Origin of the sequence: Streptococcus sp. M334, assembly GCF_000187745.1 — a bacterium.
Classification (GTDB): domain Bacteria; phylum Bacillota; class Bacilli; order Lactobacillales; family Streptococcaceae; genus Streptococcus.
Window position 1 is genome coordinate 164,620 of sequence record NZ_GL732487.1, and the last position, 56,788, is coordinate 221,407.

A 56,788-nucleotide genomic window follows, 5' to 3' on the forward strand; every position below is an offset into this window, starting at 1 on the left:
AGAAAGAAAACACTGGAACAACTATTTTCAAACCCAATCAAATCTCCTAAAATTACAGACAATGCTAACAGTGGTGCACTGAGCGATATTCATCATATCCAAAAATCCTATCATTTATTGAGCCAAATTCTAGAAGAACTGGCTAAAGAATTTCACCTACAGATTGAAAATCGCGAGGAATTGACTTGGCTCCTCCACTACACTGCCCAATCTGATTTCTTCCACTTACTCAGTAACCAGTCTCTCGACAGACAGAAATCTCAGATTTTAAGCAATTATCAAGCAGAATTCCCAAAACTATTTGAAGTAAGTCAACACAAATTCCAATCTTATCTGACTGAAATGGGACTGGAAAATCACCCCATTAAATTACAAGAACTTATCTACACCTTTTCTATCCAAGGGCATCGAATTTTAGTCCAATTACTTCAAAAATTTCCCAAAATTCGTGTTTTGGTCATTAGTCATCTGGATAGTCATCACGCACAAAACCTTATCGACACCCTTGCTCACTACGGCAATAATCTCTATCTCTTTGATTCTTGGGAAGAATCTACGATTTCTTTCTCAATTCTCAATCAAATCCCACACGATATTGTTATCACTACCTTTCCTGTTACCAACTCTCCGAAACCACTTATCTACAGTCGTAACTTCTCTACGTCAGAATTATTCCACCATCTCCACCTTCTGGCTTCTCAAATTCATAAAGAAAGACTGACCAAATCGTAACAAAATCTGTTGCGATTTTTCTTTTATTTTAATTTCAAGAAAACGCTTGCATATTATTTTACTACATGCTATACTGATAAAGAAATTCATTTATAGGAGAATGATTATGAGAAAAAACCCATCTCACACTGAGAAAAAAATGGTTTACAGCATCCGTTCCCTCAAGAATGGAACTGGTTCTGTCCTTATTGGAGCAAGCCTTGTTCTGCTTGCCATGGCTACACCAACTATCTCAGCTAACGAAGCCACAACAGCTAGTGCTGAAGCGACTAACACTATTACCCAACCTCTTACTGATACAGCAGTCAAAGCTGATAAGAAGGAAAGTGATATTTCTTTACCCAAAAATGCAAACGCTTCCCTAGAGAAAACAGAAGAAAAACCTGCAACAGAGGCAACCACTCCTGCTGCAAGCCCAGCTGACTCAGCACCACAAATCGGACAAGATCGTTCAAGTGAACCAACTACTTCTACGAGTCCAGTAACGACTGAAACTAAGGCAGAAGAGCCAATCGAAGACAACTACTTCCGTATCCACGTCAAAAAACTTCCTGAAGAAAACAAGGATGCTCAAGGACTATGGACTTGGGACGATGTTGAAAAACCTTCTGAAAACTGGCCAAACGGAGCCTTGTCTTTTAAGGATGCCAAAAAAGATGACTACGGCTACTACCTAGATGTCAAATTAAAGGGAGAACAAGCCAAGAAAATTAGCTTCCTCATCAATAATACAGCTGGGAAAAACCTAACTGGTGATAAATCTGCAGAAAAACTGGCACCAAAGATGAACGAAGCTTGGTTGGACCAAGATTACAAGGTTTTCTCTTACGAACCACAACCTGCAGGGACTGTTCGCGTCAACTACTACCGCACGGATGGCAACTACGACAAGAAATCACTCTGGTACTGGGGAGATGTGAAAAATCCAAGTAGCGCTCAATGGCCTGACGGAACAGACTTTACGGCTACAGGTAAATACGGTCGCTATATCGACATTCCTCTTAAGGATGCTGCCAAAGAATTCGGTTTTTTATTACTAGATGAGAGCAAACAAGGAGACGACGTGAAAATCCGTAAAGAAGATTATAAGTTCACAGATTTGAAAAATCATAGCCAAATTTTCCTAAAAGACGATGACGAATCTATTTACACAAATCCATACTATGTCCATGATATCCGTATGACAGGAGCCCAACACGTAGGAACTTATAGCATTGAAAGTAGTTTTTCAACACTTGTCGGTGCTAAAAAAGAAGATATCCTCAAACACTCCAACATCACTAATCATCTAGGAAACAAAATAACTATCACTGATGTTGCAATCGATGAAGCTGGTAAGAAAGTGACCTACAGCGGAGATTTCTCTGACACAAAACATCCTTATACCATTAGCTACAATTCCGACCAATTCACTACCAAAACAAGCTGGCGTCTGAAAGATGAGACTTACAGTTATGATGGCAAACTGGGAGCTGACCTAAAAGAAGAAGGAAAACAAGTTGATTTAACCCTCTGGTCACCAAGTGCTGATAAGGTTTCTGTCGTTATCTACGACAAGAATGACCCTGAAAAAGTGGTTGGAACTGTCGCTCTTGAAAAAGGGGAAAGAGGAACTTGGAAACAAACTCTAGATAGCACAAACAAACTAGGAATCACAGATTTCACTGGCTACTATTATCAATACCAAATCGAGCGTCAAGGGAAAACTGTTCTTGCACTTGATCCTTACGCTAAATCTCTCGCTGCTTGGAACAGCGATCTTGCAAAAACAGACGCTTCCCATAAAGTGGCTAAAGCCGCCTTTGTAAATCCAGCTAAACTAGGACCTCAAGACTTGACTTATGGTAAGATTCGCAACTTCAAATCGCGCGAAGATGCTGTCATCTATGAAGCTCATGTGCGTGACTTCACTTCAGATCCTGCCATCGCAAAAGATTTGACTAAGCCATTTGGTACTTTTGAAGCCTTTATCGAAAAACTAGACTACCTCAAAAACTTGGGTGTAACCCACATCCAGCTCCTTCCAGTCTTGTCTTACTACTTTGTCAATGAGTTGAAGAACCACGAACGCTTATCTGACTATGCTTCAAGCAACAGCAACTACAACTGGGGATATGACCCTCAAAACTACTTCTCATTGACTGGTATGTACTCAAGCGATCCTAAGAATCCAGAAAAACGAATCGCAGAATTTAAAAACCTCATCAATGAAATCCACAAACGTGGCATGGGAGCTATCCTAGATGTCGTTTATAACCATACAGCCAAAGTCGATATCTTTGAAGATTTGGAACCAAACTACTATCACTTTATGGATGCCGATGGAACACCTCGAACTAGCTTTGGTGGTGGACGTTTGGGGACAACTCACTATATGACCAAACGCCTCCTAGTTGATTCTATCAAATATCTAGTTGATACCTACAAAGTTGATGGATTCCGCTTCGATATGATGGGAGACCATGACGCCGCTTCTATCGAAGAAGCTTACAAGGCTGCACGCGCCCTCAATCCAAACCTCATCATGCTAGGTGAAGGTTGGAGAACCTATGCTGGTGATGAAAATATGCCTACTAAAGCTGCTGACCAAGATTGGATGAAACATACCGATACTGTCGCTGTCTTCTCAGATGACATCCGTAACAACCTCAAATCTGGTTATCCAAATGAAGGTCAACCTGCTTTTATCACAGGTGGCAAACGTGATATCAACACTATCTTCAAAAATCTGATTGCTCAACCAACCAACTTTGAAGCAGACAGCCCTGGAGATGTCATCCAATACATCGCAGCCCATGATAACTTGACCCTCTTTGACATCATTGCCCAATCTATCAAAAAAGACCCAAGCAAGGCTGAGAACTACGCTGAGATTCATCGTCGTTTGAGACTTGGAAATCTCATGGTCTTGACTGCTCAAGGGACTCCATTTATCCACTCTGGTCAGGAATATGGACGTACCAAACAATTTCGTGACCCAGCCTACAAGACTCCAGTAGCGGAGGATAAGGTTCCAAACAAATCTCACTTGTTGCGTGATAAGGACGGCAATCCATTTGACTATCCTTACTTCATCCATGACTCTTACGATTCGAGTGATGCTATTAACAAGTTTGACTGGACTAAAGCTACAGATGGAAAAGCATATCCTGAAAATGTCAAGAGCCGTGACTATATGAAAGGTTTGATTGCCCTTCGTCAATCTACAGATGCCTTCCGACTTAAGAGTCTCCAAGATATCAAAGACCGTGTCCAACTCATCACTGTCCCAGGTCAAAATGGTGTAGAAAAAGAGGATGTAGTAATTGGCTACCAAATCACTGCTCCAAACGGTGATATCTACGCAGTCTTTGTCAATGCGGATGAAAAAGCTCGCGAATTTAATTTGGGAACTGCCTTTGCACATCTCAGAAATGCTGAAGTTTTAGCAGATGAAAACCAAGCAGGGCCAGTTGGAATTGCCAACCCGAAAGGACTTGAATGGACTGAAAAAGGCTTGAAATTGAATGCCCTTACAGCTACTGTTCTTCGAATCGCTCAAGGCGGTGCCATCGTTGCCCCAGCTGTGGAAGAAAAATCAGAATTTGACCTTTCCAGCTTGAATGTCGAACAAGAACAAGGTCAAGCCCAAAACCTAGCAGCAAATCCTGAAACCCAAGAAACTGCTGCAGAGCCTCTTTCTCAGAAAGTCCTTCCAAACACAGGAACTGAGAGCAAATCTCTTCTTACTCTTGCAGGAATTAGTCTCCTTGCTCTTCTAGGTCTCAGGTTCTTACTGAAAAACAAAAAAGAGAACTAAACTAGCCCTCCTATAGAACAATCCCCCAAGCCTTGACGCTCGGGGGATTGATTTTTGTACAACATTTGTCGTCATAATAAACTTGAGTAGTTTTTTATTTAGCCTCTTTCATGGCAAAGTAAGCCCGGACTTTGGGTGCAACTTGTGTGCCGAAGAATTCAATAGCTCTCAGGACTTGTTCATGAGGCATAGAACCAAGTGGTAGATGGAGCATAAAGCGGTCCAAACCTAAGTCTTCAATCATGCGAATCAATTTTTCGGCCACCTGATCTGGATTGCCCACAAACATAGCACCATTTGGCCCAACTTGCTCCAAATATTGCTCATAACGCAATTCCTGCCAATGCGGACGGTCTTTGGAAATAGCGTCCACCACTTGCTTGGTCGGATGGAAATAATCTTTCACTGCCTGCTCGCCATCTTCAGCAATCCAACCCCAAGAATGAGCTCCCACTTTCAGGTCTTTTTCTGCATGACCGGCATCCCTACCGATCTCACGATAAGCCTGAATCAACTTTTTAAAATAACGAGGGTTACCACCAATAATGGCATAGACAATCGGTAGGCCTGCCTGAGCAATCTTCACTGTTGATTCGACATGACCACCTGTCGCTATCCACAAGGACAATTTGTCCTGAACTGGACGAGGATAGACTTCTTTGCCAGAGATTATTTGGGTCAATCGACCTTGCCAGTCTAGCTTGGTCTTTTCATTGACTAACTGAAGCAAGTCTAATTTCTCATCAAAAAGGGCTTCGTAGTCTTTCAAATCATATCCAAACAAGGGAAAAGATTCCGTGAAAGAACCCCTTCCAGCCATAATCTCCGCACGTCCATTTGATAAAGCATCGATAGTGGCATACTGTTGAAACAAACGAACAGGATCCCTACTTGAGAGAATGCTGACTGCGCTGGTCAAATGGATTTTCTTGGTATTGACTACCCCAGCTGCCAGGACAATCTCTGGGGTTGATACCGCAAAATCCGCTCGATGATGCTCACCAATTCCATATACATCCAAACCAACCTTGTCAGCCAGCTCAATCTCTGCCAGCAACTGGCGAATGCGTTCAGCATGACTGTAAGTCTGCCCAGTCCCTTCAAGCACCGTTGTTTCACCAAATGTTGAAATTCCCAATTCTACTATTGTGATTCCCCTTGTCTATTTCTGTCCTTCAATTTGAAAAATTATTCTAATACTCAATGAAAATCAAAGAGCAAACTAGGAAGCTAGCCGCAGGCTGCTTAAAACAGTGTTTTGAGGTTGTGGATAAGACTGACGAAGTCAGTTGCCTATACCTACGGCAAGGTGAAGCTGACGTGGTTTGAAGAGATTTTCGAAGAGTATAACACGAAACTTGAGTACAAGCAACCAATCTGCTCACAGGAAAAAGCCTAGATAACTAGACTTTTTTAGCTTATTCTACCGTTACTGACTTAGCAAGGTTACGTGGTTTATCCACATCAAGCCCACGGTGTAGAGTTGCAAAGTAAGCGACCAATTGCGTTGGCACGACCATTGAGATTGGTGAGAGGTATGGATGTACAGTCGTAAGGACGATATCATCTGTCTCTTTAGCAACATTCTCTTCTGCGATAGTGAGGACTTTGGCACCACGGGCTGCAACCTCTTGGATATTTCCACGAGTATGGTTGGCAAGGACTGGATCTGACAAGAGGGCCAAGACTGGCGTTCCTTCTTCAATCAAGGCAATAGTTCCATGCTTAAGTTCTCCTGCCGCAAAACCTTCACACTGGATGTAAGAAATCTCTTTGAGTTTAAGGCTTGCTTCCATAGCTACGTAGTAATCTTGACCACGCCCAATATAAAAGGCATTGCGAGTTGTTTCAAGAAGCTCACGAACCTTGGCTTCAATGTTTTCTTTCTCTGAAAGAGTTGATTCGATAGACTGAGCTACAATTGACAATTCATGAACCAGGTCAAAGGCTTGCGCTTTAGCATTGCCATTTGCTTCTCCGACTGCTTTTGCTAAAAAGGCAAGGGCTGCAATTTGCGCTGTATAGGCCTTGGTTGATGCCACGGCAATTTCAGGACCTGCATGAAGGAGCATGGTATAGTTAGCTTCACGTGAAAGGGTTGAACCTGGGACGTTTGTCACTGTCAAGCTTGGGATTCCCATTTCATTAGCCTTGACCAAAACTTGACGGCTATCCGCTGTTTCACCAGACTGGCTGATAAAGATGAAAAGTGGTTTCTTGCTGAGAAGTGGCATACCGTAGCCCCACTCAGATGAGATTCCAAGTTCAACTGGTGTATCTGTCAATTCTTCCAACATTTTCTTAGAAGCAAATCCTGCGTGGTAAGATGTTCCAGCTGCAAGAATGTAGATACGGTCTGCGTCTTGAACAGCCTTGATGATAGCTGGGTCTACGACAACTTGACCAGCCTCATCTGTGTAGGCTTGGATCAACTTACGCATCACTGTTGGTTGCTCATCGATTTCCTTGAGCATGTAGTAAGGATAAGTTCCCTTACCTATATCTGACAAGTCAAGTTCAGCAGTATAGCTAGCACGCTCACGACCATTACCATCATAGTCTTGCACTTCGACGCTATCAGCCTTGACGATTACCAACTCTTGGTCATGAATTTCCATATACTGGTTGGTTTCACGAATCATAGCCATGGCATCTGAGCAGACCATGTTATAACCTTCCCCAAGACCAATCAAGAGTGGTGATTTATTTTTAGCCACGTAGATAACTTCAGGGTCTTGTGAGTCAACCAAGGCAAAGGCATAAGAACCACGGATGATGTGAAGAGCTTTTTTGAAGGCTTCAAGAACTGACAAACCATCTTCCTCTGCAAATTTCCCAATCAAGTGAACAGCGATTTCTGTATCTGTTTGCCCTTTGAAGTGGTGCCCCGCAAGGTATTCTTCCTTGATTTCAAGGTAGTTTTCAATCACCCCATTGTGAACCAAGACAAAACGTTCTGTCTCAGAGCGGTGTGGGTGAGCATTGTCTTCCGTTGGTTTTCCGTGAGTCGCCCAACGAGTATGTCCAATACCAGTTGTTCCCTCAACACCAGCTGTCTTAGCAGACAATTCTGCAATACGGCCAACCGCCTTGACCAGATGATTTTCAGCACCACCTAGGACAAAAATTCCCGCAGAATCATAGCCACGGTATTCAAGCTTTTCAAGCCCTTGAATCAAAATATCAGTTGCATTTGTGTTTCCAACAACACCAACAATTCCACACATAGTATATACGACACAGACCAGCTGTGCTTTCTCCTTAAAATTGGTATAGTCTAATTCCTCTTTTATAGAATCAGCAAAAACAGTATATACTTGTTTCTTTCACTTGTCAAGAGTAAAAATTGGTATAGTTCAAATCAAGCTCCTGTAAGCAAAAAACTCTGATCAATTAGGATAATCAGTCAGAGTCCTTTTTAAAATCCATTATTGTCGCTTAATTCCTTGAACCAGTGCCCTGATTTTTTCAGACGACGTTCTTGCGTTTCCAAGTCTAGTTCGACCAAACCATAACGATTTTTATAACTGTTGAGCCATGACCAACAATCGATAAAGGTCCAAATTAAATAGCCCTTACAATTAGCTCCATCTTCAATAGCACGGTGAAGTTCACGCAGATGACCTTTTACAAAGTCAATACGGTAATCATCTTGAATCATTCCATTCTCACGGAATTTTTCTTCCCCCTCAACACCCATACCATTCTCTGTCAGCATCCACTCAATATTGCCATAATTTTCTTTGATATTTTGGGCGATGTCATAAATCCCTTGCTCATAAATCTCCCAGCCACGGTGAGGATTGATTTTACGTCCAGGCATCACATAAGGCTCGTAAAAATGTTCTGGTAAGAGTGGACTCTCTGGATGCTTAGCAAATCGAGGCGCCATAACACGCAAAGGTTGATAGTAGTTGACACCAAGGAAGTCCACCGTATTGTCACGAATGAGATCCAACTCCTCCTCTGTAGCATCAGGCAAGAGACCGTATTCATGTAAGATTTCTACCAACTCCTGTGGATAAGTCCCCAAAACAGACGGATCTAAGAAAGATTGAGCCTGAAAAAGGTCCGCAATACGAGCAGCCTTGACATCAGCAGGATGCTGGCTACGTGGATAAGCTGGTGTCAAGTTGAGGACAATCCCAATCTTGGAATCTGGCAAAAGTTCATGACAGGCCTTAACCGCCCGACTGCTGGCCAATTGTGTATGATAAGCTACTTTAACGGCTGCCTCTGCATCCACCTTATGTGGATAATGGGCATCGTAAAAATAGCCAAATTCCACAGGAACGATGGGCTCATTAAAGGTAATCCATTGATCCACTAAATCTCCATAAGTCTCAAAACAAAAACGAGCATAGTCTTCATAGGCTGAAACAGTCTCCTTATTTTCCCAACCATCACCATCCTCTTGAAGGGCAAAAGGCAAATCAAAATGATAAAGATTGACTAAAAGACGAATCCCTTTGGCCTTAATAGCCTCAAAAACCTTACGGTAAAAGTCTACACCCTGAGAATTGACTTTTCCACAACCTTGTGGAAAAATCCGTGACCACTGAATAGAAGTCCGAAAGGCTGTGTGACCAGTCTCTAACAAAAGCTCGATATCCTGCTCCCAATTTTCATAAAAGGTCGATGTCTTATCTGGACCAATCCCATTATAGTAACGATTTGGCTCCACGTGGTACCAATAATCCCAGAGATTATCTCCCTTACCGTCACCAGCTATACGTCCTTCTGTCTGCGGCCCAGAAGTAGAGGACCCCCAGACAAAATCCTTTGGAAATCTTAGCATACATTTACCTCTTTATCTACTCATTTTTCCCATTATACAGAAAAAACAAGGTAAAAACTAGTTACATTTTTTCCTTGTTTTTCTTCTGATTATAGTTTTTATTTCTTGCTGAGGATTTCAAGTGTTTCGAGCAAGTTATCTGCATGAACTTCGATGGTGTCACCAGTCGCTTTAATCTTAACTTCTACGATACCATCTGCTGCTTTCTTCCCAACAGTGATACGGATTGGCAACCCAATCAAGTCGCTATCGCTGAATTTAACACCAACACGTTCGTTACGGTCATCTGTCAAGACTTCGTAACCAGCTCCCATCAAGCTTGCTTCAAGTTTTTCTGTCAAGGCTTGCGCTTCTTCATCCTTGACATTGACGGTAATCAAGTGCACATCAAATGGTGCCAATTCTTTAGGGAAGTTGATTCCCCAAGCGTAACGATATTCACCTTTTGGTGTTTTGTTAACAAAGAGGCGAGCGTGTTGCTCCATCACTGCTGAAAGGAGACGGCTGACACCGATACCGTAACATCCCATGATAATTGGCACAGCACGGCCATTTTCATCCAAAACATCTGCTCCCATGCTTGCTGAATAGCGAGTACCGAGTTTGAAGATGTGACCAATTTCGATACCACGCGCAAAGTTAAGGACTCCTTGCCCGTCTGGAGAAATCTCACCTTCACGAACTTCACGGATATCCACATATTCTGCAGTAAAATCACGGCCTGGGTTCACACCAGTCAAGTGGTAGCCATCTTCGTTAGCACCGACAACTGCATTGCGAACATCTTGCACCTTACGATCTGCAATAATTTTAATATTCTCTGGCAAACCAACTGGTCCAAGTGAACCAAATCCTGCTTGAACAACATTTGCCACTTCTTCTTCGCTAGCAACGTCGAAGAAATCTGCTCCCAAATGGTTTTTCAATTTAACTTCGTTGAGTTGATCATTTCCAACTAGAAGGGCTGCAACAAGCTCACCATCCGCCTTGTAGAAGAGGGTTTTAATCGTTTGTTCTTCTGGAACATTGAGGAAGGCTGCAACTTCATCAATTGATTTAACATCTGGTGTTGCAACACGAGTCACTTCTTCTTCAGCGACAACACGGTTGCTTGGTTTGTACTCGTTTGTTGCCATTTCCAAGTTGGCCGCATAGCTAGATTCACTTGAGTAAGCAATGGTATCTTCACCAGAAACCATCCATTTGAGCAATTCTGCCTTGATTTCTTCTTGCACTTCTGCAGGAATTTCGTCAAATGAGGCAACTGACTTATCCAAGACAACCCAGCGGTCAAGGTCTGTACGAGCAGGTGTAATGGCCATAAATTCTTGGCTGTCCTTACCACCCATGGCTCCACCGTCACCGATGATAGCCTTGAAATCTAAGCCACTACGAGTGAAAATACGCTCATAAGCAGCCTTATACTCATCATAAACACTGTCCAAACTATCATAGTTAGCGTGGAAGCTATAAGCATCCTTCATGATAAACTCACGTGTACGAAGAAGGCCATTACGTGGGCGTTTTTCATCACGATACTTAGGCTGGATTTGATAAAGGTTGAGTGGCAATTGCTTGTAAGACTTAACAGAATCACGGACAATAGCTGTAAAGGTTTCTTCGTGAGTTGGACCTAGGATAAAGTCTGATTTTTCACGGTTTTTTAGTTTATAAAGGTCTTCACCGTAAGTTTCGTAACGACCTGATTCGCGCCACAATTCTGCACTGAGGAGGGCAGGAGCCAACATCTCAACGGCACCAATCTTGTCGAATTCTTGGCGCATGATGTTTTTAGCTTTTTCAATCACACGGTTGGCAAGTGGTAAGTAAGAATAAACACCTGCTGAGACTTGGCGAACATAACCAGCACGCAACATAAGAGCGTGGCTGATAACTTGAGCATCGCTTGGCATTTCGCGAAGCGTTGGGATAGGCATTTTACTTTGTTTCATAATATTCCTCGATTATCTAAAAAAGAGTCGCATGATGTCATTCCAGGTCACAGCAATCATCAAGACAACCATGATGACCACTCCGGCCAAGGTGACATAGGTTTCAATTTCTTGTTTCAATGGTTTGCGGCGGATAGCTTCTAGGATATTGAGCACAATCTTACCACCATCCAAAGCTGGAATCGGAATCAGATTAAAAATCCCGATATTGATAGAAATCATTGCCAAGAAGTACAAGACATTCTCAATTCCATTTTTAGCAGCATCACTACTTGCCTTAAAAATGGCAACGGGGCCACCTAGCTTGTTCAAATCCGGTTGGAAAATCAGATTTTTCAGGGCTGATAGAATTCGTAGGGCCGAGTCAGCAGCAGTTGTAAAACCGCCTACAAACATGGATAGAAAATCTGACTTAATCCCCGGTTGAACACCTAGAAGGTAACGGCCTTGACTTTCTTCTGGAGTAACAGTGACTTGTTTGTCACTACCATTTTCAGAAATAGTCACATCCAAGGTCGGGGCCGTCTTATCTTTGGTTTCTGATTCCACAGCCTGAATCAAACTTTCCCAGTTGCTAATCTCATGTGAGCCAATCTTGGTAATCTGAGCCGTTTCTGGTACTCCTACCTTAGCCAAAGCACCTTGGGGCATAACATGGAACTGGTTGGTATCAACATCTCTGACACCACCCTGCATAAAGATTAAAATCCAAAAAACAACGACACCTAAGATAAAGTTATTCATAGGGCCTGCAAAATTAGTAATGAGTTTGCCCCAGATAGTCGCATTTTGATATTGAACATCTAAAGGTGCAATCCGAACCTCAGTACCATCTGCTTCCACAACCGTTGCATCGTGATCCACTGCAAAAGTTTTTTCTTCTTCCAGAACCAATCCTTTGATAAAGAGCTTGTCTTCAAAGTCAAACTGGGTCACCTGCATAGGAAGAGCTGTTTGATCCAATTTTTTACCTGAGAGATTGATGCGTTTAACCTTACCATCATCAGTAAGCGTCAAACTAACAGGAGTTCCTGTCTTAATTTCAGTTGTATCATCACCCCAACCAGCCATGCGAACATAGCCACCCAGCGGCAAGATTCGGATGGTATAGGCCGTCCCATCCTTGCCAATATGAGCAAAGATCTTGGGTCCCATGCCAATGGCAAATTCACGCACTAGAATCCCTGATTTCTTGGCAAAGTAGAAGTGCCCAAACTCATGCACCACCACAATAATCCCGAAAACCAGAATAAAGGTTAAAATTCCGAGCATAGTATTTCCTCCGTCTTTTGATTAAAAGAGTCCAAATAAGTGCATGATTGGAAATACAAGTAACATACTATCAAAACGATCCAAAACACCACCATGTCCAGGGATAAATTTCCCAGAATCCTTGACACCAAAGTGACGCTTGATCGAACTTTCTAGTAAATCCCCAAATTGTCCAGCCACACTAAAGAAAATAGCAAAGACTGACATCTTGTAAATTCCATAGGGAAGGGCAACTGTCCTGTCAACTATCATAAAGATGATGGTTACTAAAATTGCTCCTAAAATACCACCAAAGGCACCCTCAAAGGTTTTATTTGGAGAAACTGTCGGAGCTAATTTTCGTTTACCATAGTTCATCCCAACAAGATAGGCACCACTGTCTGTTGCCCAAACAATACACAAGGCCAAGAGCGCCTTATCTAAACCTGCGACACGAGCATCTAGCAAAGCATTAAAACCAAATCCCACGTAGAAACTCATAGCCAGAGGGAAAACAGCATCCTCAATCGTATAGGACTTGCTAAAAACGGTCGTTCCTAACATGATTGAAATCAAAACACTATAGGCAACCACATTCCCATCAACTGGCAAAAAAGTCAGGTAATTCTCCAAGGGAATGGTCAAAGCAAAGGTTGCAAATAGGGTCAAGAGGCCCTCCATCGTCATGGTCTCTAGACCTCTCATCTTCAAAAGTTCATGCATGGCTAGCATGGCTATGATTCCGATTGCTATCTGCAGCAAGAGTCCCCCAACCATCAAAATCGGTAGGAAAATAGCCAGGGCAATCCCTGCAAACAAGGTTCTTTTCTGTAAATCCTGTGTCATATTACCTCCTAAACTCCTCCAAATCGGCGATGGCGACGATTGTAGGCAAGAATAGCTTCCTGCAAGGCTACCTCGTCAAAATCAGGCCACAAGGTGTCCGTAAAATAGAGCTCACTATAAGCTCCCTGCCATGGAAGGAAATTGCTCAAACGCAATTCTCCACTAGTACGGATAATCAAGTCTGGATCTCGTACATCCTTAGGCAAATGCTGGGTGAAGAGATAGTTGCCAATCAATTCCTCTGTGATGTCACCTGGGTTGATTTTGGCATCTAACACATCCTGGGAAATCAACTTAAGAGCCTGTGTAATCTCAGCACGTCCACCATAGTTGAGAGCAAAATTAAGAATCAAACCTGTGTTGTTCTTAGTCAATTCCTCAGCCTTGGTCAGAGCTTCAAAAGTTTGCTTAGGCAGGCGGTCTGTCTCCCCAATCATTTGAATCTTAACATTATTCGCATGCAATTCCGGGACATAATTATCATAAAACTCTACTGGCAAGTTCATGATAAACTTGACTTCCTGATCTGGACGGGTCCAGTTTTCTGTAGAAAAAGCATAGACCGTAATAACCTTAACGCCTAGTTTGTTGGCTGCCTTGGTCACAGTTTGCAATGCTTCCATGCCCGCCTTGTGTCCGAAGACTCGCGGTTGCATACGTTTTTTAGCCCAACGACCATTCCCATCCATGATGATGCCGATATGAGCAGGAACCTGTGTCGGAACTTCTACTTCCACAGCCTTATCTTTCTTAAAAAATCCAAACATGATCTTATTCCTATTCAAAAATCTATCGTTTCATTATACCATATTTCCCTATTTTCTTCTATCACTAAGCTATTTATACTCTTCGAAAATCTCTTCAAACCACGTCAGCTCTATCTGCAACCTCAAAACAGTGTTTTGAGCAACCTGCAGCTAGCTTCCTAGTTTGCACTTTGATTTTCATTGAGTATTATTCTCAGGCACAAAGCCCATTTTCAAAAAAATAAGCCGCCTGATTGGGCGACTCTATTTTTATAGGGAGATTATTATGAAAAAGTTTTAGGAGTTTAAGTTAAGATCTTCTTAACTTATGAACTTAGTATACACTCCCTAGCTTAAAGTTTCCTTAAGTATTTTTAAAAATCAAATTTTTCCATTTCTCTTGCCAATTTTTCTTGAATAGCCGTGTTTGATAAAGTTCCATTCGGTCTTGATTCTCTAAGAAATGAGGAGTTGGACGAACTTGAAAATTCAAAATATCCTCCAAACCATAAGGTGCATAGAGTTCAAAATCTGATTCTTCATTCAAGCGCAGTCCAACTGCCGTACACCGTTCTGGATACTTACTCATAGCATCACGGGAACTGGTATAGGGAGCAGTATGAGGGCTATGCTGGTGCATATAGACCTGATTTTTCAATTCCCACTGGTACTGAGGAAAGTCCTCTCGTAGCTTTTTCTCCAGGGACAAGGTTTCCTCATAAGAAATATCCGGTTCAAAGAAAATCACATCTACATCTGTTTCATGGTCAAAAGGGGATTTGTCTGACAAAAGATTCCAGATGAAATTTCTGACAGAACCTGCTGCCAACCACGAGTCTTTCAGACCAAGGTTTCGGATGATCGTCAGAATAGCCATCATATCCGGATTTTCTCTAAAAGCCTCTAGAATTTCTTGCTTATTTTTCATTGTACTCATACCCCAAATGCTCATATGCCTTAGCAGTCGCCACCCGTCCAGACCGTGTCCGCATGATAAAACCTTTTTGAATCAAGTAGGGCTCATACATGTCTTCAACTGTCTCACGCTCTTCTGCTATGTTAACAGAAAGAGTTCCTAGACCAACAGGACCACCACCGTACATCTCAATCATGGTGCGAAGGATTTTTTGATCCACATAGTCCAAACCTTCATGGTCAACATCCAGCATAGTCAAAGCCTTATCGGTAATAACATCATCGATAACCCCATTCCCCATAATCTGGGCAAAATCGCGCACGCGCTTGAGGAGACGATTGGCGATACGAGGGGTTCCACGACTCCGCAAAGCCAACTCAGAAGCTGCCTCATGAGTGATTTCCATCTCAAAAATATCTGCTGTCCGCTCGACAATTTCCGTCAAATCAGCATGAGCATAATACTCCATATGACCTGTAATCCCAAAACGTGCCCGTAGCGGATTTGAGAGCATACCAGCCCGAGTCGTCGCACCAATCAAAGTGAAAGGTGGCAACTCCAAATGAACACTGCGACTGCCTTCACCAGCACCAATCATGATATCAATGTAGAAGTCCTCCATGGCACTATAAAGCACCTCTTCCACAGACATGGGCAAGCGATGAATCTCATCAATAAAAAGGACATCCCCAGGCTCTAAGTCATTCAAAATCGCTACTAGATCACCAGCCTTTTCAATGACAGGCCCAGACGTCTGCTTGAGATTGACACCCAGTTCGTTAGCAATAACAAAGGCCATGGTCGTCTTCCCCAAACCTGGAGGTCCAAATAAGAGGACATGATCCAGCGCTTCATCCCGCATTTTGGCGGCTTCAATAAAGATTTGGAGCTGGTCCTTGACCTTATCCTGCCCGATATATTCACGTAAATACTGAGGACGGAGTGTGCGTTCTACTAACTCCTCATCCCCCATTATCTCATTATCTAAAATTCTACTCATGGCTCTATTATATCAAAAATCCAAGCCACAAACAAAAAAGCCACCCGATTGGGTGACTCCTGAGTTTAGCACTTATGTTGGTTGTATAATATTATACGGCACTTCTACACCGCCTACGAAAGGAGGTAAGATAGCCCATGATGGAATTAGTACTCAAAACTATCATCGGACCAATTGTGATCGGTGTCGTTCTTCGATTAGTCGATAAATGGCTAAACAAGGACAAATAGTGTCAAAAAAGACCCTAAGCTTAATGTGGAAGTTAGCTTGGGGTCTTTTCTAGCCTATGATATAGACACAATACTTAATTCCCTTTTATTATCCCACAGTTCACACATTTTGTCAAAAGTTTACATTCTCATCTACTCAGCTTCTCCAACTTTAGAATCTGTCCAATAAAGTTTATAAGATTAAGTAAAAGTTATCGGAAAATGATGTTTAAAATAGTCTCTAAAAGCCTGAAATAGAGCCAAAAAACTCCACCTGATTGGGTGACTCCCGAGTTTAGCACTTATGTGGTATAATATTCTACGGCACTGCTACACCGCCTACGAAAGGAGGTGAGATAGCCCATGATGGAACTAATCCTTAAAACTATCATCGGACCAATCGCGGTCGGTGTTGTTCTTCGCTTAGTCGATAAATGGCTAAACAAAGATAGATAGTGTCAAAAAAGACCCCAAGCTTAATGTGGAAGTTAGCTTGGGGTCTTTTCTAGTCCATGATATAGAACTAATCCTTAATTCCTCTCCATTATCCCACAGTTCATAAAATTTGTCAAAACTTTACATCCTCAGCTTCTCAAGCTTTAACCGCTTTACAACAAGACTTTCAATTTTAAGAGAAGTTAGGGATTCTATCATTTTCATAGAAATTTTGATTTCGTAAACGAAGAGACAATCTTACATGTCACTTCTCATTTAATACGCCACTACTAGACAAGCAAAATCATTATTACAGTAGTTCCAGTCCTTCAATTAACAGTCACTTACAATCAAATTGAGTTTGAAGTAGCTGAAGTAACAACAAACCTATTTCTTAGTCATATTTCCTAAAAAAGTCCCCGCCAATTCCCCGACCAAAATCCGAAAAATACCGAAAAATATCAAAAAATGATTTTTAGAATAGTCCCAAAAAGCCTGAAATAGAGCCAAAAAACTCCACCTGTTTCGGTGGAGTTAAGGGAGATTATTATGAAAAAGAAAAGTTTAGGATTTTATTAAATAAAGTTAGGAGGTCTTTATTTAATAACTATATGATACAAGACGAAGCTTAAAACTAGCTTAACTTTTCGCAGATTCTACCACTTTTCAAAAAAATTTCTATTACCATCACCTCACCCCACAAAAAAGTCACCTGATTGGGTGACTTCATTAGGAGATTATGATGAAAAAAAGTTTTAGGATTTCATTAAATAAAGTTAGGAGGTCTTTATTTAATGGTTATATCATACTAGACCATCCTTAAACTTTGCTTAAGAAAAACAAGTTTTGTTATTTTTCTCTGTTTACCCAAATCATTCCTGTACAATCATAGGTAGATAAGTCTTCAAAACCCAAAGAACGATAAAATCCCACGTTTTTTTCTGTCTGTTCTGTCACCAGCTGGACTTGATAGGCATCTTTGTAATCCTCTAAAGCCTCTTTCATCAAGGCACTACCAATCCCTTGACGCTGATAGATTGGTAAAACAATCAAATCCTGTACAAAAACTGATGAAAAACCGTCTCCAACCAAACGAATCAAGCCCACCACAGCATCGCCATCAAGTGCCACATAAATCACTAATGAATGAGATAAGGCCTGCTCCAGCATCTCTGGTTGATGGGTATAATTTGTCCAACCGACAGCCTGATAGAGATGCAAAACATCCTCGAGCTTGACGATTTCTTGCTTTCTAATTGTTATCATGTCAACACCTCTTAAAGTTCTCTCAAGCTCTTGTACTGCTGTCCATTTTTATCAAAATTTTCAGGACGCAACCATGTTTCCAAACGATCTTTGACTTTGGGCCAGTCCTTATCAATCATAGACAACCAATCCGTATCCCTCGTACGCCCCTTATAAACCACTGCCTGACGGAAGGTTCCTTCGTAGACAAATCCCAAACGCTCCGCAGCTCGTCTTGATGACAGGTTAAGAGCATCGCATTTCCACTCATAGCGACGATAGTGGAGTTCTTCAAAAACATAGCGAGCGAGGAGATACTGGGCTTCAGTTCCTATCCGTGTTCCCCTAAGCTCTGGAGAAAAAGTGACCGCCCCCACTTCTATTGCTCGGTTATTCTGGTCAATGCGCATAAGAGAAAAAGTTCCCAAAGCCTTACCAGTTGACCTGTCTATGATTGCATAGTAAAAACGGTCCTTACGAGCCAACATCTGATTTAAAAGAGTAACCAGTTCCTCTCTGTCTGTCACTGGTTCCTGAAAGAGGTAGGTCCACATCTCCCGAGGCGTATCAGAGCCATAAACAGCTAATAAATCCTCCGCATGCTTTTCCACTGAAAGAGCCTCTATCCTAGCATAACGCCCTTCTAAGAAATCAATAGAAGGCAGTGCACCGGGTGTATAACCTTCCATTGACTCACCAATCATCTGACCATATTCATTTACTGGCATAGCTTTCTCCTTGTTTTTACACTGAAAATACTATATCATAAATTACTCTAAATGGAAACTAGCACTCTCCTCCAACTTCATACTAAACACTTCACTATTTATCCTTTTTCTTTCTTTTATCCTCTAAGGCTTGATTAATTCGTTGGGTGAGTTTGTGAGTTTGCCAGATTTGATACAACCATATCAATCCATAAATTAACAAGAAAAAGAACCAAAGCAAGGGACTCCACAAGGCTGAATCCCAGCCAAAAAATAGAGAGATCAATACTAAAACAGTAGCTGTCACTAATAAATGAACTCCTACACGTATGCTAAAAGAAAGAAACTCTAGCTTTTCAAGGATTAAAGTCAATACCCCCATAATTCCACCCATTAAAAAAAGAGCTAGAATATTTTTTACCATTGGGACAGGATAGGTAATGCTTGGATAGCACTGAGCTAATAACATCATACTCAAATAAAAGAAGGAAGCCGTGCGCATTCCCGATACAAAATAATCAATTAATCGTTTCATGATTTTCTCCTATAAACCTAGATAATTCATTAAGGACTTAACGTATTTCCGACTCACACTAGATTTGATGCCCCGAGTCATTTTAGCCATCATGTTCCCTGAAAAACTATCTGATAACGATTCTAAGTGGTCAATGTTTATAATTGAATGGCGTGATATCTGTATAAAGTTACGCCGATTAATCCGATTCTGAAAATTTATCAATGTTTCCTTAGTTTTATAAATCCCATCTACCGTATAAATGGTTAATAAATTCTTGTCAATATCAGCTAGAATAAGATCCTCACTCTTCACCATGACCAGATAATCATCCGTTCGAATAGGAATGGTCACCTGATTGGTCGTTGAAAATTGTTCTAAATACTCCATGATTTCCCTTGCTTGGTCAGTTAACTGAGCTGCCTGAATTACAATCTGTGGGTCCTTTTCGGAAAACTCTGTCTTCATTTCAAAACGAATCTTCATTTTCTCTCCAATATACTTTTATTTTCTCCTGCTAAACACTTTAACAAATAAAAGCCAAAGAAGAATAGCGACGAGACTGATAATAACCACTATAAAGTATGTCTCTTCCTTTGTCAATAGTTCTTGCCAGTTGATTTGGATTCCCATTTTTTCTTGAAATTCCTTTAACAAGCTGCTATTTCCTGTAAATGCGGTCTCTAAGTGCTCTTTCATTAAAATTTGTCGATAAAGAGAAGCAATATAAGTTGCAGGGGTACACTTCATGATAATCTGTGCAAAATCAGGTAAAACTCCAATAGGGGCATAAGTTCCTACTAAAAATCCAGAAGCAGTTCCCACTATAGTTGCCAGTTTGCCAAGACTATCTACAGATTGAAAACGATAAATCAAGAGAATATTTATCAAACTTGAAAGCAGACTACTTAACAACATAATCAAAGCAATTTCCGGTAAATGACTGATAACTGGACTTTCTTTAAAATAAAGCCCCATAACAGCAAACATAAACACCTGCATGACAAAAGAGATGGCAATACTACTGATTAGATAGGACACCTGTAAACCCCAGCTACCTAAATCTGTCAAGAAGAGATCTTGATCCACTTGATTTTCACGATCCTGTACCATTTGTGTAAGAGCCGTAAAACTGGTTGTAATCCCAGTCACAGCCAAGGTCCCACCCATCAGCCAGTTATTTAAAAGATTCGTATTATCAGGGAGTTGAGACCAAGCGTCTGTCAAGTTCTTCTGCAAAAAAATGATATAAAGGAGGAAGGAAATCAATGCCCCCAATAATGAGAAAAATACTCCTGAACGATTACGAAAATATAAGATAAAATTCCGTTTCAATAAAGCTAACATTAGCGAACCTCTCTTCCTGTAAGTGCAATAAAGGCATCATCCATGGTACCTGGACGAAACTCAAAAGAATCAATTTCTTCTCGTACTTTTGCCAAATATTCAATAGCTTCCAGTGATGTCCTTGGATAAAAAAGATATTCCAACTCATTTTCTTCCTTTACGGTCATTCCAGTCTGTAGCAACTTTTCTAAATCCTTCATTTCTTTAAAACGAATTTTTAGAATATTAGATGCATACTGACTTTTAATAGCCGTCGCAGAACCTTGCGCAATCACTTTCCCATGATCAACGATATAAATCTGATCAGCTTCATCCGCTTCATCCAGATAATGAGTCGTTAAGATAATAGTCATCCCTTCATCCTTTTGTAGCCGAGACAGTAAATCCCAAATGGCTTTGCGAGTCTGAATATCTAGACCTGTCGTTGGTTCATCTAAGAAAAGAATATCTGGCTGTGAAAGAAGAGCACGCGCAATATCAACCCTACGTTTTTGCCCACCTGACAAAGTCCCATATAGTTGCTTCTGGAAAGCAGTCAAACCCAGTTGATGGATCAAATCATCCACACGACTTGCTCCCATTCCCTTATACTGTTGAGCACGAATCGTGAGATTTTCCCTAACCGTCAACATCTCATCCAGTACACTAGCTTGAAAAACAACTCCTATTTTCGTATTTGGCGCATATCGAATCTGACCTTTTGTAGGCTTTTTCAAACCGATTAACATGGAAATGGTGGTTGATTTTCCTGCACCATTGGGACCCAAAATAGCATTAAAACTCCCTTTTTCAAACTCTAACTGAATATCGTCAACAGCCATATAATCGCCGTACCGTTTAGTCAAATGTTTAACTTGTAAAATCATATTTATTTCCTCCTCTTTACCTCACCAGTTTAACAAAAAGTATGAAAGAAAAATCGACTTTTGAGATAAGTGGTTAAAATGAGAGGTTAAGTGGTGAGATGATGGAAACAGAATTATATTTTTCCTTCAAAAAATCCTCCAGATTCTACTCTGAAGGATTCCTATCTTATTTCACAACAATATTAACCAATTTATTCGGTACCGCAATCACTTTCACGATTTCCTTACCGTCAATTTCTGCTTTGACTTTTTCATCAGCGAGAGCAATTTCTTGCAATTCCTCACGTGATAGGTCTTTAGCGACCATGAGTTTGGCACGAACTTTACCTTTGATTTGGACAACGATTTCGATTTCGTCTTCAACCAATTTGCTTTCATCCCATGTTGGCCAAGCTACGTAAGAGATTGACTCACCTGTTGCTGCAACAGTTTGCCAGAGTTCTTCTGCCAAGTGAGGAGCAAATGGTGCAATCAACTGAACGAAGCCTTTGGCGTAGTCTACATAAAGTTTGTCTTCCTTGTTGGCAGCGTTGACAAAGACCATAAGTTGGGCAATGGCTGTGTTGAATTTCAATGATTCGATTTGTTCAGTAACAGCTTTAACCGTTTCGTTATAAACCTTGTCAAGAGCACCATTGTTTTCTGCAACAATTTCCTTGCTTGTAATCAAACGGTAAACACGGTCAAGGAACTTACGGCTTCCTTCCAGACCTTCTTCTGACCAAGCGATTGAAGCATCAAGTGGCCCCATGAACATTTCATAGACACGAAGAGTATCGGCACCGTATTGTTCCACCACATCGTCTGGGTTGACAACGTTCTTAAGAGATTTAGACATCTTGGCTGGTGCTTGCTCCAACTCTTCTCCTGTTTCCATATGGAAGAAGGAACCGTCACGTTTTTCAACCTTATCAGTCGCCACAAGCGCGCCACGATGGTCACGGTAGCTGGTTCCCAAAATCATTCCTTGGTTAAAGAGTTTTTGGAATGGTTCCTTAGTCGGAACAACACCGAGATCATAGAGGAATTTGTGCCAGAAACGAGCGTAAAGCAAGTGAAGAACAGCATGCTCTGCACCACCCACGTAGATATCTACTGGCAACCATTGTTTGAGAAGATCCTCATCAGCCAATTTCTCAGTGTTGTGTGGATCAATATAGCGGAGGTAATACCAACTTGAACCTGCCCATTGTGGCATAGTATTTGTTTCACGACGACCTTTAACACCATCTTCACGAGTCACTTCAAGCCAATCTGTCAAGTTAGCCAATGGACTTTCCCCTGTACCTGAAGGGCGGATATCCTTGGTTACAGGCAAGACAAGTGGCAATTCACTTTCAGGAACAGCTGTTGAAGTTCCGTCTTCCCAATGAATGATTGGAATTGGTTCACCCCAGTAACGTTGACGGCTAAAGAGCCAGTCGCGGAGACGGTAGGTAACCTTCTCTTGTCCACAGTCTTTTTCTTCCAACCAAGCCACAATCTTGGCAATAGCGTCTTCTTTGTTGAGTCCATCTAGGAAGTCTGAATTAACGTGAAGGCCATCTTCTGTGTAGGCAGCTTCTGCTACGTTTCCACCTTCAAGGACTTCTACGATTGGAAGGGCAAATTGTTTGGCAAATTCCCAGTCACGTTGGTCATGGGCTGGCACAGCCATGACAGCACCTGTTCCATAGCTAGCAAGAACATAGTCTGCAATCCAGATTGGAATTTCCTTACCATTGACAGGGTTGATGGCATAAGCACCAGTCCAAACCCCTGTTTTTTCTTTGGCAAGATCTGTACGAGCCAAGTCAGACTTGAGACTAGCTTGGTGTTTGTAGTCTGCTACGGCTTCTGCTTGCTCTGTGCTTGTGATAGCATCAACCAAGTCATGCTCAGGAGCCAAAACGGTGAAAGTCGCACCGAAAAGAGTATCAGGACGAGTGGTAAAGACTGTGAATTCCTTATCAGTTCCCTTAACCTTGAAGGTTACATTAGCACCAGTTGATTTCCCAATCCAGTTGCGTTGCATGTCCTTGATAGACTCTGGCCAGTCCAGGTCATCTAAGTCATTAAGCAAGCGTTCCGCATAGGCAGTGATTTTAAGCATCCATTGGCGCATTGGTTTGCGGACAACTGGATAGCCTCCACGCTCAGAAGTTCCGTCAGGAAGAACTTCTTCGTTGGCGATGGCAGTTCCCAATTCCTCAACCCAGTTTACTGGCACTTCCGCTTCATAGGCCAAGCCTTTTTCGTAAAGCTTAGTGAAAATCCATTGCGTCCACTTGTAGTAGTTTGGATCTGTTGTATTGACTTCACGATCCCAGTCATAAGAAAATCCAAGCGCATTAATTTGGCGTTTGAAGTTGGCAATGTTCTCCGCCGTAAATTCTGCTGGGTCATTACCTGTATCCATAGCATATTGCTCTGCAGGCAAACCAAAAGCATCCCAACCCATTGGGTGAAGGACATTATAGCCTTGCGCACGTTTGTAACGGCTGAGGATATCTGTCGCTGTGTAGCCTTCTGGGTGTCCTACGTGCAGACCAGCTCCAGACGGATAAGGGAACATGTCAAGCGCATAAAACTTCGGTTTTGATGCATCTGTTCCTGTCTTAAATGTATGATGTTCCGCCCAGTAGCCCTGCCACTTAGGCTCAATTTCTTTATGATTGTAAAAACTCATGGTCTCTCTCCAATTTTGTGATGTTACTATTATACCATTTTTGAGGGAATTTGAAAGACGAGAAATGTTCTTTTAAGCTTGTATAACAAGAAAGACTGAATCGCAAATCCAGCTTATGTAGCAGTATAAAAAATTAGCTCCCATTTGGAGCTAACTTCTATTGATTATTTGTCTCTTGCATCTTCTCCCGTCCTAGTTCTCGGTAACTACGGTCGCCGACAACTTCTACGCTAAACTGGCCGTCCTCATATTCAAGTATCGTCACGCTACCATTATCTAGACCATGCGGATGCATACCATTAATTAGATAAACAATGGTTCCAATGGTCATTCCGTGGCTGACGACAAGGGCATTGCCTCCGCCTTGTTCTTCCATTTCTTTGGCAATCGCTTCAAAACCTTCCTTGATTCGGCCACTGAGTTTTTCCCAGCCTTCAGCCCAACCAGCTGTATCAACCTCTACCAAGCCCTCAGCCAGTTCAGCATAAGACAATTGGTGAACATGGTCCACATTAAAGATACGAGGAATAATACCCATGAAAAGATCGCCATCGTAGGCTCCATCAAAGCTACCAAAACACCATTCTCTGATACGCTTGTCCATACGATAAGGGATTTTCCCCTGCAAGCCAAGTTCATCAAGGATAATTCCCATTGTCTGAATGGTGCGACCAGAATCACTGGAATAAGCGCGCTCAAACTGCAAACCAGATTCTCGCAAACCGATTCCTAATTCTTGAATCCCTCTCTCACCTTCAGCTGTTAAGGGAGTATCGCTCCAACCTTGCGCGCGACCAATCGTGTTAAACATAGTCTTTCCATGACGTACCAAATACAATCGTACTTTTACCATTTTCCGTCCTCCGTTTGCTTCTATTATATCATGGATGATAAAACAAAAGCCACCCATACAGGCGACTTTTGCAGGAGATTATTATGAAAAAGTTTAGGAGTTCTATTAAATAAAGATATTAGATGAAAATCAAATTCAAACTAAATCAGAGTTATCTGTTTCAAATAATATTAGGAGGTCTTTATTTAATGATTATAGTATACACATCCAACCTTAAATAGAACTTAAAATTTCTCTTATTTTCTTAATTTTTAAAACTATGAATTGGTGCTGGGATCTGTCCTCCACGAGAGATGAAATCAACAGATGAAGCTCCATTGACCTTCATAACAGGTGCAGTACCTAATAGGCCACCAAATTCAATCATATCGCCCTCTTTTCCTTTTGGAATGATACGAACAGCTGTTGTTTTCATGTTAATAACACCAATTGCAGCCTCATCTGCAATCATGGCCGCAATGGTTTCAGCTGGTGTATCCTCTGGAATGGCAATCATATCCAAACCAACAGAACAGATAGCCGTCATGGCTTCTAGTTTTTCCAAATTAAGAGAGCCATTTTGCACTGCAGCAATCATTCCCTCATCCTCAGAAACAGGGATAAAGGCACCAGACAAACCACCAACTTGGTTGCAGGCCATAACTCCGCCCTTCTTAACTTGGTCGTTCAAGAGAGCCAAGGCAGCCGTCGTTCCATGCGTACCAACTGTCTCTAGTCCCATTTCTTCTAGGACACGTGCTACAGAATCTCCAACCGCAGGAGTTGGCGCCAAACTCAAGTCCACAATACCAAACTCCACACCCAGTCTTTCACTAGCCATCTGACCAACCAATTGACCGATACGAGTGATTTTAAAGGCAGTCTTCTTGACCGTTTCGGCTACTACGTCAAAGCTCTGTCCACGAACTTTTTCCAAGGCACGTTTCACCACACCAGGACCGGAAACTCCGACATTGATGATAACATCTGCTTCCCCAACACCATGGAAGGCACCCGCCATAAATGGATTATCCTCAACAGCATTAGCGAATACAACCAACTTAGCTGCTCCCATATCTGATAGATTAGCCGTTTCCTTGATAACACGTCCCATATCTGCCACAGCCGTCATATTAATACCAGACTTGGTTGAGCCGATATTGACTGACGAGCAGACCTTGTCCGTTTCAGCCAAAGCACGAGGAATAGAATTGATGAGAATCTCATCTCCCTTTTGGTACCCCTTTTGTACCAAGGCAGAGAACCCACCTATAAAGTCCACACCGATTTCTTTCGCAGCCTTATCAAGCGCTTTTGCCAGAACCACGTAGTCTGTCGCATCTGTCGCTGCTCCAATCAGAGAAATAGGAGTCACCGATACACGCTTATTAACGATAGGAATTCCCAACTCAGCTGCAATTTCATCACCAACAGCTACTAGATTTGCTGCCTTGGTCGTAATCTTTTGATAAATTTTCTCCGCAGCACGATTGATATCTGGATCGATACAGTCCAAAAGGGAAATCCCCATGGTAATGGTTCTAATATCAAAGTTTTGCTCCTCAATCATGGCGATGGTTTCAGTAACTTGTCTAATATCCATGATAACCTCCTAGATATTATACATAGCTTCGAAAATCGCTGCACTCTGAATATTGATTTTTACATTCAAAGTTTGCCCAAAAGCTTCAAATTCATTACGAAGACGTGTAAAATCTTGCTTTTCATCACTAGAGACGACAGCCATCATCGTGAAATATTCATCCAAAACAGTTTGAGAGATATCGTCAATATTCAAACCCAATTCTGCAATTTTACCAGAAACACCTGCAACAATTCCAGATTTATCTTTACCAACAACAGTTATAATCGCTTTCATAAGCAAACTCCAATTCTTCTTTTAATAGGAAACCTGAACATTAAACAGGATTCTTTTCAAATAGTATAGCATAATTCTAACGAAAATACTCAAAAACGCCTGCTTACGAAGTTGTTCTTAGGAAAAAAACAATTTCGTAAACAAGCGTCTACTATCCCAACTTATGATGAGTGTTCCCGCTAGGACCGAGATCCTAGCGGTAGACCAGAGCTAGACTAAGAGCACAAGACTCCATCATCATAACACTCAACAAAATTGATGATTTTATACTAATTCAATGATCGCCATTGGCGCTGCATCACCACGACGTGGTTCAGTTTTAAGGATACGAGTGTATCCACCGTTACGTTCAGCATAACGAGGTGCGATTTCTGAGAACAATTTTTGAAGTGCTGTAGTAGAAGTGTACTTATCAGTTGCTTCATCATAGTTTTCAGATGCGATTTCATTACGTACGAAAGCAGCTGCTTGACGACGTGCATGCAAATCACCACGTTTACCTAGAGTAATCATTTTTTCAACAGTTTTACGAATTTCTTTAGCACGAGCTTCAGTTGTCACGATTGATTCGTTGATCAAAAGGTCAGTTGTCAAATCGCGAAGCATTGCTTTACGTTGTGAGCTAGTGCGTCCTAGTTTACGGTAAGCCATTTATTCCTCCTTTATTTATCTTTTAATCCAAGACCCAAATCAATAAGTTTGAATTTCACTTCTTCCAAACTCTTGCGTCCAAGATTTCGTACTTTCATCATCTCTGCTTCAGATTTTTCTGTCAAGTCATGCACAGTATTGATACCGGCACGTTTCAAACAGTTGTATGAACGCACAGACAAGTCCAGTTCCTCAATCGTACGATCCAAGATACGGTCGTCAGATTCAGTATCAGCTTCTTTCATCACTTCAGTTGACTTAGCAATCTCAGTAAGATTTGTAAACAAATCAAGATGTTCTGTCAAAATACGTGCTGAAAGCCCTAAAGCATCTTCTGGAATAATTGTTCCATTTGTCAAGATTTCAAGGGTTAATTTGTCAAAACCATCATTGCTACCTACACGAGCAGGCTCCACTTGATAGTTGACTTTTGTAACTGGTGTATAAATAGAATCTACAGCAAGTGTTCCAACTGGTGCATTATCCTTTTTATTTTCATCAGCAGGTACATATCCACGACCACTGTTAACAGTCATCGTCGCTTTTAGAGAAGAACCTTCACCGATTGTAAAGAGATAATGATCTGGATTTACAATTTCAATATCGCTATCTGTCAAAATGTCACCAGCTGTTACTTCAGCAGGACCTTCAACATCTAGTTCGATGATTTTTTCGTCTTCAACGTACGATTTCACTGCAATTCCTTTAATGTTCAGAATGATTTGCATCACGTCTTCACGAACACCTGGAACTGTGTCAAACTCATGTAACACACCATCAATATTGATAGATGTCACAGCTGCTCCTGGTAGAGAAGCTAGAAGTACACGACGAAGAGAGTTACCAAGAGTTGTACCGTAGCCACGTTCAAGTGGTTCGATTACAAACTTGCCATAATCTTTATTTTCATCAATTTTTGTTATATTTGGTTTTTCAAACTCGATCATTTAGTTACTCCCTCTTAAACGAAAAGCAGTGTAATGCGATGATTATACACGGCGACGTTTTGGAGGACGAGCACCATTGTGTGGCACTGGAGTCACATCACGAATTGCTGTTACTTCAAGACCAGCGGCAGCAAGCGCACGAATAGCTGACTCACGACCAGAACCTGGACCTTTTACAGTAACTTCAACTGATTTAAGACCGTGTTCTTGTGCAGATTTAGCAGCAGCTTCAGAAGCCATTTGAGCAGCGAATGGTGTAGATTTACGAGAACCTTTGAAACCAAGAGCACCAGCTGATGACCAAGCAATTGCATTACCATGCACATCAGTAATCATAACAATAGTGTTATTAAATGTAGCGTGAATATGAGCAATACCAGATTCGATATTCTTTTTCACACGACGTTTACGTGTTGGTTTAGCCAAGACTTTTACCTCCTATATTATTTTTTCTTACCAGCGATCGCAACAGCTTTACCTTTACGAGTGCGAGCGTTGTTTTTAGTGTTTTGTCCACGGACAGGAAGTCCACGACGGTGACGGATACCACGGTATGAACCGATTTCCATCAAACGTTTGATGTTCAAGTTTACTTCACGACGAAGGTCACCTTCAACTTTGATTGCATCCACTTCACGACGGATAGCATCTTCTTGATCTGATGTAAGATCACGTACACGAACATCTTCTGAGATTCCAGCAGCAGCCAAAATTTTCTTAGATGTTGCAAGTCCGATACCATAAACATAAGTCAATGAGATTACTACGCGTTTGTCATTTGGAATGTCAACTCCAGCAATACGAGCCATGTTTTCTCCTTTCTATCTTATCCTTGACGTTGTTTGTGTTTTGGATTTGCTGGGCAAATTACCATAACACGACCATTACGACGAATAACTTTACAGTATTCGCAAATTGGTTTGACCGATGGTCTTACTTTCATTTCTTATCCCTCCAAGTTTTTCGATTATTTAAAGCGGTAAGTGATACGTCCACGTGTCAAGTCATATGGACTCATTTCGACAGTAACACGATCTCCCGCTAAAATACGAATATAGTTTTTACGAATTTTACCAGAAACTGTTGCTAAAATCTGATGTCCATTTTCAAGTTCAACCGTAAACATTGCATTCGGCATTGTATCAACTACTTTGCCTTCAACTTCAATCACATCGTCTTTTGCCACGCAAAAGCACCTCCATAAATTTCGATTCGATGCCTCTAGACACAGAGACAACAATTATAAGTCAGACTATCTCAGTATAACATTTGTAGCGAATTTTTGCAAGTATGAAAAACGCTTTATTTCAAATTTGTCAATACTTTTTCGATATCTGAGAAGACATCATTGATATCTTGATTACCTTCGATGTCATGAACCAAACCTTTGGCACGGTAGTGAGCAATGATTGGTTCTCCTTGAGCAATATTCACATCCAAACGACGCTTCACTGTCTCAGGTTTATCATCTTCACGTTGGTAGTAATCTTCTTCTTTATAGTTAACTGGTGGGTTAAAGACCTTGTGGAAAGTTTCTCCAGTTACGCGGTGGATGATACGGCCACTCAAACGTTCCAAGAGGCTGTCTGGATTTACTTCAATGTTGATAACACCTTCTAGTTCAATGCCAAGTTCAGCCAATGTTTTGTCCAAGGCATGAGCTTGTTCGATTGTACGTGGGTAACCATCCAACAAGAATCCTGTTTCTTTAATATCATCTTGTGAAAGACGTTCTTTTACGATTCCATTTGTAACTTCGTCAGGAACCAATTCACCCTTGTCAATGTATGACTTAGCAAGAATACCCATTTCAGTTTGATTTGCCATAGCAGCTCGGAACATATCACCTGTTGAGATATGTGCAACATGGAATTGTTCTACGATTTTTGCTGCTTGAGTTCCCTTACCTGCACCAGGTAAGCCCATAATCAAAAGATTCATGATTTGATCTCCTTATTTTATTTTTAAATAGAAGCAAAAAGTCTTTTCACCCCTATTTAAAAACAAAATAGAAGAGGGGAGACCAAACTCTCACAAATATCAGAGTTTAAACCTCCACTCCCTCAGCATTTACTGATTATGTAAATACTTTTATTCTGTTCTGTCCATGAAACCAACATACTTACGTTTCAATAGGTAACCTTCCAATTGCTTAATTCCTTCGATACCTGTAGAGATAATAATCAAAAGACTGGTTCCTCCAAAAGCAACTGCTTCTGAAAGTCCGAAAACATCTTTTGCTACAATCGGTAAAATAGAAATTACACCAAGGAAGAGAGAACCAACCGTTGCAAGACGACGAAGAAGTTTAGACATATATTCTTCTGTACCTTTACCAGGACGAACTCCGTGGATATAGGCACCGCTCTTTTGTAGGTTTTCTGCCGCTTTTTCAGGATTAATCTGTACAAACGTATAGAAGAATGTAAAGAGAATAATCAACAAAGCATACATGGCAATACCAGTTGGTGAAGTTGTTGCCAACATTTCTTGTGCCGTTCTTACCCAAGCCCAATCATGACCTGTAGCGCTTAAAAACTGTAGAATAGCTGCTGGCGCCGCAGTAATCGAACTTGCAAAGATAACAGGGATAACTCCAGCAGGGTTTACCTTCAATGGAAGGTAAGAGCTAGATGGAGCACCTTGTGCAACCTTAGTATATTGGATTGGAATTTTGTATTCTGCTTGTTGAACATAAGTTGTAAAGTAAATGATCAACAATACAGTAATAATCAAAATGATTACGAAAATGATAGATGAGTTAATACGGCTACTTGGGACGTTCACAAAGTAGTCCACATAGATGCCCTGAATCATCTCTGGAATTGAGGCAACAATCCCGGCGAAGATAATCATAGAAACACCATTTCCGTATCCCTTATCTGTAATTTGCTCTCCCAACCAAGTAACAATCATGCTACCAGCTGTTAAGATGATACCAATCATGATAAAGACTTGTGGTGTAAGAGCTGTTTTCAACAATTGAGCTCCAGCCAAAGTATTAAAACCAGCTGTAATCCCGATAGATTGCACAAAGGCTAAAACAAGAGCAATATAACGAGTAGCTTGATTCAATTTTCTTCGACCTACTTCCCCTTGTTTACCCCACTCTACAAACTTGGGTAAAATATCCATTTGCAAGAGTTGGACAACGATAGAGGCCGTAATGTAGGGGCTAACACCAAGAGCAAAAACTGAGAAGTTTTTCATGGCATTCCCTGACACCAAGCTCAACATGTTTAAGAAGGATAATCCACTTAAAGCATTCAAGCTATTAGCATTCACACCAGGAACTGTAATGCTAGTTCCGATACGAAAGACCAAAACGACAAAAAATTGTAAATAAAATTTTTGATCGAACCTGCTTGACTTTAAGAGCTTCTCTTAATAATTTAAAAAACATAGGTCACCTCTCTTAGATGACTTCTACTGAACCACCTTTAGCAGTGATAGCTTCTTCAGCTGATTTAGAGAATTTAGCTGCTTTCACAGTCAATTTCTTAGTCAACTCACCGTTACCAAGAATTTTAATACCTGATTTTTCAGCTTTAACAATTCCTGCTTCGATAAGAACAACTGGAGTTACTTCAGCACCATCTTCAAAGACGTTCAATTGGTCAAGGTTCACAATTGCGTATTCTTTAGCGTTGATGTTAGTGAATCCACGTTTTGGAAGACGACGGAACAATGGAGTTTGTCCACCTTCAAAACCAAGGCGAACTCCGCCACCGCTACGAGCTTTTTGACCTTTTTGACCACGACCAGATGTTTTACCGTTACCTGATGAAGTACCACGACCAACGCGGTTACGTAGTTTACGAGAACCTTCTGCAGGTTTCAATTCATGAAGTTTCATTTTTATTTTCTCCTCTTTTGTAAAATGCTAGCGCCGATAAGGGAGAAAAGGTTGTCTCCCCCATCAACTCGCCTATACAACGTCATCATAGATGACTATATCTAGTTTTAGGGGATGGTATACTCCACATCCCCTAAAAATTCATTAGTTTACTTCTTCAACTGTTACCAAGTGAGATACTGCAGTGATCATACCACGGATAGCAGCGTTATCTTCTTTAATAACAGAGCTGTTCAATTTGCCAAGTCCAAGTGCTACAACAGTTTTACGTTGTGATGGAATGCGTCCGATTGGAGACTTAGTCAAAGTAATTTTAATTTGAGCCATTTTATCCCCTTTCTTATGCTAAATCAGAAACTGAAATACCACGAAGTGCAGCAACTTCTTCAGCGCGTTTCAATTGTTTCAAACCTTCAACAGTTGCACGAACAATGTTGATTGGAGTGTTAGAACCAAGTGATTTAGATGTAATATCTGCCACACCTGCCAATTCCACAACGGCACGAACTGCACCACCAGCGGCAACTCCAGAACCTTCTACAGCAGGTTTCAACAATACTTTAGCTCCACCGAATTCTGAAAGTACTTCGTGTGGGATTGTTGTTCCAACCATAGGAACTTCGATCAAGTTTTTCTTAGCATCGTCTACTGCTTTACGGATTGCTTCTGGAACTTCTTGAGCTTTACCAGTACCAAATCCTACGCGACCGTTGTGGTCACCAACAACAACAAGAGCTGCGAAACGAAGACGACGTCCACCTTTAACAACTTTTGTAACACGGTTGACAGCAACTACGCGTTCTTCTAATTCAACTGCATTGTCTTTAAATGCCATTTTCTAGTGTCCTCCTATTAGAATTTCAATCCGTTTTCACGAGCTGCATCAGCCAAAGCTTTCACACGTCCGTGATATAGATATCCACCGCGGTCGAACACCACTTCTGAAATACCTTTAGCGTTTGCACGTTCTGCAACGAGTTTACCGACAGCAACGGCTTGTTCAGTTTTAGTTCCTTTTGAAACTTCTTTGTCAAGAGTTGAAGCACTTGCGAGCGTTACACCCGCTACGTCATCAATCACTTGAGCGTAGATGCCTGTATTAGAACGGAATACGTTCAAACGTGGGCGATCAGCAGTTCCAGAGAGTTTTCCGCGAACGCGACGGTGGCGTTTTTGGCGGAGTTTGTTTTTATCTGGTTTTGAAATCACAGTTTTCACCTCTTTAGTTTTAAATCGTGTGCTATGCACAAAGTTGGAAAATAGGTTGGTGGTTGAGACTCAACCACTCAACATTATTTACCTGTTTTACCTTCTTTACGGCGAACGAATTCACCAACGTAACGGATACCTTTACCTTTATATGGTTCTGGTGAACGAAGGCTACGTACGTAAGCAGCTGTTTGACCAACTACTTCTTTTGAAATTCCGCTAACAACGATTGTTGTTGGGTTTGGAAGTTCAAAAGTAATTCCTTCTGGAGCTTCAACTTCGTCTGGATGAGATTTACCAACAGCCAAAACAAGTTTAGATCCTTGAAGTTGTGCACGGTAACCAACCCCGCGCATTTCAAGTTCTTTCTTGAATCCTTCTGATACACCAACAACCATGTTGTTCAAAAGGGCACGAGTAGTTCCGTGGATAGTTTTCATTTCTTTTGAATCGTTTGGACGGTGAAGAGTTACTTCAGTACCTTCCACACGGATTTCAATATCTTTTGAGAACTCACGAGTAAGTTCTCCTTTAGGTCCTTTTACAGTTACAACGTTGTCATTGTTAGTGAGTTCAACACCAGCAGGCAACACGATAACTTTATTACCAATACGTGACATGTTTATTTTCTCCTGTTAAATTGTCAGGCCAGAACGGCCAGTTTTCACGGGGTAAGATACTTATTTAGTTCAAGAGCTGAACTGAACACGCTCTAACGAGCTTTGTATCTTGATTTGAGTTCGAGCTAAGAATTTGGTGAAAAAGATAAGTTTGTCTTGGAGCATCGCTCCTACTACAAACTTCCTATTTTCACTACATTCTTTTAACGCTCTCACATCATCAATTACCAAACGTAAGCGATAACCTCACCACCAACATTCTTTTGGCGTGCTTCTTTATCAGTAAGCAAACCTTCAGAAGTTGAAAGGATAGCAATTCCAAGTCCGTTAAGAACTTTTGGAAGGTCTTCACGTTTTTTGTAGACACGAAGTCCTGGTTTAGAAACACGTTTCAAGTTAGTGATAACTTTTTCACCGTTTGGTCCGTATTTAAGGAATACACGGATGATGCCTTGTTTGTCATCTTCGATGATTTCAACGTTTTTTACAAAACCTTCGCGTTTAAGGATTTCAGCAATCCCTTTTTTGATGTTTGATGCAGGTACTTCAAGTACTTCGTGTTTTGCTTGGTTAGCGTTACGAATACGAGTTAGGAAGTCTGCGATTGGGTCAGTCATAACCATTTTGTTTTTCTCCTCTTACTAGTAGTTTGCAAGTTGCACTTGCTAGTTAATACATGATACAAAGAGCGTAACAGCACGAGCAAAAATAGGCAATTTGATGCAGGAGCGATGCTCCAAAGAAAATTGGTCTTTTTTGCCAAAGCTGTAGCTCGTGTTCAAATTGGCAAGCCCAACTGAACCCGGGCTAAACTCTGTGTGAAAAAGATAAACTTTTCTAGAAACTTCAGTTTCTTCGTCAAGTTTCCTATTTTCACTTGGAGTTTTGACGCCCTTGATAACTTAAATTACCAAGATGCTTTTGTTACACCAGGGATTTGTCCTTTGTAAGCTAATTCACGGAAGCAAACACGGCAAAGTTTAAATTTGCGGTAAACTGAATGTGGACGACCACATTTTTCACAACGAGTATAAGCTTGAGTAGAGAACTTCGCTGGACGTTTGTTCTTAGCAATCATTGATTTTTTAGCCATTAGATTTACCTCCTATATTATTTTGCAAAAGGCATTCCAAGGCCTGTAAGCAATGCACGTGACTCTTCGTCAGTGTTAGCAGTTGTTACGATAACGATGTCAAGACCACGAGTTTTGTCAACGTCATCAAAGTTGATTTCTGGGAAGATCAATTGTTCTTTCACACCAAGTGTGTAGTTTCCGCGTCCGTCAAATGATTTTGTTGGAACACCGTGGAAGTCACGTACACGTGGAAGTGAAACTGAAACCAATTTATCCAAGAATTCGTACATACGTTCACCACGAAGGGTAACTTTTGCACCGATCGCAACACCTTCACGAAGACGGAAGCCGGCGATTGATTTTTTAGCTTTAGTGATAAGTGGTTTTTGACCTGAGATAAGTGCCAATTCTTCAGCAGCTTTTTCAAGGCTTTTAGCGTTTGATACAGCTTCACCAACACCCATGTTCAAAACGATCTTATCTACTTTAGGCACAGCCATCACTGATGAGTAGTTGAATTGTTCTGTCAAAGCAGGAACTACTTCATTAAGATATTTTTCTTTTAAACGATTTGCCATTATACTTCTCCTTTCCTTCGTGATTAATCAAGCACTTCGCCTGATTTTTTGTTGTAGCGAACTTTTTTACCGTCTACAAATTTGTAACCAACACGACCAGCTACACCATTTTTGTCCAAAACTTGAACGTTTGATACGTGGATAGCTGCTTCTTTCTCGATGATACCACCTTGAGGAAGCTCGTTAGTTGGACGTTGGTGTTTCTTAACGATGTTAACACCTTCAACGATAACTTTGTTTACTTTTGGAAGGGCAGTAAGGACAACAGCTTCTGTTCCCTTATCTTTACCAGCGATTACGCGAACTTTGTCGCCTTTTTTTACAAACATTAGGTTTCTCCTTGATTTTTCTTACGCCCATAAGGGCACCCTAGCTTGAAGCTAGGGGACTAGTTTGTTTCTAAAAATTAAAGTACTTCTGGAGCAAGTGACACGATCTTCATGAATCCACCTTCACGCAATTCACGTGCAACTGGGCCAAAGATACGTGTTCCGCGAGGAGTTTTGTCTTCACGGATGATAACTGCTGCGTTTTCGTCAAATTTGATGTATGAACCATCAGCACGACGAGCACCTGATTTAGTACGAACGATAACTGCTTTTACAACGTCACCTTTTTTAACCGCACCACCAGGAGTAGCTTGTTTTACAGATGCCACGATAACATCACCGATGTTTGCAAATTTACGTCCTGAACCACCAAGAACTTTGATAGTCAAGATTTCGCGAGCACCGCTGTTGTCTGCGACTTTCAAACGAGTTTCTGTTTGAATCATTTCAGTTTTCTCCTTTCAGGTTTGATTAGATGATGACCGCTTCTTCAACAACTTCTACAAGACGGAAACGTTTTGTAGCTGAAAGCGGACGAGTTTCCATGATACGTACGATATCGCCTTCTTTGGCAACATTGTTTTCATCATGAGCTTTGTATTTTTTAGAGTAGTTAATACGTTTACCATAGACTGGGTGGTTACGTTTTGTTTCAACTACAACTGTGATTGTCTTGTCCATTTTGTCAGATACAACACGTCCAACAAGAACTTTACGATTATTGCGTTCCATTGAAATTTCTCCTTCCCTAGTCTATTATTTCGCTTCAGATTGAACTGTTTTGATACGAGCGATTTGTTTTTTAACTTCTTTCAAGCGAGCTGTTTGTTCCAATTGACCAGTAGCAGCTTGGAAACGAAGTTCAAACAATTCTTTTTTCAATTCGTTTTCGCGCTTCGCGAGTTCTTCTTGAGAAAGACCACGAAGTTCTTTAACAAATTCTTTTACTTCATTAAGTTTCATGCCTTCTCCTTATTCTGCTTCACGTTTTACGAATTTACATTTAACTGGCAATTTGTGGCTAGCAAGACGAAGCGCTTCGCGAGCGATTTCTTCAGATACACCAGCGATTTCGAACATCACTTTACCACGTTTAACTGGTGCTACCCAACCTTCAGGTGCCCCTTTACCAGATCCCATACGCACACCGATAGCTTTAGCAGTGTATGATTTGTGTGGGAAGATTTTAATCCAAACTTTACCACCACGTTTCATGTAACGAGTCATGGCGATACGAGCAGCTTCGATTTGGCGGTTAGTGATCCAGTGGCTAGTTGTAGCTTGAAGACCGTATTCACCGAATGCTACTTCTTTTCCACCTTTTGCTTCACCGCGCATTTTTCCACGGAATTCACGACGGTGTTTAACACGTTTAGGTACTAACATTGGTTATTTACCTCCTTTAGTGTTTTTGCGAGCTGGAAGAACTTCACCACGGTAGATCCATACTTTAACACCAAGTTTACCGTATGTAGTATCTGCTTCTTCCCAAGCGTAATCGATATCTGCACGAAGTGTGTGAAGTGGAACAGTTCCTTCAGAGTATCCTTCAGCACGGGCGATATCTGCTCCGTTCAAACGACCTGATACTTGAGTTTTGATTCCTTTAGCTCCAGCACGCATTGCACGTTGGATTGCTTGTTTTTGTGCACGACGGAAAGCAACACGTTGCTCCAATTGACGAGCAATTCCTTCACCTACAAGGTGAGCATCCAAATCAGGTTGTTTGATTTCGATGATGTTGATGTGTACTTGTTTTCCAGTCAATTTGTTAAGTTTTGCACGGAGTGCATCAACATTAGCACCACCTTTACCGATAACCATACCTGGTTTAGCAGTGTGAAGTGAAACGTTAACTTTGTTTACTGCGCGTTCGATTTCGATAGTTGAAACTGCTGCGTCAGCAAGTTCTTTTTGAACGAATTTACGGATTGCAAGATCTTCATGAAGGTAATCCGCGTATTCTTTTTCAGCATACCATTTGGCATCCCAATCACGGATGATGCCGACACGCATACCAATTGGATGTACTTTTTGACCCACGATTTTACCTCCTTATTTTTCTGCAACAGCTACAGTGATGTGAGCTGTACGTTTGTTGATTGGTGAAGCTGAACCTTTCGCACGTGGACGGAAACGTTTCATAGTTGGTCCTTCGTTTGCGAATGCTTCAGATACTACCAAGTTAGCTTTATCCAAACCAAAGTTGTTTTCAGCGTTAGCTACAGCTGAGTTCAAAACTTTCAAGATGATTTCAGCAGCTTTGTTTGGAGTGAATGTCAAGATTGCGATTGCATCGGCTACGCTTTTACCACGGATGTTATCAAGAACAAGACGTGATTTACGAGGTGAAACACGTACTGTACGAGCCATTGCTTTAGCTGAAGTAATTTCTGCCATTTATGTTCTCCTTATTTTCTACGTGTTTTCTTGTCGTCTGCAGCGTGACCTTTGTAAGTACGAGTTGGTGCAAATTCACCAAGTTTGTGACCTACCATGTCTTCTTGGATGTAAACAGGTACGTGTTTACGTCCGTCATAAACTGCGATAGTGTAACCAATGAAACTTGGGAAGATCGTTGAACGACGTGACCAAGTTTTAATAACTTTTTTCTTTTCGTCGTTAGCTTGAGCTTCAACTTTTTTCATCAAATGCTCATCGACGAAAGGTCCTTTTTTAAGACTGCGTCCCATTTTTATATTTTCTCCTTTAAATGTTGTACCACAGCGGCTTGCGCTCACATGGAGCGCTACCGAGCTGGCGGATTTACTAGTTGCTTAAGCGACTAGTTTAATATTATTTCTCGTTGCGACGACGAACGATAAGTTTGTCAGATTTCGCTTTCTTGTTACGAGTTTTAAGACCAAGAGCAGGTTTGCCCCATGGAGTAGATGGTGCTTTACGACCAACTGGTGCTTTACCTTCACCACCACCGTGTGGGTGATCGTTAGGGTTCATTACAGAACCACGAACTGTTGGGCGGATACCTTTCCAACGGCTACGTCCTGCTTTACCAAGATTTACAAGTCCATGTTGTTCGTTTCCGACAACACCAACTGTAGCACGGCAAGTTCCAAGAATCATACGAACTTCACCTGACTGAAGACGAACAAGAACGTATTTACCTTCAGAACCCAATACTTGAGCAGATGCTCCAGCAGCACGTACCAATTCACCACCACGACCTGGTTTCAACTCGATGTTGTGGATCAAAGTACCAACTGGGATGTTAGCAAGTGGAAGAGCGTTTCCGACTTTGATATCTGCTTCTGGACCTGAAACGATACGTTGACCTACTTCAAGACCTTTTGGAGCGATGATGTATGCTTTCACACCGTCAGTGTAGTGTACAAGAGCGATGTTTGCAGAACGGTTTGGATCGTACTCGATTGTTTTAACAACTGCTTCAACGTTGTCTTTGTTACGTTTGAAGTCAACCAAACGGTAGAAACGTTTGTGTCCACCACCTTGGTGACGAACTGTGATACGACCGTTGTTGTTACGACCAGCCTTGCTCTTCAATGCAACAAGCAATGATTTTTCAGGAGTGCTTGTTGTGATTTCAGCGAAATCCAAAGAAGTCATATTACGGCGACCGTTTGTTGTTGGTTTATAAACACGAATTCCCACGATATTTCCTCCTTAGATTATTCAGCTTCAGCAGCAAACAACTCGATTGCTTTAGAATCAGCTGTAAGTGTGATGATAGCTTTTTTAGTTTTGTTAGTAAAACCAGTGTAACGTCCAACACGTTTAGCTTTTGGTTTTACGTTGATTGTGTTAACATTGGCAACTTTAACACCTTCGAAAGCAGCTTCAACAGCTTGCTTGATCAAAAGTTTGTGTGCACGAGTGTCAACTTCAAATACATATTTCCCTGCTTCAAGTTGAGCCATTGAGCTTTCAGTGATGACAGGTTTTTTGATAACATCATACAAATTCATTATGCAAGAACCTCCTCGATTTTAGAGATAGCTGCTTGTGTGACAAGAAGTTTGTCGCTATTTGCGATGTCAAGAACACTTGCAGTTGTAGCAGTTGCAACTTTCACGTTTGGAAGGTTACGAGCTGAAAGAGCTGCGAATTCATTTCCTTCTTCAAGGATAACAAGAACTTTAGAATCGATGCTCAATGCTGCAAGAACTTTTGCAAATTCAGCAGTTTTTGGAGCTGTAAATGAAAGAGCGTCTACAGCTACGAATTTGTTTTCAGCAACTTTTTCAGAGTAAACTGATTTAAGAGCTAGGCGACGAACTTTTTGTGGAAGTTTGTAGCCGTATGAACGTGGAGTTGGTCCGAAGACAACACCACCACCACGCCATTGTGGTGAGCGGATAGAACCTTGACGAGCACGTCCAGTTCCTTTTTGACGCCATGGTTTGCGTCCACCACCTGATACTGCAGAGCGGTTTTTAACAGCGTGTGTTCCTTGACGAAGGCTTGCGCGTTGGCTGATGATCACATCAAACACAACTGATTCATTTGGTTCAATACCAAATACTGCATCGTTAAGAACAACTTGGCCAGCTTCTTTACCAGTTTGGTCAAATAATGTTACGTTTGCCATTGTGACTGATTTCCCCTTTCTTTATTATTTACCAGCTTTAACTGCTGATTTGATAGTGATAAGAGATTTCTTAGCACCTGGTACGTTACCTTTGATAAGGATAACGTTCTTTTCTGGAACAACTTGTACAACTTCAAGATTTTGAATTGTCACGCGGTCGCCACCCATACGCCCTGCAAGGTTTTTACCTTTGAATACACGGTTAGGTGCAACAGGTCCCATAGAACCTGGGCGACGGTGGTAACGAGAACCGTGAGCCATTGGTCCACGTGATTGTCCGTGGCGCTTGATAACACCTTGGAAACCTTTACCTTTAGAAGTACCAGTTACGTCAACAACGTCTCCAGCTGCGAATGTTTCAACTGTAATTTCAGCACCAACTTCCAAGCCTTCAACGTTTTTGAATTCACGAATGAAGCGCTTAGGAGCCGTGTTAGCTTTCGCTACATGTCCTTTAGCAGGTTTGTTGCTCAATACTTCGCGTTTGTCATCGAAACCAACTTGGATAGCGTTGTATCCGTCTGTTTCAACAGTTTTAACTTGAAGAACAACGTTTGGAGTTGCTTCAATAACTGTTACAGGGATCAATTCGCCAGCTTCAGTGAAGATTTGAGTCATTCCCACTTTTTTCCCTAAGATTCCTTTTGTCATGAGAAAATAGTTCCTTTTCTATATTTTTTATTCAAAAAGTTTTTAACGAGCGTTTTTTATGCTCAAGTCTAAGATACAAAGGGCGTCAAACTCAAAGTGAAAATAGGAAACTGATGCAGTGTCTAGCAGACACTAGGAAGTTTATCTTTTTTCACACCGAGTTTAGCCCGTGTTCAATTAGATTGAAACACTAGCCTCTGCTCTTTTATATTTTAGATTAAAGTTTGATTTCTACGTTTACACCACTTGGAAGATCCAATTTCATCAAAGCATCAACTGTTTTTTGAGTTGGGTTAACGATATCGATCAAACGTTTGTGTGTACGCATTTCAAATTGTTCGCGAGAGTCTTTGTATTTGTGGGTCGCACGAATGATTGTGTAGAGGCTACGTTCAGTTGGAAGTGGGATTGGACCCGCAACTTGTGCACCTGTACGAGTAGCTGATTCTACGATTTTTGCAGCCGCTGTGTCAAGCGTACGGTGTTCGTAAGCTTTCAAACGGATACGGATTTTTTTGTTTGCCATCTTTTTCTCCTTTTCGTCTATTTAAGATAATAGGCTAGCTCCACAAGAAAACCGACGCGGCGTTGCGTGGCAATGCAACCGAGCGTGTCGCAACCTCTTGCATCAAAGCTAAAGCTGTGATTTACAGCACCATAATAGAATAACACAAAGCCCCTGCGATTGCAAGGGATTTGTTGCTGTTTTTTCGTTTTTTACTATGAAACTGTTTTCCTATTTTTTCTTTCTAAAATTAGGGATTTTCTTCTATATAAGTTAAGTCCTCTTGACCTCAAATTTATCTTCTGATTGGTCCACTAAAATATCCGCCTTAGACTCAGCTTCTTTATAGTATTGCAGATACTGCTCCCGTCTCATCTGATGGCTAGTCAATATAAAGGATGCATCGCGATTTCTCACCGTCGTATCTCGAGCTAGGCGTCGCTTTAATTCGGTCTCTTCATCTGTGTAAAAACAGATGGTTTTGTCAAAGAGTTCCTTGGGTAAAAAGCCCACAGACATCCCTTCGACAATCAGAATTGGTTTGACTCCTGACAAGACCTCACTAGCCTTCCAAGGCTCTTCAATTGTCAAGACATCCATACCCGCCTGCAAGGCTAAGATATCTCTCTGTAAACTTGCCAATTCATGTGCCACCGGTAGACAAGCTGTCACCTTTTGCTCTGTCGCTTGCTTTGGCACTACCAGATGGCGTTCTGAGGTTATATAAGGATCTGTTTCTAGTAAATTTACTGTAGTAGAATCTAAAGCTTGGTACAATTCCTCTGCAAAGGTTGATTTACCTGAAGCTCCATGACCGTATATTCCCAGTGTCTTGACTTTTCCCTTTTCTATTTCTGAAACAAGCTGGTCTATTAAGTCTTTTCTCTTCATTCTCTCTTCACCTGTTCATAGCTTTCTTTTCCGTCATTGAGCTTGTCCCAAATCACTACTTGCCCACTTGTGAGGGATTTTTGCACATCGATGATTCGTTGGTTGGACGATCCTCGAAACTGGAGCATGAGATTTCTCTTAGTTCGATCGTATCTTCCATCGACAAGAATGTCAATCAGTGATAAAAGTTCCAATTTGTCTGGAGTCTCCAGCATCATTTCTTCCCAAGTGTAGCCCGTCCAGGACCAGATGTCTTTTTCTGGCAATTCCTTTCGAATCCGCTTAACGAGTGGCAAGAGAATACCCGTGTTTAGAAAAGGCTCCCCTCCCAGCAAAGTCAAACCTTGAACATAGGGTCGGGCAAGGTCTGTCACAATCTGTTCTTCTAACTCTGCTGTATAGGGAATGCCAGCATTGAAAGACCAAGTCGCAACATTATAGCAACCCTCGCAGTGAAACATACAGCCTGATACATAGAGAGAGTTACGCACGCCTTCTCCATCCACAAAGTTAAAGGCCTTGTAATCAATAATCCGACCTTGACTGAGTTCCTCGCTTTTCCATTCTTGTGGTTTTGGATTATTCATTCACTACCTCTATCCAATAACGCTCAACTCCAGCACGAACATCTTCAAGAATTCCTCCATTTGCTAGAATGACTGCTCTGCTAGCAGGATTATTCACGCTACAGGTCACAAGAGTTCTCTTGATGTTCTTTTCCTGAGCAACTTGCAAGCCCTGACGGAGAGTTTCTTTAGCATAACCTTTGCCTCTTTCAGAAGGACGGATGGAGTAGCCAATGTGGCCACCTTCTTCTAGTAGAAAGTTACTGAGGCGCAACCGGAGATTAAGAAATCCAACTGCTTGACCTTTCTCAGAAAAAGCCACTAACTGAATTGCAGGAACCCATCCTTCAGGCAGATTAATCCCCATTTCCTGATTCTGGTTACTTTCCAACCATTCCTCATAAGAAAAATTTTCTGTATCCCAGAAACCACCTTCGTGAGGCGACTGATATTTTTCAAACTCTGCCATCATCTCTAAAACTGTTTCTTTATCTGCCAATGTTGGTCTGCGTAGTATCATTTTTACCTCCAATTAAGAGAAAAGTGAGAGGCAACTCTCACTTTTATTTTTTCTTATTCTTATTTAAAAATTGTTCTCTGAGGTTGAGCAAGCGTTCTTTTTTGCTCACTCCACCTTTCGAATGCTTTTCATGATAACGGGTCACTTGTGCACGCCCCTTATCATCTAATTGATACTTTCCCATTTCAGTTCTTTCTAATTTGTTACTTGATGGCCAGCTATTTTAATCGTTGAGCCATTCATATGTTTGACACGCGCTGCGATTTCCTTGTGACGCCCATTGACCATAGGTCTCGCTTGAGGATTGCCTAAATAGCCACAAGTCCGTTTAACAACGTCTACTGTTTTAGGGTCGCTATTTCCACAGTTTGGACAAGCAAACCCTCTCTCACTTGGTTCAAAATCTCCTTCAAAATCACACTTGTAGCAACGGTCAATTGGTGTATTGGTCCCCAGATAACCCACACGGTCATAGGCATAATCCCAGACAGCTTCCAAGGCCTTTGGATTTTGCTGAAGGACTGGATACTCACAATAATGGATAAAACCACCTGACGCACCTGCTTCTGGATAGACTTTCTCAAAGTCCAATTTTTCAAACGGGGTTGGATTTTTACGAACATCATAGTGGAAAGAATTTGTGTAGTATTCCTTGTCTGTGATATCAGGAATAGAGCCAAACTTGTCTGTATCTAGTCGACAGAAACGATCTGTCAAACTTTCAGATGGTGTTGAGTAGATAGAGAAGTGGTAGCCATATTGGTCAGACCACTCTTCTACACGACGTTTCATATCGCGAATGATGTCTAGCGTGAATTCCTTAGCATCTGGATTACTTTCCCAGCTATTACCAAAGAAAACAGTCGCTACTTCATACAAACCGATATAGCCTAGTGAAACTGTCGCACGACGATTCTTAAAGAGCTGGTCAACACTTTCTTCTTTACCTAGACGATGGCCAAAAGCACCGTATTGATAGAGGATAGGAGCATTTGCTGGTGTAGCTTCCTTGGTCCGTTCGACACGATAAACCAAAGCATCTTCTGCGATATTCATACGCTCGTTGAAGATTTCCCAGAACTTGTTCATATCTCCTTCAGATTCAAGGGCGATACGAGGTATGTTAACCGTCACAACACCCAGATTCATACGGCCTGAATTGACCTCGACACCATTTTCATCCTTCCATCCTTGAAGGAACGAACGACAACCCATAGGCACCTTGAAGGAGCCTGTCAAATCAACAATCTTATCGTAAGATAAAACATCGGGATACATCCGCTTGGTTGCACACTCGAGAGCCAACTGCTTGATGTCGTAGTTGGGAGTTCCTTCCTCTAAATTGAGTCCTCTTTTTAGCGTAAAAATAAGTTTAGGAAAGATAGCCGTACGATGCTCCGAACCAAGCCCCTTGATGCGAATGTTTAAAATTGCCTTTTGAATTTCTCGTTCAAAACGATTGGTTCCTAGACCAAAACCTAGCGAAGTAAAAGGTGTTTGTCCATTTGAAGTGAAGAGAGTATTGATTTCATACTCGAGAGATTGCATGGCATCATAGATGTCTTTTTGTGCTTTCTTCCAAGCGTAATCTTCCCGTTTTTCAGGCAAAACCCATTCTTCCGCATCCTTGAGGTGTTTTTGGTAATTCTTCTCTGCATAAGGTGCCAAAACTTCATCGATACGATCAGCTGAACAGCCACCATACTGGCTAGAAGCAACGTTGGCGATGATTTGGGAAATCTGAGCTGTCGCAGTCTGGATAGACTTAGGACTCTCTACTTCTGCATTTCCAATCTTAAAACCATTTTCCAACATGCTTTTAAAATCAATCAAACAGCAGTTGGTCATAGGTGTATAGGGGCTGTAGTCCAAATCATGATAGTGGATATCCCCCTTTTGGTGGGCATTGGCTACGTGCTTAGGAAGCATTTGCAGTCCGATTGACTTTCCAACAATCCCTGCTGTCAAATCGCGCTGGGTGTTAAAGACATCACTGTCTTTGTTCGCATTTTCATTAACAACGGCCTGGTCTTTGTTGAGAAGTTTATGGATGCTAAAGTTGATATCTGTCGCTTTTGAGCGCTCAAAATCCCTCTGTGTCCGATAAGTGATATATTCCTCAGCTAGCGCATATTCTTTGGCTTCAAGCAGTTCATGTTCTACGATATTTTGAATTTCGTAAATCTTAACTCCCTTTGGAAAGCGACTATGAATTTCTGTGACAATTCGCTCGGTCAGAGCATTTAGGCGTTTTTCGACTAAGGGTGTCACATCCATAACCTTGTCTGCCGCCTTGTGGAGAGCCTTGTCAATCTTATCCACATCAAATACAACACGTCTCCCATCTCGTTTCTCGACGAAGAGAGTTGGCAAAATTGTAATTTTTTCTTCTAGTGCAATCATATGCATGCTCTTTTCTAAAATGTTCTTTCTAAAAAGTATTATACCACTCTAAAAATAAAAATCAATATCTTGTGTTAAAAATCCTAAATTTTTTAAAAATACACAAGATATTGATTTCGTTATTTAATTTTATAGACTTTAAACTCTGAGTAATCAGTCTTTACTTGTTGGTAATTCTCTTTCAAGATTGTTTCTACTTCAGACCAGACTGGCACCTTGTCATTCACAAGAATCATCTTGGGTTGATTTTCTTTTAAATCATTAATCAAACTAGTTTTATTTTCTTCTGTATTCGTGTAGAGAAGAGGTGATAAGAACATGGAACCAGCCAAACGCTGGCTTTCTTTATAGATTTGAACATGGGAATCCCAGATATAGATTCGGTCTCCCTCACTCGTCTCTTGTTTGATTCTATCTACTACTTGATGTTGTTCACTATAAGAAGCTGGATGCAAGACAAAACGAGCTACAAAAGGAACTGCAATTAGATAAACCACTACTAGAATCGGTAAGTAGAGATTTCCCCTCATAAATTTTTTCCATAAAGTTGGAACTTCCTCTCTTCTCCGACGACGTGCCATCCTTCCCGAGTGTTCCCCACGAATACTAGTCATCAAAAGAAGGAGCAAAAATGGAAGAATCAGAATTAAATGTGAACCGTGAAGAGGTTCTTGAGAAAAAATCAGCAAGACCAGTCCAAATAAGAAAACAAAGCTAGCTGGCACTGAGATGACATATAATCTAGATGCTTTAGATTGGAACAAGCCTAGAAAAATAAGGACGAGAGCACCTAAACCAAAGGTCAATAAACCATAGAATAAAAGATGATCCATTAGTTGGGAGTTGGTAAATATCTGAAGGGAAGTAATTGGATATAAAAGACTCTCCTGAGCCTCTCCAAAACCTCCTGAAATGATGACATAGTAGCCTAAAGGATAAAATAGGAGAGAAAAACCAAGTGCTGTCGCAAAAAATTGATAAATTCCATGTATAAAGCGTCCATGTCCAACATTAAAAACAAATAAACCAATCGTTACTACAACAGTAAAGAGAAGACTTGTAAGGGGCTCTATAAAAAATGCTAGGGCCAAGAAAATCCCCAGACGTAAAAATCCTTTATCGTGATTAGGATTTGCCAGATAGCCTGCTACTAAAGAAAAGCCTGCAATTAAGAATGGAAGAGCTAAAATCGTAGCATAGCCTCCTCCAAAACCAAGACCAGACACCAAAATATAAAATATCGTTAGAAGTTGCTTAGCTTGATCCCTTTGTCCCGTCAAATAGTCAGTTGCAGAAAGAAGGAAATAACCCCCTCCTAAGAAAGCTAACCATTCTACTAAGGCAAAAAGAATGCCTCCTTGGGTAATGTAAAGTAGTAAATAATAAAGAAGACCTTGACCAGCATAATAACTACTGTATAGCTGTCCTCCCTGATGCAAAGCCCACCCAATATACAAATCCTGCGCCTGAGAAGGACTTACCATATCTAAAAGTAAAGGAAGCACCACAGAAAAAATTGTCGCAATCGTACTTCCAATGATGAGTCTGAAAAACGGGAAAGCTACCTGCTCTTCTTTTTCTACATGAGATTCAAGGTTCCTATCCAATCTATTTTCAATTTCATTACTCTGTATCATTTCGGATACTTCTTCTATTTTGCCATATACAGCCATGTCGTTTCTCCTATTCAATTTATCTGTCTTAGTATATCAAAAAGACCTAGAATTGTCAGCTTGCGATGGCTGTTTGAGTGATTTTTTACATAGTTTCACAAAGGTTTCAATTTCTCGAAATCGGTGTAAATGTGTCTGTTTAAATGTCGTGATATAGTTCAATTCTTTCTGAGTCAGCATCCTTCCCCCTATATCTTCTTATTCGTAAAAGACAAGAAAAATAGGACTGATTTGTGTCCTCAGTCCTAGATTTCTTATAAGATAGGGGCAAATAACTGGGCAATTTCCTTAATCAATTTTTGATACCAGCTATTTTTTATCGTATGAGCAAAAATTTCTTGCGATACTGAAAAAATCTCCTCAAAATCTTTTTGAATCTCTGTGATTGATTTCGTTTTATATAGCAAAACTGCATTTTCATAGTGGTGAAGCAAACTTCTGTAATCTAAGTTAATGGTTCCAACTGCAGCAAAGTCCTTATCCACTAGGATTTGTTTACTGTGGATAAAGCCTGGACTATACTCAAAAATCCTTACTCCTGCTGACAACAAATCCGGATAGGCCCCTCTCGTGATGAGTTGGATTAATTTTTTATCCGGAATGAACGGAGTCACGATGCGGACATCAACACCTCTCATGGCCGCGTTTTTAATACTCTCTGTTAAATCATAGTCAATAATAAAATAGGGTGTTGTGATATAGACTGAATCAGTAGCCTGATTAATCAAACTTTGATAGACTTTTTTCCCTACCTGAGTACGGAAGATGGGCTTGGGTCCACTACCGTAAGGAATGCAGAGACCTTGACTAGAACAAGGCTGATTTTCCAAGTGATACTGGTCAAAATCGCTGATTTGCCCACGATTGATGTACCAGGTCATCAAAAAGAGACGGGTTAGAGCCTTGACACCAGGACCATCTAAGCGAATCCCACTATCCTTCCAATAACCAAAGCGTTCTACATGGTTGATGTACTCATCAGCTAAGTTAATCCCTCCTGTATACGCTATCTGACCATCTATAACAAGGATTTTACGATGGTCTCGATTATTGTAAGCTACTGTCAAACGAGGAATCACCTTGTTAAACTTATGGGCTTCAATTCCACGACTACGAAGCTGAATAGTATAATCTCCAGGTAAAGTCGCCATACAGCCGATATCATCATAGAGCATCTTGACCTCTACACCCTGAGCTGCCTTTTGCTCTAGTATATCTAGTATGCTATTCCACATCAGACCTTCTTCGACAATATAATACTCTAGAAAGATAAACTTTTCAGCTTTCTTAAGATCTTCCAGCATATGTTGCCACATGCTTTCACCTGAAGGAAAGAATTGTGAGGCCGTTCGATCATATACATCGGCATTGTTATCCATACTCAACAAAGATTTGATAACTCCGTAAGCCGCCTTATCATCTTCCTTCAATTTCTGGCGGAGTGCTTTACTGTTATCCTCCCGAAAATGCATGGAATCAAGTCTGTTCAACTGCTTAATTTCTTTTTTGGACAATCGCCTTTCACCAAACATTAGATAGAGCAAAGGACCAATGACAGGAACAAAAGTCACCACTAGCCACATTACCTTGCTTTCAGGCGCCATGGAACGATTAACAATAGCGACAATGGTCGCCATACTCATAAAGATTAAGACAATAATCCATAGAATGGGAGCCATCCGCCCTAAATAAAGAAAGAGACCAAAAACAAGAGAAAGTTCAAGTAGCATAATCGAAAGACTAAAGCCATACTTGGACATTAATAATTGAAATTTCCTATATTCCATATCCCCTCCTTGATAGTTTGAATGCTAAAAACAGGTATTTGATACTCTTCGAAAATCAAATTCAAACCACGTCAGCTTCACCTTGCCGTACTTAAGTACAGCCTGCGGCTAGCTTCCTAGTTTGCTCTTTGATTTTCATTGAGTATGATACTAGTATAACGCAGGTATTCGATAGAAGGCAAGTATTTATGGTCATTTTCTGAGTAATCATAAAAGAGACCGAAAAATCCAGTCTCCTTCTAGTTTATTTTGATAAAACGATACGATCTGAAGCGTCTCTATCCATATCGTCGATAATCATCTGATTGCCATTGATTGTATAAATCTTGACATCATCGCCAATAATCATGCGTTGATTTGCTGCATCAAATGTGACCTGTTTGACTTTCTGATCCCCGTCAGATTCGAGCTCAGTCCATGTACCAGTCGTACCAGTCACTACCAAAGTGATACGGTCTCCGTCATCTTGGCCTGTATAAGTCCCATCAATATCGGTCGGTTGAGCAACAGGCGCATTTTGTGAAGAACTTGTTGCTGCCTGGTTGCTATTTTCTGTAGAAGATGAAGCTGCTTGTGATTGTTGAGTTTGTTGTGTTTGCGCTTGAGCTGCTGGTTGTTGAACCTGTTGAACTCTTTGTGAACAAGCTACTAAGAGACCAAAACTTGCTAGAGAAGCAAGAGAAAGTGTGAATGTTTTTAATTTCATGATGAATTTCCTTTCTTCTACCAATTTACAAGAGTATTCCTTTCTAACTGGCAGTTCCCCTAGTATAACAAGTTCAAAAAAGGAGGTCAATTTATCTGCTCATGCTCCTGTAGGTGACTCCGTACTTCTGATATAAAATAGAGAGACCCTGTAATGAACAACAAGTCCTGCGCGTCTGCCCTTGCTTCAAAACTGCTAATAAATTCTCGGTAAGAAGGAATCACATCGTAACCTATTACATCTGTCTCCTCAAGAGCCCCTTGATAGTCAAAGCCGGTCACCTTGAGTTCCACCTGAGGCAAATTCTCATTCAGATACCCCAACATCCCTTGATAATCCTTACGTTTCAAGGCTCCAAAGAGGATTTGAGGACGATAGCCTTCCTGCTCTTTTTCTTTGATAAACTCAACCAAGCGAGTCAAGGCAGGGAGGTTATGAGCACCATCCAAGTAAATCCGAGGACGAATACACTCCAAGCGACCAGCCCAATGGGTCTGCTTCAAAGCCTGTCTTACAGCCTGTTCATCAACAACTTCCTTTCCTTCTCCCATAAAAAGAAGAAACGTTTGCAACGCCAAGGCCGCATTCTCCTGCTGATAGGCTCCTTCCAATCCTATTTTCAGCTGTGGAAAATTCCCCAAAGAACTTGAAAAACCGCCATTCAGCATTGAAAAATCTTGATCTGCCTGATAAAGGACAACAGCTAAAGATTCTGCTTTTTTCTGACAAACAAGCCTAGCTTCTGAAGGCAACTTGGCAATCACTGCCTTTTTACCAGCCTTAAAAATACCAGCTTTCTGCTCTGCAATTGCTTCTAGACTATCGCCCAGAGTCTCCTGATGGTCAAGTCCGATGGAGGTGATGACAGCAAGCTCTCCAGTTACCACATTGGTCGTATCAAGTAAGCCACCAATTCCCACTTCTAGTAAAACCAAATCCACCTCTTGCTCCCTAAAATAGAGAAAAGCAATCAAGGTCAGCAATTCAAAAAAAGACAACTGATCATGGGTTTGCAGAAGCGTTTTCTCCATTTCCTTGACCTGCTCAGCTAAACGGATAAAGTCTGCGTCTGCTATAGGTTGTCCATTAATGCAGATTCGGTCATTGATGGAGACGATATGAGGAGAGGTAAAGGTCGCAACTTTTTTGCCATGCCCCATAAATAACTCCCTCATAAAAGCAATGGTAGAGCCTTTCCCATTAGTTCCTGTTACGTGGATAATAGGGTAAGACTTCTCGGGATTTCCTAACAAATCCACCGCTTCTTGCATTCGGCCCAAGCCTGATCGAAAATTCAAACCAATCCGACTATGGAGCCATTCTTCTACTTCAAACATACACATCTCCTTGACAAAAGTCTAATCAATTATCTAGCAAAATTCCGTAGATAACAAAAAATGAGGTCAGGATTTTCGTCCCGACCTCTTACCTGGTTAGCTAATAACTAGCCACTATAAATTTTAATGTGGGGTAAAAATTCTCCCCGGATGTTCCAACTCTTCCCAATTTCTAGGAGTTGGGGTAAAAATATCCCCCTAACTTACTGACGGTTTTTATTTTTAGCGTCAGGCTAAAAACGTCCCCCGGACGTTTTTACTCCTCCATAAAGCTGTTGAAGACTTCTTCAATCATGTTCCATTCGTCTTCTGAGTCTTCTGGTATTGGTTGCAATTCGCCTTCTGTTCCATCTTCATTTTCGATGAATGAGTAAGCTTGGATTTCAACTTGTCCGTCTTCATCTTCTTCTGCGTTAACTGGTACTAGAAGAACATAATTTTTACCAAATTCTTCTTTTCCGTCAATCGTCAAAAGGATTTCAAACAAGGTTTCATTTCCTTGCTCATCTACTAGTGTGATTAGTTCACGTTCTTCGTGGTCGTGGTTATGATCGTGTGACATAGCCTCTCCTTTATATTAAAATTTTCTATCTAAATAATTTTGTAAAATCAGCTGAGCTGCTAACTTATCAATGACTTTCTTGCGCTTGTTACGGCTGATATCTGCTTGTTCAATCAACATGCGCTCAGCAGCCACTGTTGTCAAGCGTTCATCTTGATAGTCTACTGGTAAACCAAAAAGCTCTTCTAGCTTTGCTCCGTAGGCTTGACTAGCTTCCACGCGCGGTCCGCTTGTATTGTTCATGTTTTTAGGCAAGCCCACTACAAATCGTTCCACCTTATAAGTATCAACCAACTCCTTAACGCGGTCAAAACCAAATTGGCCTTGTTCCTCATTGATTTGGATGATTTCAAGCCCTTGAGCTGTAAAACCGAGCGGATCGCTAATCGCCACCCCTACCGTTTTTGAACCGACGTCCAATCCCATAATTCTCATAGGTTATAGATCGACTCCTTGTCCTTTAAGGTAGTAGCGGACCAATTCCTCAACGATTTCATCACGCTCATACTTACGGATTTGATTTCGTGCATTATTATAACGAGGAACGTAGGCAGGGTCTCCACTCAATACGTAGCCTACGATTTGGTTAATTGGGTTGTAGCCCTTATCGTTCAACGAAGCATAGACATCAGTCAAAGTTTCGCTAATTTCTTTTTTATTGGAATCGTCCAATTTAAAACGTACTGTTTCTTCAGTAAATCCCATTCTAACACCCTCTTTCCTTAGAATAGTACCATTATAGCATAATTCCTTACGTTCTACAATTCAGGCAGTCTATTTATTTGGATTTTCTATTGTTCTGTCGCACCATTTGCCAATCTGTCTGAAATATATTTGCTTGGTTCATTTTTCAAAAGATTTTCCAAGCCAATGTTCTTCAAATATTCTAACTGAGAAGCCTTCTTGACATCCAGAACTTGAAAATCATAACTAGTCGTTGTTTGAAGTTCCTTTGCGCTCAATAGTTTTGTTTCAAGCTTAAAACCTGCCAATTTACGAGCTTCTATGATGGATTCATCCTTCTCCTCCGCCTCGAGAAGAGCTTTTTGAGTTTCTTCCACTCCATGTTGGTCAATATAGGTCTTCAAATCATCTGATACTGGACGCTTTTGTTGGATGGTTAGGTTCAAAAAAGTCTTGTCTTTATAAGTAATGGTTTGGGTTTGCTGGCTACCATCATCTGACTTAGGCAAGACTAAAGTCTTGGTTACAACTGTATTCTTCTCAGCATTTTCAATAACTGGCAATGCCGACTGAAGCGTATCCTTTTCTGTTTTTGTAGCTGGTCCAGTTTCTTTTTTCTGTCCGCAACCAACCAGGACAAAAAGGAAAGCTAGACTAACAAGAACTATTTTTTCATTTCTTTCTTCTTTCTTTTTGAAATTAAAATAGAATAAGACTGGGAGTTGCTCCCAGCCTTGATGTTTATAGAGCTGCACGCAAACGTGCTTCTGCATTTTCTACATTACGGACAGAGCGTGGTAGGAAGGCACGAATATCGTCTTCCTTGTAGCCAACTTGTAGGCGTTTTTCATCCACAAGAATTGGGCTCTTTAAAATTCTCGGTGTTTCCATAATCAGATTGAGGACTTCATTGACACTCAAATCTTCAATATCCACTCCAAGGGCTTTGGCATAGCGATTTTTAGACGAAACAATGCTGGCTATTCCGTTATCTGTTTTGGTTAGAATATCCAGTAATTCTTCTCTCGTAATTCCTTCTTTACCAAGGTTTTGTTCCTTATAACTTAACTGGTGGGCATTGAGCCAGGTTTTTGCTTTTTTACAGCTAGTACAACTTGAGACTGTATAAATTTTAATCATGTACCTACCCCTTTCGCTACATGTTACTATCAGTTTAGTCTATTATACCATAAAAAACATCCGACTTGCGACCTATTTTTAAATTTTTTTGACTTTTTTCGTCATTTTCGTACTTTTTTCTTGACAAATAACTAAATGACTATCAACTCTTTTGGAGCAAGGGTCAATAATTCACAACCTGTCTCTGTAATCAGGATATCATCCTCGATACGAACGCCATATTTGCCTTCGATATAGATACCTGGCTCATCTGTCAATGCCATACCTGCCTTAATAGTTTCTGTAGAAGTCTGGCTAAAGTAAGGCTCTTCATGGATATCCAGTCCAATACCGTGTCCGATACCGTGGGTAAAGTAGTCGCCATAGCCTGCCTCGATGATAATATCACGAGGAATTTTGTCAAAGTCTCGGAAACCTAATCCTGCCTTAGCCTGGTCAATCAAAGCTTGATTGGCTTTGAGAACCGTATTGTAAATCTCCGCCTGCTCGTCACTGACATGCCCCAGATAGATAGTCCGTGTCATATCGCTGACATAGTGGTCATAGAGGCAACCGAAGTCCATAGTAATGGCTTCTCCCAGCTCCACTGGTTTGTGCATAGGATGAGCATGAGGTTTGGAAGAGTTGATACCGCTAGCTAGGATAGTGTCAAAAGACAAGCCAGATGCTCCCAACTCACGCATGCGGAAGTCAAGGAAGTTGGCAATTTCAATTTCAGTTTTTCCAGGTTTGATAAAGTCAAGCGCATCGCGAAAAGCTTGGTCAGAGATAGAACAAGCCTTGCGAATCGCTGCAATCTCCGCCTCATCTTTAATCATTCGAAGGCCTTCAACAAACTGTGTCTGTGGAAACAAGTCAATTCCTTCAAAGGCTGCCTGCATACGGTGATAATAAGAGACCGAAATCTCATCCTCAAAACCGATTCGAGACAAGCCCATGTCCTTGACAATGCCGGCAATGACAGCCAATTCATCACGGTCTGCTACAATCTCAAAGCCACTAGTTTCTTGCTTGGCTGCGATAATATAGCGAGAGTCTGTCACCAATATCTGACGGTCACGGCTGATAAAAACGGTTCCGTTCGAACCCCAAAAACCAGTCAAATAATAGACGTTTTTGAGGTTATTGATGATGATGCCATCCAATTCTTTTGCTTGCATTTTATCTAGAAATGCTTGTACACGTTTATTCATGTTTTAATTTTCCTTTCAAATAGTGTCCTGTGTAGCTGGCTTCGTTGGCCGCTACTTCTTCTGGAGTTCCTGTCGCGATAATGGTTCCACCACCGACTCCGCCCTCAGGTCCCAAATCAATGATATGGTCTGCCGTCTTGATAACATCTAGATTGTGCTCAATAACGAGGACTGTATTGCCATCGTCAACAAATCGAGCCAAGACTGTAAGCAAGCGAGCGATATCCTCTGTATGGAGTCCTGTCGTCGGCTCATCCAGAATGTAGAAAGATTTTCCTGTCGATCGTTTGTGGAGTTCACTAGCCAGCTTCATACGCTGGGCTTCTCCCCCAGAAAGGGTGGTAGCTGGTTGTCCTAGCGTCACATATCCCAGTCCCACATCCTTGATGGTCTGAAGTTTACGTTGAATTTTTGGAATGTGTTGGAAGAACTCCACCGCATCGTTGACGGTCATATCCAAGACCTGCGAAATATTCTTCTCCTTGTAGTGAACTTCTAGGGTTTCACTATTGTAGCGGGTTCCATGACAGACTTCACAAGCCACATAAACATCTGGCAAGAAGTGCATCTCAATCTTGATAATCCCGTCACCTGAGCAGGCTTCACAGCGACCTCCCTTAACGTTGAAACTGAAACGTCCCTTCTTGTAACCACGAATCTTGGCTTCATTAGTCTGAGCAAAAAGGTCACGTATATCGTCAAAAACTCCTGTATAGGTAGCTGGGTTGGACCTCGGCGTTCGTCCGATTGGACTCTGGTCAATATCAATCAAGCGGTCTACATGCTCAATCCCCGTAATGGTTTTAAATTTACCAGGTTTGTCTGAATTGCGGTTGAGTTTTTGAGCAATGGCTTTTTTGAGGATGCTGTTGATGAGGGTCGATTTCCCTGAACCTGATACACCAGTCACCGCGATGAATTTCCCTAGTGGGAAGCGAGCAGTAACATTTTGCAAGTTGTTCTCACGCGCTCCTGTCACTTCGATAAAACGACCATTACCGACACGGCGTTCTTCTGGTACTGGAATGGCACGTTTACCTGATAAATACTGGCCTGTGATAGACTTGCTATTGCGAGCAACCTGCTTGGGCGTACCTGCGGCGACAATCTCCCCACCAAAAACACCGGCACCGGGACCAACGTCAATCAGATAATCCGCCTCACGCATGGTATCTTCGTCATGTTCTACTACTATGAGAGTATTGCCCAAGTCACGCATCTTTTTGAGACTGGCAATCAGGCGATCATTATCCCTCTGGTGAAGACCGATTGACGGCTCATCCAATATATAGAGGACACCTGATAGGTTAGAACCAATCTGGGTTGCCAAACGAATACGCTGACTTTCCCCACCTGAAAGGGTTCCTGCTGAACGAGACAGAGTCAGATAATTAAGACCCACGTTATTAAGGAAGGTCAAACGATCCTTGATTTCCTTGAGAATAGGTCGAGCAATGATGGCTTCATTTTCAGACAAGGTCAGCTGACTCACCAATTCCAAGTGATCTGCAATAGACAGGTCTGAAATTTCTCCGATATGTGGCCCTTGCTCGCCACCCACACGGACAGACAAGGCCTGATCATTTAGGCGATAGC

General features: G+C 41.4%; 67 protein-coding genes and 1 pseudogene (2 of these 68 running past the window's edge). 4 read left to right on the forward strand and 64 right to left on the reverse strand.

Going from position 1 to position 56,788, the window contains the following annotated elements; translation table 11 throughout:
• Together HMPREF0851_RS09465 and HMPREF0851_RS09470 are read left to right on the forward strand one after the other, a co-directional pair.
• Positions 1–732, forward strand: partial view of a M protein trans-acting positive regulator PRD domain-containing protein gene (locus HMPREF0851_RS09465; protein WP_001023726.1) — the end only. It extends 753 nt beyond the left edge of the window; only the last 732 of its 1,485 coding nucleotides appear in the window; the start codon falls outside the window, past its left edge; its stop codon occupies positions 730–732.
• A gap of 106 nt (positions 733–838) precedes the next feature.
• On the forward strand, positions 839–4,531 hold the full coding sequence (locus HMPREF0851_RS09470; RefSeq protein ID WP_001230898.1) for a pullulanase: 3,693 nt from the start codon (positions 839–841) through the stop codon (positions 4,529–4,531).
• 94 nt (positions 4,532–4,625) lie between these two features.
• Here HMPREF0851_RS09470 and HMPREF0851_RS09475 read toward each other — a convergent pair whose 3' ends face one another.
• The 9 genes from HMPREF0851_RS09475 to ruvB form a co-directional block, all read right to left on the reverse strand.
• Complete coding sequence (locus HMPREF0851_RS09475; protein ID WP_025169863.1) at positions 4,626–5,678, reverse strand: LLM class flavin-dependent oxidoreductase; 1,053 nt, start codon at positions 5,676–5,678, stop codon at positions 4,626–4,628.
• 271 nt (positions 5,679–5,949) lie between these two features.
• Entirely contained in the window at positions 5,950–7,758 is a 1,809-nt protein-coding gene (gene glmS, locus HMPREF0851_RS09480) for a glutamine--fructose-6-phosphate transaminase (isomerizing) (protein ID WP_000334281.1), read from the reverse strand.
• 191 nt (positions 7,759–7,949) lie between these two features.
• Complete coding sequence (gene bglA / locus HMPREF0851_RS09485; RefSeq protein WP_000943495.1) at positions 7,950–9,329, reverse strand: 6-phospho-beta-glucosidase; 1,380 nt, start codon at positions 9,327–9,329, stop codon at positions 7,950–7,952.
• 98 nt (positions 9,330–9,427) lie between these two features.
• Positions 9,428–11,281, reverse strand: a complete 1,854-nt coding sequence (locus HMPREF0851_RS09490; RefSeq protein WP_000814048.1) for a proline--tRNA ligase — start codon at positions 11,279–11,281, stop codon at positions 9,428–9,430.
• A 12-nt stretch (positions 11,282–11,293) separates the two neighbouring features.
• Positions 11,294–12,553, reverse strand: a complete 1,260-nt coding sequence (rseP, locus tag HMPREF0851_RS09495; RefSeq protein ID WP_000900675.1) for an RIP metalloprotease RseP — start codon at positions 12,551–12,553, stop codon at positions 11,294–11,296.
• A gap of 21 nt (positions 12,554–12,574) precedes the next feature.
• Positions 12,575–13,378, reverse strand: a complete 804-nt coding sequence (locus tag HMPREF0851_RS09500; protein ID WP_000189872.1) for a phosphatidate cytidylyltransferase — start codon at positions 13,376–13,378, stop codon at positions 12,575–12,577.
• A gap of 8 nt (positions 13,379–13,386) precedes the next feature.
• On the reverse strand, positions 13,387–14,145 hold the full coding sequence (locus tag HMPREF0851_RS09505) for an isoprenyl transferase (protein WP_000466721.1): 759 nt from the start codon (positions 14,143–14,145) through the stop codon (positions 13,387–13,389).
• Between the two features lie 343 nt (positions 14,146–14,488).
• Positions 14,489–15,061: a nucleotidyltransferase family protein gene (locus HMPREF0851_RS09515; protein WP_009014279.1), complete on the reverse strand. Its 573-nt coding sequence runs from the start codon at positions 15,059–15,061 to the stop codon at positions 14,489–14,491.
• Positions 15,042–16,040, reverse strand: a complete 999-nt coding sequence (gene ruvB / locus HMPREF0851_RS09520; RefSeq protein ID WP_009014280.1) for a Holliday junction branch migration DNA helicase RuvB — start codon at positions 16,038–16,040, stop codon at positions 15,042–15,044. The genes HMPREF0851_RS09515 and ruvB overlap by 20 nt, the downstream gene beginning before the upstream one ends.
• A gap of 137 nt (positions 16,041–16,177) precedes the next feature.
• Here ruvB and HMPREF0851_RS0103990 point away from each other — a divergent pair, with 137 nt between their 5' ends.
• Both HMPREF0851_RS0103990 and HMPREF0851_RS0103995 read left to right on the forward strand, forming a co-directional pair.
• On the forward strand, positions 16,178–16,270 hold the full coding sequence (locus tag HMPREF0851_RS0103990) for a type I toxin-antitoxin system Fst family toxin (RefSeq protein WP_000970379.1): 93 nt from the start codon (positions 16,178–16,180) through the stop codon (positions 16,268–16,270).
• Between the two features lie 342 nt (positions 16,271–16,612).
• Complete coding sequence (locus tag HMPREF0851_RS0103995; RefSeq protein WP_000970291.1) at positions 16,613–16,705, forward strand: type I toxin-antitoxin system Fst family toxin; 93 nt, start codon at positions 16,613–16,615, stop codon at positions 16,703–16,705.
• An 828-nt stretch (positions 16,706–17,533) separates the two neighbouring features.
• Here the strand turns inward: HMPREF0851_RS0103995 and HMPREF0851_RS09525 are convergent.
• The 55 genes and pseudogenes from HMPREF0851_RS09525 to uvrA form a co-directional block, all read right to left on the reverse strand.
• Positions 17,534–17,950 carry a GNAT family N-acetyltransferase gene (locus HMPREF0851_RS09525; RefSeq protein ID WP_000628689.1) on the reverse strand — a complete coding sequence of 139 codons (417 nt, stop codon included), beginning with the start codon at positions 17,948–17,950 and terminating at the stop codon, positions 17,534–17,536.
• A gap of 11 nt (positions 17,951–17,961) precedes the next feature.
• Complete coding sequence (locus tag HMPREF0851_RS09530) at positions 17,962–18,657, reverse strand: GNAT family N-acetyltransferase (RefSeq protein ID WP_001144907.1); 696 nt, start codon at positions 18,655–18,657, stop codon at positions 17,962–17,964.
• A gap of 94 nt (positions 18,658–18,751) precedes the next feature.
• Positions 18,752–19,171 carry a DUF3021 domain-containing protein gene (locus HMPREF0851_RS09535; RefSeq protein ID WP_000825502.1) on the reverse strand — a complete coding sequence of 140 codons (420 nt, stop codon included), beginning with the start codon at positions 19,169–19,171 and terminating at the stop codon, positions 18,752–18,754.
• Between the two features lie 9 nt (positions 19,172–19,180).
• The gene (locus HMPREF0851_RS09540) at positions 19,181–19,636 is read right to left on the reverse strand and encodes a LytTR family DNA-binding domain-containing protein (RefSeq protein ID WP_000701944.1); all 456 of its coding nucleotides are present in this window, start codon (positions 19,634–19,636) and stop codon (positions 19,181–19,183) included.
• An 18-nt stretch (positions 19,637–19,654) separates the two neighbouring features.
• Positions 19,655–20,497, reverse strand: coding sequence for an ABC transporter permease (locus HMPREF0851_RS09545; RefSeq protein ID WP_000880490.1), 843 nt, complete (start codon positions 20,495–20,497; stop codon positions 19,655–19,657).
• Entirely contained in the window at positions 20,497–21,363 is an 867-nt protein-coding gene (locus HMPREF0851_RS09550; protein WP_000603138.1) for an ATP-binding cassette domain-containing protein, read from the reverse strand. Before HMPREF0851_RS09550 ends, HMPREF0851_RS09545 begins: the two co-directional genes overlap by 1 nt.
• 166 nt (positions 21,364–21,529) lie before the next feature.
• A complete protein-coding gene (gene leuS, locus HMPREF0851_RS09555) occupies positions 21,530–24,031 on the reverse strand; it encodes a leucine--tRNA ligase (RefSeq protein ID WP_000011727.1) in 2,502 nt (833 codons plus the stop codon).
• A 157-nt stretch (positions 24,032–24,188) separates the two neighbouring features.
• Positions 24,189–24,884, reverse strand: coding sequence for a histidine phosphatase family protein (locus HMPREF0851_RS09560; protein WP_000241550.1), 696 nt, complete (start codon positions 24,882–24,884; stop codon positions 24,189–24,191).
• A 244-nt stretch (positions 24,885–25,128) separates the two neighbouring features.
• Positions 25,129–26,466, reverse strand: coding sequence for a PFL family protein (locus HMPREF0851_RS09565; RefSeq protein WP_000354901.1), 1,338 nt, complete (start codon positions 26,464–26,466; stop codon positions 25,129–25,131).
• Positions 26,467–26,475: 9 nt separating this feature from the next.
• Positions 26,476–26,742, reverse strand: a complete 267-nt coding sequence (locus tag HMPREF0851_RS09570; RefSeq protein WP_000644121.1) for an ACT domain-containing protein — start codon at positions 26,740–26,742, stop codon at positions 26,476–26,478.
• A 264-nt stretch (positions 26,743–27,006) separates the two neighbouring features.
• Positions 27,007–27,393, reverse strand: coding sequence for a 50S ribosomal protein L17 (gene rplQ / locus HMPREF0851_RS09575; protein WP_000331493.1), 387 nt, complete (start codon positions 27,391–27,393; stop codon positions 27,007–27,009).
• An 11-nt stretch (positions 27,394–27,404) separates the two neighbouring features.
• Positions 27,405–28,340 carry a DNA-directed RNA polymerase subunit alpha gene (locus HMPREF0851_RS09580; RefSeq protein ID WP_000568987.1) on the reverse strand — a complete coding sequence of 312 codons (936 nt, stop codon included), beginning with the start codon at positions 28,338–28,340 and terminating at the stop codon, positions 27,405–27,407.
• A 42-nt stretch (positions 28,341–28,382) separates the two neighbouring features.
• On the reverse strand, positions 28,383–28,766 hold the full coding sequence (gene rpsK, locus HMPREF0851_RS09585) for a 30S ribosomal protein S11 (RefSeq protein ID WP_001118385.1): 384 nt from the start codon (positions 28,764–28,766) through the stop codon (positions 28,383–28,385).
• A 17-nt stretch (positions 28,767–28,783) separates the two neighbouring features.
• Positions 28,784–29,149: a 30S ribosomal protein S13 gene (gene rpsM, locus HMPREF0851_RS09590; RefSeq protein ID WP_000090781.1), complete on the reverse strand. Its 366-nt coding sequence runs from the start codon at positions 29,147–29,149 to the stop codon at positions 28,784–28,786.
• A gap of 17 nt (positions 29,150–29,166) precedes the next feature.
• On the reverse strand, positions 29,167–29,283 hold the full coding sequence (gene rpmJ / locus HMPREF0851_RS09595) for a 50S ribosomal protein L36 (protein ID WP_001808836.1): 117 nt from the start codon (positions 29,281–29,283) through the stop codon (positions 29,167–29,169).
• 24 nt (positions 29,284–29,307) lie between these two features.
• On the reverse strand, positions 29,308–29,526 hold the full coding sequence (gene infA, locus HMPREF0851_RS09600) for a translation initiation factor IF-1 (RefSeq protein WP_001029883.1): 219 nt from the start codon (positions 29,524–29,526) through the stop codon (positions 29,308–29,310).
• 116 nt (positions 29,527–29,642) lie between these two features.
• Positions 29,643–30,281, reverse strand: a complete 639-nt coding sequence (locus tag HMPREF0851_RS09605; protein WP_001050427.1) for an adenylate kinase — start codon at positions 30,279–30,281, stop codon at positions 29,643–29,645.
• Between the two features lie 150 nt (positions 30,282–30,431).
• Positions 30,432–31,743: pseudogene (gene secY / locus HMPREF0851_RS09610) on the reverse strand (preprotein translocase subunit SecY).
• 12 nt (positions 31,744–31,755) lie between these two features.
• Positions 31,756–32,196 carry a 50S ribosomal protein L15 gene (rplO, locus tag HMPREF0851_RS09615; RefSeq protein ID WP_000766077.1) on the reverse strand — a complete coding sequence of 147 codons (441 nt, stop codon included), beginning with the start codon at positions 32,194–32,196 and terminating at the stop codon, positions 31,756–31,758.
• A gap of 144 nt (positions 32,197–32,340) precedes the next feature.
• Complete coding sequence (gene rpmD, locus HMPREF0851_RS09620) at positions 32,341–32,523, reverse strand: 50S ribosomal protein L30 (protein WP_000057241.1); 183 nt, start codon at positions 32,521–32,523, stop codon at positions 32,341–32,343.
• Between the two features lie 13 nt (positions 32,524–32,536).
• Positions 32,537–33,031, reverse strand: a complete 495-nt coding sequence (gene rpsE / locus HMPREF0851_RS09625; protein WP_000874202.1) for a 30S ribosomal protein S5 — start codon at positions 33,029–33,031, stop codon at positions 32,537–32,539.
• A gap of 17 nt (positions 33,032–33,048) precedes the next feature.
• A complete protein-coding gene (gene rplR / locus HMPREF0851_RS09630) occupies positions 33,049–33,405 on the reverse strand; it encodes a 50S ribosomal protein L18 (RefSeq protein WP_000624044.1) in 357 nt (118 codons plus the stop codon).
• An 83-nt stretch (positions 33,406–33,488) separates the two neighbouring features.
• Positions 33,489–34,025 carry a 50S ribosomal protein L6 gene (rplF, locus tag HMPREF0851_RS09635; RefSeq protein WP_000086640.1) on the reverse strand — a complete coding sequence of 179 codons (537 nt, stop codon included), beginning with the start codon at positions 34,023–34,025 and terminating at the stop codon, positions 33,489–33,491.
• 224 nt (positions 34,026–34,249) lie between these two features.
• Positions 34,250–34,648 (reverse strand): 30S ribosomal protein S8, encoded by a 399-nt coding sequence (rpsH, locus tag HMPREF0851_RS09640; protein WP_000245504.1) that lies wholly within the window; start codon positions 34,646–34,648, stop codon positions 34,250–34,252.
• 284 nt (positions 34,649–34,932) lie between these two features.
• Positions 34,933–35,118 (reverse strand): type Z 30S ribosomal protein S14, encoded by a 186-nt coding sequence (locus HMPREF0851_RS09645; protein ID WP_001085697.1) that lies wholly within the window; start codon positions 35,116–35,118, stop codon positions 34,933–34,935.
• A gap of 17 nt (positions 35,119–35,135) precedes the next feature.
• Complete coding sequence (rplE, locus tag HMPREF0851_RS09650) at positions 35,136–35,678, reverse strand: 50S ribosomal protein L5 (RefSeq protein ID WP_000013542.1); 543 nt, start codon at positions 35,676–35,678, stop codon at positions 35,136–35,138.
• Between the two features lie 23 nt (positions 35,679–35,701).
• Entirely contained in the window at positions 35,702–36,007 is a 306-nt protein-coding gene (gene rplX / locus HMPREF0851_RS09655) for a 50S ribosomal protein L24 (protein WP_000497691.1), read from the reverse strand.
• 77 nt (positions 36,008–36,084) lie between these two features.
• Complete coding sequence (gene rplN / locus HMPREF0851_RS09660; protein WP_000616545.1) at positions 36,085–36,453, reverse strand: 50S ribosomal protein L14; 369 nt, start codon at positions 36,451–36,453, stop codon at positions 36,085–36,087.
• A gap of 25 nt (positions 36,454–36,478) precedes the next feature.
• A complete protein-coding gene (rpsQ, locus tag HMPREF0851_RS09665) occupies positions 36,479–36,739 on the reverse strand; it encodes a 30S ribosomal protein S17 (RefSeq protein ID WP_000440801.1) in 261 nt (86 codons plus the stop codon).
• Positions 36,740–36,763: 24 nt separating this feature from the next.
• Complete coding sequence (gene rpmC, locus HMPREF0851_RS09670) at positions 36,764–36,970, reverse strand: 50S ribosomal protein L29 (protein WP_000772918.1); 207 nt, start codon at positions 36,968–36,970, stop codon at positions 36,764–36,766.
• A gap of 9 nt (positions 36,971–36,979) precedes the next feature.
• Entirely contained in the window at positions 36,980–37,393 is a 414-nt protein-coding gene (gene rplP, locus HMPREF0851_RS09675) for a 50S ribosomal protein L16 (protein WP_000960946.1), read from the reverse strand.
• A 3-nt stretch (positions 37,394–37,396) separates the two neighbouring features.
• On the reverse strand, positions 37,397–38,050 hold the full coding sequence (rpsC, locus tag HMPREF0851_RS09680) for a 30S ribosomal protein S3 (RefSeq protein ID WP_000529936.1): 654 nt from the start codon (positions 38,048–38,050) through the stop codon (positions 37,397–37,399).
• A 12-nt stretch (positions 38,051–38,062) separates the two neighbouring features.
• Entirely contained in the window at positions 38,063–38,407 is a 345-nt protein-coding gene (gene rplV / locus HMPREF0851_RS09685) for a 50S ribosomal protein L22 (protein WP_000818137.1), read from the reverse strand.
• Between the two features lie 11 nt (positions 38,408–38,418).
• Positions 38,419–38,700: a 30S ribosomal protein S19 gene (gene rpsS, locus HMPREF0851_RS09690; protein ID WP_000533766.1), complete on the reverse strand. Its 282-nt coding sequence runs from the start codon at positions 38,698–38,700 to the stop codon at positions 38,419–38,421.
• A 103-nt stretch (positions 38,701–38,803) separates the two neighbouring features.
• Positions 38,804–39,637 (reverse strand): 50S ribosomal protein L2, encoded by an 834-nt coding sequence (rplB, locus tag HMPREF0851_RS09695; RefSeq protein WP_000512911.1) that lies wholly within the window; start codon positions 39,635–39,637, stop codon positions 38,804–38,806.
• A 17-nt stretch (positions 39,638–39,654) separates the two neighbouring features.
• Positions 39,655–39,951, reverse strand: a complete 297-nt coding sequence (locus HMPREF0851_RS09700) for a 50S ribosomal protein L23 (protein WP_001055347.1) — start codon at positions 39,949–39,951, stop codon at positions 39,655–39,657.
• Positions 39,951–40,574 carry a 50S ribosomal protein L4 gene (gene rplD, locus HMPREF0851_RS09705; protein ID WP_000024537.1) on the reverse strand — a complete coding sequence of 208 codons (624 nt, stop codon included), beginning with the start codon at positions 40,572–40,574 and terminating at the stop codon, positions 39,951–39,953. Before rplD ends, HMPREF0851_RS09700 begins: the two co-directional genes overlap by 1 nt.
• A gap of 24 nt (positions 40,575–40,598) precedes the next feature.
• Positions 40,599–41,225, reverse strand: coding sequence for a 50S ribosomal protein L3 (gene rplC / locus HMPREF0851_RS09710; protein ID WP_000160197.1), 627 nt, complete (start codon positions 41,223–41,225; stop codon positions 40,599–40,601).
• Positions 41,226–41,442: 217 nt separating this feature from the next.
• Positions 41,443–41,751: a 30S ribosomal protein S10 gene (gene rpsJ, locus HMPREF0851_RS09715; protein WP_001284513.1), complete on the reverse strand. Its 309-nt coding sequence runs from the start codon at positions 41,749–41,751 to the stop codon at positions 41,443–41,445.
• 252 nt (positions 41,752–42,003) lie between these two features.
• Positions 42,004–42,621, reverse strand: a complete 618-nt coding sequence (locus HMPREF0851_RS09720) for a uridine kinase (protein WP_000823041.1) — start codon at positions 42,619–42,621, stop codon at positions 42,004–42,006.
• Positions 42,618–43,208 carry an anaerobic ribonucleoside-triphosphate reductase activating protein gene (nrdG, locus tag HMPREF0851_RS09725; RefSeq protein ID WP_001064221.1) on the reverse strand — a complete coding sequence of 197 codons (591 nt, stop codon included), beginning with the start codon at positions 43,206–43,208 and terminating at the stop codon, positions 42,618–42,620. The genes HMPREF0851_RS09720 and nrdG overlap by 4 nt, the downstream gene beginning before the upstream one ends.
• Positions 43,201–43,707: a GNAT family N-acetyltransferase gene (locus HMPREF0851_RS09730; protein WP_000603389.1), complete on the reverse strand. Its 507-nt coding sequence runs from the start codon at positions 43,705–43,707 to the stop codon at positions 43,201–43,203. The genes nrdG and HMPREF0851_RS09730 overlap by 8 nt, the downstream gene beginning before the upstream one ends.
• Before the next feature lie 43 nt (positions 43,708–43,750).
• A complete protein-coding gene (locus HMPREF0851_RS0104000) occupies positions 43,751–43,891 on the reverse strand; it encodes a hypothetical protein (protein WP_000521632.1) in 141 nt (46 codons plus the stop codon).
• A gap of 11 nt (positions 43,892–43,902) precedes the next feature.
• Positions 43,903–46,110 carry an anaerobic ribonucleoside-triphosphate reductase gene (gene nrdD, locus HMPREF0851_RS09735; protein ID WP_000560892.1) on the reverse strand — a complete coding sequence of 736 codons (2,208 nt, stop codon included), beginning with the start codon at positions 46,108–46,110 and terminating at the stop codon, positions 43,903–43,905.
• A gap of 119 nt (positions 46,111–46,229) precedes the next feature.
• The gene (locus HMPREF0851_RS09740; protein WP_000301988.1) at positions 46,230–47,783 is read right to left on the reverse strand and encodes a hypothetical protein; all 1,554 of its coding nucleotides are present in this window, start codon (positions 47,781–47,783) and stop codon (positions 46,230–46,232) included.
• Between the two features lie 254 nt (positions 47,784–48,037).
• Positions 48,038–49,570 (reverse strand): cardiolipin synthase, encoded by a 1,533-nt coding sequence (gene cls, locus HMPREF0851_RS09750; RefSeq protein ID WP_000456638.1) that lies wholly within the window; start codon positions 49,568–49,570, stop codon positions 48,038–48,040.
• A gap of 244 nt (positions 49,571–49,814) precedes the next feature.
• Complete coding sequence (locus HMPREF0851_RS09755; protein ID WP_000769798.1) at positions 49,815–50,276, reverse strand: SP_0198 family lipoprotein; 462 nt, start codon at positions 50,274–50,276, stop codon at positions 49,815–49,817.
• Between the two features lie 86 nt (positions 50,277–50,362).
• Positions 50,363–51,613: a bifunctional folylpolyglutamate synthase/dihydrofolate synthase gene (locus HMPREF0851_RS09760; protein WP_000464315.1), complete on the reverse strand. Its 1,251-nt coding sequence runs from the start codon at positions 51,611–51,613 to the stop codon at positions 50,363–50,365.
• Positions 51,614–51,869: 256 nt separating this feature from the next.
• On the reverse strand, positions 51,870–52,175 hold the full coding sequence (locus HMPREF0851_RS09765; RefSeq protein WP_000017620.1) for a DUF1292 domain-containing protein: 306 nt from the start codon (positions 52,173–52,175) through the stop codon (positions 51,870–51,872).
• Between the two features lie 15 nt (positions 52,176–52,190).
• Positions 52,191–52,610 (reverse strand): Holliday junction resolvase RuvX, encoded by a 420-nt coding sequence (gene ruvX, locus HMPREF0851_RS09770; RefSeq protein WP_004239076.1) that lies wholly within the window; start codon positions 52,608–52,610, stop codon positions 52,191–52,193.
• A 3-nt stretch (positions 52,611–52,613) separates the two neighbouring features.
• Entirely contained in the window at positions 52,614–52,880 is a 267-nt protein-coding gene (locus HMPREF0851_RS09775; protein WP_000507059.1) for an IreB family regulatory phosphoprotein, read from the reverse strand.
• An 86-nt stretch (positions 52,881–52,966) separates the two neighbouring features.
• The gene (locus HMPREF0851_RS09780; protein WP_029693050.1) at positions 52,967–53,527 is read right to left on the reverse strand and encodes an SP0191 family lipoprotein; all 561 of its coding nucleotides are present in this window, start codon (positions 53,525–53,527) and stop codon (positions 52,967–52,969) included.
• A gap of 73 nt (positions 53,528–53,600) precedes the next feature.
• Complete coding sequence (spx, locus tag HMPREF0851_RS09785; RefSeq protein ID WP_000591165.1) at positions 53,601–53,999, reverse strand: transcriptional regulator Spx; 399 nt, start codon at positions 53,997–53,999, stop codon at positions 53,601–53,603.
• Positions 54,000–54,130: 131 nt separating this feature from the next.
• Positions 54,131–55,192 carry a M24 family metallopeptidase gene (locus HMPREF0851_RS09790; protein ID WP_001042888.1) on the reverse strand — a complete coding sequence of 354 codons (1,062 nt, stop codon included), beginning with the start codon at positions 55,190–55,192 and terminating at the stop codon, positions 54,131–54,133.
• On the reverse strand, positions 55,185–56,788 hold the 3' portion of the coding sequence (uvrA, locus tag HMPREF0851_RS09795; protein WP_001152838.1) for an excinuclease ABC subunit UvrA. The gene runs 1,228 nt beyond the window's last position; 1,604 of the gene's 2,832 nt are visible here — the last part of the coding sequence; the start codon falls outside the window, past its right edge — the gene reads right to left on this strand; it ends in the stop codon at positions 55,185–55,187. Before uvrA ends, HMPREF0851_RS09790 begins: the two co-directional genes overlap by 8 nt.

Coding starts and splice junctions, on each gene's coding strand:
- bglA (WP_000943495.1), bottom strand. CDS start 9,329: ATGCTAAGATTTCCAAAGGATTTTGTCTGGGGGTCCTCTACTTCTGGG.
- HMPREF0851_RS09545 (WP_000880490.1), bottom strand. CDS start 20,497: ATGTTAGCTTTATTGAAACGGAATTTTATCTTATATTTTCGTAATCGT.
- rplX (WP_000497691.1), bottom strand. CDS start 36,007: ATGTTTGTAAAAAAAGGCGACAAAGTTCGCGTAATCGCTGGTAAAGAT.
- HMPREF0851_RS09720 (WP_000823041.1), bottom strand. CDS start 42,621: ATGAAGAGAAAAGACTTAATAGACCAGCTTGTTTCAGAAATAGAAAAG.
- rpsQ (WP_000440801.1), bottom strand. CDS start 36,739: ATGGAACGCAATAATCGTAAAGTTCTTGTTGGACGTGTTGTATCTGAC.
- glmS (WP_000334281.1), bottom strand. CDS start 7,758: ATGTGTGGAATTGTTGGTGTTGTTGGAAACACAAATGCAACTGATATT.
- HMPREF0851_RS09760 (WP_000464315.1), bottom strand. CDS start 51,613: ATGTTTGAAGTAGAAGAATGGCTCCATAGTCGGATTGGTTTGAATTTT.
- rplE (WP_000013542.1), bottom strand. CDS start 35,678: ATGGCAAATCGTTTAAAAGAAAAATATCTTAATGAAGTAGTTCCTGCT.
- rpsH (WP_000245504.1), bottom strand. CDS start 34,648: ATGGTTATGACTGACCCAATCGCAGACTTCCTAACTCGTATTCGTAAC.
- rplQ (WP_000331493.1), bottom strand. CDS start 27,393: ATGGCTTACCGTAAACTAGGACGCACTAGCTCACAACGTAAAGCAATG.
- rseP (WP_000900675.1), bottom strand. CDS start 12,553: ATGCTCGGAATTTTAACCTTTATTCTGGTTTTCGGGATTATTGTGGTG.
- rpsS (WP_000533766.1), bottom strand. CDS start 38,700: ATGGGACGCAGTCTTAAAAAAGGACCTTTCGTCGATGAGCATTTGATG.
- HMPREF0851_RS09530 (WP_001144907.1), bottom strand. CDS start 18,657: ATGCCAGTAAATGAATATGGTCAGATGATTGGTGAGTCAATGGAAGGT.
- rplV (WP_000818137.1), bottom strand. CDS start 38,407: ATGGCAGAAATTACTTCAGCTAAAGCAATGGCTCGTACAGTACGTGTT.
- HMPREF0851_RS09490 (WP_000814048.1), bottom strand. CDS start 11,281: ATGAAACAAAGTAAAATGCCTATCCCAACGCTTCGCGAAATGCCAAGC.
- HMPREF0851_RS09550 (WP_000603138.1), bottom strand. CDS start 21,363: ATGATTTTACAAGTTAAACATTTGACTAAACGGTACGGCGATTATATG.
- cls (WP_000456638.1), bottom strand. CDS start 49,570: ATGGAATATAGGAAATTTCAATTATTAATGTCCAAGTATGGCTTTAGT.
- HMPREF0851_RS09645 (WP_001085697.1), bottom strand. CDS start 35,118: ATGGCTAAAAAATCAATGATTGCTAAGAACAAACGTCCAGCGAAGTTC.
- HMPREF0851_RS09560 (WP_000241550.1), bottom strand. CDS start 24,884: ATGGTAAAAGTACGATTGTATTTGGTACGTCATGGAAAGACTATGTTT.
- HMPREF0851_RS09535 (WP_000825502.1), bottom strand. CDS start 19,171: ATGAAACGATTAATTGATTATTTTGTATCGGGAATGCGCACGGCTTCC.
- ruvX (WP_004239076.1), bottom strand. CDS start 52,610: ATGAGAATTATGGGATTGGACGTCGGTTCAAAAACGGTAGGGGTGGCG.
- HMPREF0851_RS09790 (WP_001042888.1), bottom strand. CDS start 55,192: ATGAATAAACGTGTACAAGCATTTCTAGATAAAATGCAAGCAAAAGAA.
- HMPREF0851_RS09605 (WP_001050427.1), bottom strand. CDS start 30,281: ATGAATCTTTTGATTATGGGCTTACCTGGTGCAGGTAAGGGAACTCAA.
- rpsE (WP_000874202.1), bottom strand. CDS start 33,031: ATGGCATTTAAAGACAATGCAGTTGAATTAGAAGAACGCGTAGTTGCT.
- HMPREF0851_RS09775 (WP_000507059.1), bottom strand. CDS start 52,880: ATGGGATTTACTGAAGAAACAGTACGTTTTAAATTGGACGATTCCAAT.
- rplC (WP_000160197.1), bottom strand. CDS start 41,225: ATGACAAAAGGAATCTTAGGGAAAAAAGTGGGAATGACTCAAATCTTC.
- HMPREF0851_RS09755 (WP_000769798.1), bottom strand. CDS start 50,276: ATGAAATTAAAAACATTCACACTTTCTCTTGCTTCTCTAGCAAGTTTT.
- rpmD (WP_000057241.1), bottom strand. CDS start 32,523: ATGGCTCAAATTAAAATTACTTTGACTAAGTCTCCAATCGGACGCATT.
- rpsM (WP_000090781.1), bottom strand. CDS start 29,149: ATGGCTCGTATTGCTGGAGTTGACATTCCAAATGACAAACGCGTAGTA.
- HMPREF0851_RS0103990 (WP_000970379.1), top strand. CDS start 16,178: ATGATGGAATTAGTACTCAAAACTATCATCGGACCAATTGTGATCGGT.
- rplF (WP_000086640.1), bottom strand. CDS start 34,025: ATGTCACGTATTGGTAATAAAGTTATCGTGTTGCCTGCTGGTGTTGAA.
- rplO (WP_000766077.1), bottom strand. CDS start 32,196: ATGAAACTTCATGAATTGAAACCTGCAGAAGGTTCTCGTAAACTACGT.
- HMPREF0851_RS0104000 (WP_000521632.1), bottom strand. CDS start 43,891: ATGGGAAAGTATCAATTAGATGATAAGGGGCGTGCACAAGTGACCCGT.
- nrdG (WP_001064221.1), bottom strand. CDS start 43,208: ATGAATAATCCAAAACCACAAGAATGGAAAAGCGAGGAACTCAGTCAA.
- spx (WP_000591165.1), bottom strand. CDS start 53,999: ATGATTAAAATTTATACAGTCTCAAGTTGTACTAGCTGTAAAAAAGCA.
- rpmC (WP_000772918.1), bottom strand. CDS start 36,970: ATGAAACTTAATGAAGTAAAAGAATTTGTTAAAGAACTTCGTGGTCTT.
- nrdD (WP_000560892.1), bottom strand. CDS start 46,110: ATGATTGCACTAGAAGAAAAAATTACAATTTTGCCAACTCTCTTCGTC.
- HMPREF0851_RS09740 (WP_000301988.1), bottom strand. CDS start 47,783: ATGGCTGTATATGGCAAAATAGAAGAAGTATCCGAAATGATACAGAGT.
- HMPREF0851_RS09580 (WP_000568987.1), bottom strand. CDS start 28,340: ATGATCGAGTTTGAAAAACCAAATATAACAAAAATTGATGAAAATAAA.
- HMPREF0851_RS09525 (WP_000628689.1), bottom strand. CDS start 17,950: ATGATAACAATTAGAAAGCAAGAAATCGTCAAGCTCGAGGATGTTTTG.
- HMPREF0851_RS0103995 (WP_000970291.1), top strand. CDS start 16,613: ATGATGGAACTAATCCTTAAAACTATCATCGGACCAATCGCGGTCGGT.
- HMPREF0851_RS09540 (WP_000701944.1), bottom strand. CDS start 19,636: ATGAAGATTCGTTTTGAAATGAAGACAGAGTTTTCCGAAAAGGACCCA.
- HMPREF0851_RS09570 (WP_000644121.1), bottom strand. CDS start 26,742: ATGAAAGCGATTATAACTGTTGTTGGTAAAGATAAATCTGGAATTGTT.
- HMPREF0851_RS09730 (WP_000603389.1), bottom strand. CDS start 43,707: ATGATACTACGCAGACCAACATTGGCAGATAAAGAAACAGTTTTAGAG.
- HMPREF0851_RS09515 (WP_009014279.1), bottom strand. CDS start 15,061: ATGAGTACAATGAAAAATAAGCAAGAAATTCTAGAGGCTTTTAGAGAA.
- rplP (WP_000960946.1), bottom strand. CDS start 37,393: ATGTTAGTACCTAAACGTGTTAAACACCGTCGTGAATTCCGTGGAAAA.
- HMPREF0851_RS09505 (WP_000466721.1), bottom strand. CDS start 14,145: ATGTTTGGATTTTTTAAGAAAGATAAGGCTGTGGAAGTAGAAGTTCCG.
- HMPREF0851_RS09765 (WP_000017620.1), bottom strand. CDS start 52,175: ATGTCACACGATCATAACCACGACCACGAAGAACGTGAACTAATCACA.
- HMPREF0851_RS09470 (WP_001230898.1), top strand. CDS start 839: ATGAGAAAAAACCCATCTCACACTGAGAAAAAAATGGTTTACAGCATC.
- rpsJ (WP_001284513.1), bottom strand. CDS start 41,751: ATGGCAAACAAAAAAATCCGTATCCGTTTGAAAGCTTACGAACACCGT.
- HMPREF0851_RS09565 (WP_000354901.1), bottom strand. CDS start 26,466: ATGGATATTAGACAAGTTACTGAAACCATCGCCATGATTGAGGAGCAA.
- HMPREF0851_RS09700 (WP_001055347.1), bottom strand. CDS start 39,951: ATGAATTTGTATGATGTTATCAAAAAACCTGTCATCACTGAAAGCTCA.
- HMPREF0851_RS09500 (WP_000189872.1), bottom strand. CDS start 13,378: ATGACACAGGATTTACAGAAAAGAACCTTGTTTGCAGGGATTGCCCTG.
- rpmJ (WP_001808836.1), bottom strand. CDS start 29,283: ATGAAAGTAAGACCATCGGTCAAACCAATTTGCGAATACTGTAAAGTT.
- rplD (WP_000024537.1), bottom strand. CDS start 40,574: ATGGCAAACGTAACATTATTTGACCAAACTGGTAAAGAAGCTGGCCAA.
- rplN (WP_000616545.1), bottom strand. CDS start 36,453: ATGATTCAAACAGAAACTCGTTTGAAAGTCGCAGACAACAGCGGTGCT.
- ruvB (WP_009014280.1), bottom strand. CDS start 16,040: ATGAGTAGAATTTTAGATAATGAGATAATGGGGGATGAGGAGTTAGTA.
- leuS (WP_000011727.1), bottom strand. CDS start 24,031: ATGAGTTTTTACAATCATAAAGAAATTGAGCCTAAGTGGCAGGGCTAC.